The organism is Lysinibacillus sp. fkY74-1, assembly GCF_053165895.1.
This window is the reverse complement of record NZ_CP170173.1, coordinates 115,343-173,013: the sequence shown is the minus strand read 5'-3', so window position 1 is coordinate 173,013 and position 57,671 is coordinate 115,343. Positions and strand designations below refer to the sequence as shown.

Sequence of the window (57,671 nt, the reverse complement as noted above, 5' to 3'; positions counted from 1 at the left end):
AAGTTGAAAAATTTTAAAATAGATGTCCCGACAATCCCTCTAAACGGTGCAAACTTTCCAGACATATTAAGTCCTGCTAGCCTGCCCTGTTTATTGGCAGTTGTTCCCAAAGGAATATAATCTATACGCTCCTTCACAATGTTAAAATGAGTGGCACAATCTCCTGCCGCATAAACATTCTCTACGGAAGTTTCTAAATGACGATTGACGATAATTGCCCCATTTTTTGCAAAAGCTATACCAGTGCCTTCTAAAAACTTTGTATTTGGTCTAATACCTGAAGCAACAATGACTAAATCTGTTTCTAAGATGCCATTATTTGTGATGACCCGTTCAACTCGTTTATTTCCTTCAAATGCTTCTACATCTGTATTTAATAAAAGCTCTACATTGTTCTTTTTTGCTTCTTCATGAACATGTTGAGCAAGCTCTTCATCTAAAATCTTTGCCACATGGCTTCCTCGTTGAACAAGTCTTACCTTTTTCCCACAGGTTTGTAATGTTTCAGCCATTTCTAATCCGATATAGCCCCCGCCGATAATAGTTACCTGTTCAATATCAGGTGTTAAATCAGCCATTAAATCTTCTAACTGAGGGATTGTTTTGACGGTGTGGATTCCTTCTAGATTGACTCCACTTCTGACAGGTACAACTGGGTCGGCCCCTGTTGCTATAAGCAGCTTATCATAGGAAATCTCGAATACTTCGCCACTTGCCTGTATACCTGAAACAACCTTATTCTCTATATCTACCTTTTCCACCTCATAGCCTACTCGTGCATCGATGCCATATTTACCCCGAAAAGTTTCAACATCTCTTGCAATCAAGCGTTTGGTTGATGAAATACGACCATCTACAACATACGGCAATCCACATTGTCCATATGAATAAATAAAACCACGTTCTAAAGTCGTTATTTCCGCTCCTGGTACATTACGATAGATCTCCATAGCTGCAGACATACCTGCAGCATCTCCCCCAATGATGACGTATTTCATTCCACTTGCCCCCTTATTTTTTCTTTGTTGCCATCAAATCAGCATATTGATCGATATACAAACGACGCTTTCCTCCGCTTACAATGACGCGTATAACATGAATAGCTATTATCATTGTAAGTGCAAAACCTCCTAATGAGGCTAGTAAAGAAATGACAATTTGCAGAACATAGAATGGTGAATCCATATCTAATTGAATGTTACCGACCGTTGTAATGGCTTCAGATAGCAATACTGTAGCAACAATTGCTATACAGCGTTTCCAGGATTGTCTTACAATACTTTTGCCTTTCTTATTGACCATTGTAAAGCGCATAATTTTCATACCCAATGTTGCGCCATTCATTAAACTTGGTATGAAGCCAAAGATGGCCATATATAGTGCAATAATGACTAAGAATTCGAAAGTGCCACTATACCCAGTTAGAGTGCCAATAATGAACCAAATCACCTGAACTATAAATAAATCAATGACTAATGCCAGTAAAACAGATATTGGTTTTACAATATCACTTTTTTCCATTTCAGCAGCTTTAGCCTCGACTTCTTCATGAGAAGGAAATAGTGCCCACACGATAGGAGCTAAAAAGAAACCTAGTAATGCACCTACACTGTTTAGCAATAAATCATCCACATCAAATATGCGATAGGCACAATTAAAAATGCCATAAATACCTGTTCTTTGTGTGATCTCATAAAACAATGTTAGCAAAAAGCTTAATAAAAATGCACGTTTCCAGTACCTTCTTTCTTGAAGAAAATATCGTAAGTACACACCAAATGGCATCAATAATAAGAAATTAAAAAACGCTTGATAAAATGCTTGCTGTTTCGTGATAACAAGCCATGTCGATGGACTGGTTAAGACAACACCACTACCCTTTAAAATATCCTCAATAAATTGAAATAGTCGTAAATTTGTATGGACTGTATCTGGCGATTGAAGTGAGCAAGTATCCCTTGTAGATGGGAACGGAAGTAATACTAAACAAAGTGCAGATAAAAAGTAAAAAATAAAGGAGAACATAATAATGGTTTTAGACATAGACAAATAACTATATTTTCGATACGTATAAATAAGCCATGGAATAAAAAGAACAAATGATAAAATAATCGTTATAAAAAATGCAATAAGAATGGATTGCGTGTAAGTTGACATAGATAAGCACCTCTCTATTTAAATTGCCCGAATTGATGAAACCTAAAACTCAGTTTAATTCCCTCACTCTACGAGAATATATCAATAAGCTTACATTATCCTTAAGTCCGTCCCTTCACCCCAGATTTTTGATTAGTGCGATGTTAATCACACCAACATAAATCCATTGTCCATAAAGCATTCTGGAAGATAAAGGCCTCTACTTCATCAAAATAAAAAAACAGGTAAAGAATATACTCTCTACCTGTTTCGTTCTATGCCTTTGCTATTTCCTCTTTACAAAATACTAAAATTTCTTCTAGCTCATCATCCTCTAGAGCAAAATCTAAGTATTCACCCTCTGCCTTTTCCATTATGAAGTAGTTTAAAATATAGGGCTCCTCTGCCTTTTCACCAATGAGAACACGAATTTCAATACCTGCTTCGTGATATAGCTCATCTTCTTCATCAATTTCAATATCTAAAATAAATTCGTACCGCTTCCCTTCCATAATATTGGTTGGGTCTAAAATTTCTTCCATTGAGAATTGTGTAATTTCCATCATACTAGCTCCTTTATCTTTAGCTGTTCCTTTCTATATTAAATCAATTTCAGCATGGGTCAACTAGAAAAGCCATATACACCTGTAAGTAATTATGCCAAAATAAAATGGAATCAACCCTGCATAAACCGTATCTACATAAAAGGAGGCTTTTTCTTGAAAAATTTATTATATTATCAGGACGTTATGTTACGTGAGTTTGATGCTCATATTGTTAGTAAAGAAATCGACGAATTAGGTCGTCATTATGTTGTATTATCTAATACTGCATTTTATCCAACTGGCGGAGGACAACCCCATGATACTGGAACATTGAATGGAATTGACGTCATAGATGTAGAGAAAAACGGAGAAGAGATTCGTCATTACATGCAGGGTGATATATCGGAGTTGAAAGGCATTGTGCACGGCACATTAAATTGGTCTAGACGATTCGACCATATGCAGCAACATGCTGGTCAGCATATTTTAACAGCCGCATTTGTAGAACTTTTTGATGCTCAGACGGTTAGTTTTCATTTAGGAAGCGAGCACGTCACAATTGATATTGCTGTCGATACTTTGACGGAACAACAGCTTGCTGCAGCCGAAGCACGAGCTAATGAAGTCATTTTGGAAAATCGTCCAATTGAAACTACATGGATTACAGAAAATGAACTGGTCCATTATCATCTGCGTAAAGAGGTTGCAGTGGCCGGAGATATTCGACTTGTTATCATTCCTAACTATGATTACAACGGCTGTGGTGGCACTCATCCAACATCTACTGGGCAGGTCAATGCCATAAAAATTCTAGGTACTGAAAAAATGAAGGGCAATGTTCGCGTATCATTTGTTTGTGGACAACGTGTTTTGCATGAACTTGCTATGCGTAAAAAAGTATTAGGCGATGTAGCTCGCCAGCTAAGCGTTCCTGAAGTAGAAGCTGCTACAGCCCTCACTAAAATACTAAGCGCTCAGAAACATACAGAAAGAGCACTTGTTGCAGCCAAAGAGGAGCTATTAACCTACGAAGCAAAAGCACTCGTTTCAAATAGCGGAAATCTTGTGACGGCTGCTTTTCAACAACGAACTATGCAAGAACTACAAAAATTAGCTCGTACCATTGTTTCTGAACATGACGACATGATCACTTTGCTTGTTTCTGAAAGTGAAGGCAAGCTACAGTTCGTTGCAGCTAGAGGGAAAAATGTATCTAAAAGCATGAAGGCTATTGCTGAAAAGGCATTACCGCTCATTAATGGTAAGGGTGGTGGAAGCGATCAAATGGTACAAGGAGGCGGTGAATGTATTATTTCTAAAGAAGAACTTTTAGAAGCTATACAAAACATTTAAGCCCGCTAACCAAAGAGGAGCTGCCAAAATTGGACAGCTCCTCTTCTTTAATATTTAAATTTTTGAATGGCCTCATATAAACGTTTCGCCATTTCTGACAGTTTTTCAGTTTGATTATTCATCGTTGTAACTGTTTTTAACTGTTCTGTTGTGGCATCTGTTACCTCATGTACATAATCACTTGCAGCATGTGCAGTGGCAGCCATTTCTTCCATAGAAGCTGAAACTTCCTCAGTATTGGCAGACATTTGTTCAGCTGAAGCATTCATTTCTTCAACTTGGCCAGCTATTTCCCCAACAGCTCGAACTATTTCCTCAAAGCGTTCGCCCACTGCCTCAATGGATGCTAATCCGCGTTCCACGTTATCTTCACCTGATTCTGCTGCCTTCACGACTTCTAAGGTGTACGATTGAACTCGTTCAATTAACACATTAATTTTAGTAGCAGACTCGGCTGTTTGCTCTGATAGCTTGCGAACCTCTTCTGCCACAACTGCAAAGCCCTTACCTGCATCTCCAGCTCGTGCAGCTTCAATAGATGCATTAAGTGCTAATAAATTTGTTTGTTCAGAAATAGCTGTAATCATATTAGAAATTAAGTTTATTTCCTCAGACTCCTTTTCTAATTTATGAATAATCATCAGCTCAGCAGTAGTCCCTTCCTGAATTTCATTCATCCGACAAATTGATTGTTGGACAGCATGATTACTTTCACTAATTTTCTGGGAAATAAAATCTGTATTTGAAGCAATGGTTGAGGCTACTTCAGCTACATTTTGTATCCCTAAAGCCATTTGCTCCATAGCAGATGCACTTTCCTCTGCCATCACGGTTTGGCTTTGTGCTCCTCTATCTACTTCATTTATGGCACCTGCTATTTGTTCAGAATGTTTTGTTACAGCTATGACATCTCCCATTAAGTCACAAGAAGCTTCATTCACAGTAGTAGCTTCATGGCTCACCTTTGCTATCATTTCCCGCATATTATCAGTCATGCGATCCAATGCACGCGACATTGTCCCCATCTCATCAATGCGTTTTAAATATTTTTCAGGAATCTCTTGTGTAAAGTCACCCTCTGATAAGCCTTCACTAATGCGAAGAACATGACGAAGCGGTCTACTAACAGATCGTGAAATAGCAAACGAAATGATTAGCCCTAATAATGAGACAATAATAGTTGTGACAATAAAGTTCGTCTTGAGCTTAGAAAGCCCTGAAAACATCTCATTTTCTAAAGCTACAACTCCCATTTTCCAACCATTATCAAGCGTATGGTAGCCCATCAAGTTAGTACCTGCATCCTCTGTTTCAAAAGAAAAATAACCACTTTTATTTGCAATCATCTCTTTAGCAGCCAATGCTCTACCAGTCATTACACCTGTTTCTTCCGCTTCCTTAATGGGGTTATTTTGCTCTTTCACATAGGAGTGATTATTATGTCCAATGATGGTTCCGTTAGCGTCTAACATAAATGCGTACCCACTGTTTCCAACTTTAATATCCTCGACAATATTGGATAAATAATAACCATCTATACGGGCTAGTAATAATGCTTTCTCACCTGACACAGTGTCGATTGGAGACACAATTAAAATAACAGGTTCACCAGTTACGCGGCTAATCGTAATTTCAGACATAACTGAATTACCCGTAAAGCCTTCCTTTACATAATCACGATCACCTAAATCAGCAGTTGTATCATCCAAATAATGGGCTACTCCATCAGCTTTAATAATACCAAAGCCAAGGTAGTTTTTATTATCCGCAAGACGTTTCGATAAATATTGTTTTTGCTTTTCAAAATCCATACTACGTACAGCCTCTTGCTCTGCTATTGCCTCAACCTCTACTAATGTTAATTGAAAATGTTCTTCTATGTATTGTGAAACATCCCCAGCTCTAGAAACCAAGTTTGTTTCCACTTGTTCATTCATTGCCTTAGTACTATTTATCCAAGTAGACAGTCCCAGCGTTCCACACGTCACAAATACAAGAGCAATAATTGCAACGACTAATTTACCGCCAATTCCTTTTATCCACATTTCCTTATTCTCACTTCTTCCATTTTTAGCTATAAAATTCAGTTATTTATGCATTACTTTCAGAGTAAAGTCAGCAAAAGAAGAAGTCAACAAAACTTTTCCAATAAGATTAATTAATGTATAATAATACCATTTTACCTATTGTTATAGTGTTAACAATTTTCTACATTTTTCTAAGTTATCGGTATCTTTCGCTATTGATTGACAAAATTCATTGGCTTTAATGGATGAAATTAAAACTTTTTCCAACAGAAATTGATTATAATTTATATTTTTTGCTGATTATTAGAATTAGGATAGATTCAAAAATTTGAGGGGAGGATTACTATGAGTTCAGACAAGAACAATGTTTCACGTCGAGACTTTTTAAAGACAACTGGTATTGCTGCTGGTACATTAGTCGGTGGTGGATTAATTGGAGGACTAGTAGGCTACAACATCAATGGTAAAGGTACTTCTACTCTGGAGCATGGTGGACACGGTACTACGAATGAGGCTCTTGGTTCGCCGAAAGCAAAAATGTTTTTTAGAAATGAAAGAGATTTTAGTATTTTATCAAAGGCAACAGAACGTATTTTTCCAGAAGATGACTTAGGTCCAGGTGCTATAGGATTAGATGTCCCTTATTTTATCGATCACCAATTAGCAGGAAATTATGGTAGTAATTCTAAAGAATATATGCAAGGCCCCTTTGATGTAGGTACCCCTACTCAAGGCTATCAAAGCCGCCTAACACGAGCTGAAATTTTCAGACAAGGTATTCAAAAAATGGAAGATGAAGCTCAAAAGCGTTATAAAAAAAGCTTCAACGATTTGGATGGTAAACAGATTGACGAAATTTTAACAGCCTTTCAAAAGGGGGAAGTTGAAATGGTCGGTGTGCAATCAGCATTCTTCTTTACACTGTTACGAGCTGCTACATTAGAGGGCGCCTATTCGGACCCAATGTACGGAGGGAATCGTAATATGGAGGGCTGGCGCATGAAGAACTTCCCTGGCCACCAAATGGCTTATATATCACAAATTGAAGATTCGAAATTCCAAAAAATTGAGCCTAAATCTTTGGGCAACCACTAAGGGGGGTAAAACATGGCCAAAACATTACCAAGTGTAGACGTTGTAACAGTTGGTGTAGGCTGGACAGGTGGTATCGTTGCTGCTGAATGTGCGAAAGCCGGTTTAAAGGTAGTAGGTTTAGAGCGAGGACAAAAGCGTGGTACTGAAGATTATTTAAACGTTCATGATGAATACCGTTATGCCATTCGTTATGATTTAATGCAAAATCTGTCCAAAGAAACAGTTACTTTTCGAAATGATCGTAATATGAAGGCATTACCAATGCGCCAGTTAGGTTCCTTTCTACTTGGAGAGGGGCTGGGAGGGTCAGGAACACATTGGAATGGAATGACGTTCCGTTTTTTACCCTATGATTTCCAAATAAAAACGCTAACAGATAAACATTATGGTCCAAACAAGCTTGGGCCAGAATATCTCATTCAGGATTGGGGATTAACTTATGATCAACTTGAGCCTTATATGGACAAGTTTGAAAAAACAGCTGGCATTTCGGGAGATGATAAAAATACATTTAGTGGAAAACGTTCAAACCCTTATCCAACCGGACCTATGAAGAAAACTCCTATGCTTATGCAATTTGAAAAGGCGGCACAGGACTTAAAGCTAACACCTTACATGGTACCATCAGCAAACGTCTCTGAGGTTTATAAAAACCCTGATGGTGAAACGATTAACGCTTGCCAATATTGTGGTTTCTGCGAACGTTTCGGTTGTGAATATGGCGCAAAATCCTCAGCAGAAATTACAGTTGTTCCTACTGCATTAAAAACAGGTAATTTTGATTTACGTTACAATTCAAACGTTGTTGAAATTTTAAAACAGGGCAATAAAGTTACTGGTGTAAGATATATCGATACTGTCTCAGGAGAAGAATTTATTCAGCCTGCCAACGCTGTCGTTTTAACTAGTTACGTCTTTAATAATGCCAAGCTTCTAATGGTCTCTGACATAGGTGAAAGATATGATCCAACTACTGGCAAAGGGACACTTGGGCGAAATTATTGTTATCAAATCTTACCTGGGGCTGTTGGTTTCTTTGACGAACAATACAATACATTTATGGGAGCAGGCTCTTTAGGTATGTGTGTAGACGATTATAATGGCGACAATTTCGACCATAGTGATTTAGATTTTATTCATGGTGGGAACATTGCTCTTACACAAACAGGGACACGACCAATTGGGTCAAATCCAACTCCACCCGATACACCTACATGGGGACCAGAATTTAAAAAGCAATCTATTCATTACTATACACGTTCATTCGGGATTGGTGCGCAAGGCGCATCCATGCCACATAAGCAAAATTATTTAACATTAGATCCAACCTACAAGGATGCATACGGTCTTCCATTAATGCAACTAACGTACAACTTTACGGATCAGGATCGTGCACTTCATAAATTTATTTCTGCGCGTGCAGCAGACATTATGAAGCAAATGGGCGCAAAAACAATCGTGCCAAATGCTGAAATTACCGATTATAATATCGTTCCTTACCAAACAACGCATAACACTGGCGGGACTGTTATGAGTTTAACGCCAGAGCAAGGTGTCGTGAATAATTACTTACAGCACTGGGATGTTGATAATCTCTTCGCTGTAAGCGCTGGAAACTTTGCACATAATAGCGGCTACAATCCGACTGGAACATTGGGAGCACTAGCCTATCGTTGTGCAGAAGGTGTCATAAAATATAGTCAATCAGGTGGTTCCTTAGTTTAATTTTTTACAATCTAATAATTTTATTTTAAGGAGGCAAGGCATATGGGTGGTCTTGGAGCAATTGGAGTACCTGGATTAGTCATTATTTTAGTTATTGTATTAATTGTTTTTGGGCCGAGAAAATTACCGGAAATCGGCGGTGCGGTAGGTAAAACTTTTGCAGAATTCAAAAAATCTACCAAAGGGCTGATGGAAGATGATGATGATTCTGTGAAAAAGGTCGAAAAAAAATCTGATGTTTCGTAGGAGGGTTTCCTATGGATCCTTATGAGGATGGAAAAAGAAAGTTTTTAAGCCCTCTTGATAAACCACAAGCTGAGCCTCCGTTACCTATGGAGGCTTTAGTTGAAATACAAGCAGTAAAAATGGAAGATCAACAAGTAGCAGAAGAGCCTATTATACCTGTTACCTCATTATTGGAACATCTTTCGGATTTACGTAAACAAATAATAAAAGGGCTAACTGTTTTTATTCTTTTTTTTATTGTTGTTTTTTCTACTATTAATATTTGGTTTCCCTTTGTAACTCGTGGTCATTCTCTTATTATTTTAGGACCACTTGAGGTCGTTAAATTTTATATGACCATTTCAACTACCTTATCATTTGGTCTTGCCATGCCTTTTCTTGTTCATTTTCTGTGGAGTTTTGTAAAACCAGGGCTAAAGGAAACGGAAAGTCGATTTTTAGGACTCTATGCACCCGTTATGCTGGCACTGTTCTTATTAGGAATCGCTTTTGGCTATTTTGTAGTAAACCCGCTAAGCTATTCGTTTTTAGTCGGCATAGGTGCTACCAATTTTGATGTCATGGTATCCGCTAGTGAATATATGCATTTTTTAATTATGACTACAGTACCGCTTGGGCTATTATTTGAATTACCGATCGTTGCCCTATTTTTATCAGCTATCGGGGTACTGAGTGCTGAATCCATGAGAAAAATACGGGGATGGTCCTATATCGTAATGGGTATATGCTCCGCTGTCATTACACCGCCCGACTTTATTAGCCAACTCCTCGTATTAATCCCAATGATTATTCTGTATGAAATAAGCATTTACCTTGTCAAACGTCTAGAACGAAAACAAATTGAAAGCACTGCGTAAATTTTAATTTTTACACAGTGCTTATTTTTTCTTTAAATCCATCACAACAATCTCTGGAAGATTAAAAATGCGGTATGGTACCGAGCTATTGCCTAAGCCACGACTAACCACCATTTTAGTGATTCCTTCATCGTAGACACCAGCCGTATATTTCGGAAACAGCCCTTGTCCTGGGGCAACAAGTCCTCCAAGTCCTGGAATACGAACTTGCCCTCCATGTGCATGCCCAGAAAATACTAAGTCTATGCCATCATTTACATACGTATTAAACACTTCAGGTCGATGCGCCAGTAACATCTTAAACATATCATCTGGTAAATAGGCTGTAGCCAACTCCAACATGTCTTCGGTTGATCTACCCATTAACGGATCTTCTATCCCAACAATCGCCAAGCGCTCCCCGTCGCGCTCTAAAACGGTCGATTCATTGGCCAGTATATGTACCCCTAACGATGATAGCGCCTCATAAATTTCACTTACCTTATTCGTCGCTACTTCATGGTTTCCTAGTACATAATAAACGTCCGTAATGTCTACTAGTCCCTTAACTGCCTGTAGACTTTGGTTTAAATCATAGCGATTGCTATCAATCACATCACCTGTGATAAAAATATAGTCAGGATTTGTCTCCTTAACTTTAGCAATCAGTTTTTCCTGATTATTACCAAAGAGGGCATCATGTAAATCCGATACTTGTACAATGCGTAGCCCATCAAAGCTGGCAGGCACCTTTTCTGATTCGAACACATGCTTACTAAAGACTAGCCAGTGATTGTTTACGTACAAAAAAATGACTATAAAAACAATGAAAAAAACACCATATAATAATTTTTTCAATCGCAATCGCTCACTTTGCGGCTACTTTTTTTCAGAAAAAAATTCTGACTTCCCTATTATAAGCAAAAAACAAATTGATTGTAAGTATATGCACTTTAATTACATAGAATGCACAAAATCCAACCATACCCCGCCACCCTTTTCTATTCGTAGCTAACTTACACATGATATAGTATGGGGATAATTTCATAATTATGTAATTACATCATAATAGGGGGATAACCTTATACTTTTGCGTTCTGAATAAAAAAACGCAGTAAGTTCCCTTTTCGAAGAGAGCTTAATGCGTTTGTTTGTTTATTTATAAAACCTTTTCTAAGAAATCCTTTGCTCGCTGTGTTGAAGGAGATGTGAAAAACTGCTCTGGTGGGGCATCCTCAATGAGCTTGCCACCATCTAAGAAAAGTATGCGATCAGCAACTTCACGTGCAAAGCCCATCTCATGTGTAACAATTAACATTGTCATGCCACTATCTGCTAGGTTTTTCATAACGGCCAATACTTCTTTAACCATTTCTGGATCAAGTGCTGAGGTTGGTTCATCAAATAATATGACCTTTGGATCCATGGCAAGCGCTCGGGCAATGGCAACACGTTGTTTTTGTCCACCAGATAAACGGTTGGGATACTCTTGGCGCTTTTCGAAGAGACCTACTTTCTTAAGTAACTCTTCTGCATTTTGTATCGCAACTACTTTATCCATTCCCTTTACATTAATTGGAGCGTACGTTAAATTTTCTAGTACTGTTTTATGTGGGAAAAGATGAAAATGCTGAAATACCATCCCTACTTCTTCCCGTATCTTCATAATATTTGTCCCTTTATCTGTGAGAACATCCCCAGCTATTGTTACCTTTCCACTCGTAGGGATTTCTAATAAGTTTAGACAACGAAGGAACGTTGATTTACCAGATCCCGAAGGTCCGATAATAGCAATAACTTCTTTTTCTTTAACTTCGGTTGAAATACCTTTTAGTACTTCATTCTGTCCATATGATTTGTGTAAATCTTCAATTTTAATCACTTTTTCTCATTCCTTTCTCGATTCGTTTACCAAGGAACGTTAAAACAAGTGTCATGAGGTAATAGATAATACCAGCAAATAGTAAAGGCTCAAGATATCGATATGTCGAACCACCTACTATATAAGCACGACGCATTATATCAAGGGCACTAATTACTGTGACAACTGCTGTTTCTTTATTTAGTGTAATAAATTCATTAACTAGAGAGGGCAAAATATTTTTTACTGCCTGCGGAATAATAATATCCTTCATCATCTTTGCATAAGGAATGCCAAGGGCTTGTGCTGCCTCCATTTGCCCTTTATCCACTGCATTAATACCTGCACGAATAATTTCCGAAATATAAGCACCTGAATTTAATCCAAATGCAATAATGGCCGTTGGAATAGGCTCGATTTGAATATCTAATAATTGTGGTACTGCATAATAAATAATTAATAATTGTAATACTAGTGGTGTACCACGGAAAATCGACGTATAAAAATCAGCAAACCAACGTAAAACTTTTACCTTTCCAATTTTACATAAGGCTAGTAATATACCGACGATAAACCCAATAATGGATGCACCAATTGCAATTTGGAGTGTAACACCTATCCCTTTTAAAATATAAGGAATAGAGGGAACGATTGCTGTAAAATCCAAGTTCACAGCGCTCCCTCCTTTCTTTTTCATCTTGATTCAGCATTTGTTTGAAATCATGCCGAAGCGTATTATATTGAACTGAAAAGCATAAGCGATAGCTCAAATAGGAGCTATCGCATACATGTATTATTCAACTTTTTCTAACCATTTTTCTTCTAACTCTTGGATTTTGCCTTCTTCAGCTAGTTCTTTTAATGCTTTGTTAATTTTTTCCTTTAGATTACTACCCTTTGGCACAGCAATCGCTTTGAAATCCTCAGGCTGTTCTTCTACAGGGAAGGCTGCTAATTGATCATTTGTTTTTAAATAACCCTTCGCAACGCCACCCTCTAAAATACCTGCGTCTAAGCGCTTAGACATCATATCTTGAATAATTTCAGGAATTCGTGTACGTCCTTCAACTGAAACATCCACTTTTTTTGCAATTTCATTACCTAAATTTTCTTGAATAGAGGCTGTTTGCACACCGACTTTTTTACCAGCTAAATCAGCTTCCTTTTTAATACCGCTATCTTTTTTAACAATAATTACCTGCTCTGTTTCATTATATTGATCAGAAAAATCTACTACCTTTTCACGTTCAGGATTGGGTGTCATACCAGAAATTACTACATCAATTTTCCCTGCTTGTAACGCTGGCACAAGACTGTTGAAGTCCATATCTTGCACTTGCATGTCTACACCTATTTTTTCCCCAACCAATTTAATTAAATCAATATCAAATCCTATAATCTCCTCACCTTTTGCTGCGTCAACATATTCAAATGGCGCATAGTCTGCTGAAGTACCAACTTTTAATACTTGTTTGTCTGTACTACTATCAGCATTAGAATTATTTGCGTCATCCTCTTTAGCGCCACAAGCTGCTAGTACGCCAATAGCTAGTACAAGAATCATCATGAATAATTTATTCTTCATTATTAAGCATCTCCTTTTATTTATAAGTTATTGTGTATGAGAATACATTTCTCAAAAATAGTAAATTGGATATTTATTCATATAAGAGAATAAAAAAACTATCTGCTAATTAAGATATACTCTTTTGAAATAATAATCAAGATAAACAAGAAAATTTTAAATGAAATATTATATACAAAATTTTCAGATTAGTCAATTTACTATTTTCAATTCCACTTTCCTTTACTATTTTCCGAAAACTTAATAATTATCCCTTCAAAATTTCTAAGGAAACAAAAAAGACCCCCATTTGGAGGTCTAGTGCTTATTTTTTTTCCGTAAATAATTTATCTTTTAATTCGTCCTCGCCAGAGCCTTCTGCTAATGGAACATGAGAACGATAAGCCGCACGACAGATTAAATGTCCGGCAACTGGAGCTGTAACGAAGACGAATAGAATACCTAAAATTAAGCGGACGCTAACATAACCATCGTGCACCCAAAAGTAAATAAATGTACCTAATAAGCAAGTTAACACGGATAACGTGGAGCTTTTGGTAGCAGCATGTGATCGCGTATAAACATCTGGTAAACGAATCATGCCAAATGCGCTAATAACACTCACAATAGAACCGATCAGAATTAGGATGACTGCCGCCCATTCAATCATTTGATTTACGTTCAACAATCACACCTCTTTCAATATATTTTGTAAAGGCAATAGTCCCAATAAACGCTAAAATACCTAATATAAGAATAGCTTCTAGATAAGCCTTTGTTTTTAATATAATCGAAACAATCGCAATAGCGGATAGAAGATTTACACCAATTGTATCAAGAGCAATGGCTCGGTCAGGCATAGATGGGCCACGGATAACCCGATATAACGACAGCGCGATGGAAATACTAAAGAAGGCGAGAGCCAGAAGTAAAATATTCTCTATCATTAACGTGTCACCTCCATTATTGCTTGTTCAAATTTCCCAATAGAGCGAATGACAGCATCCTTAGACTGCTCGATGTCCATGGCATGAATATAAAAGACATCGCCCTCTTCAGAAACTTCCATGACGACAGAACCGGGTGTTAATGTTAGCAGTAATGCTAGTGCCGTAATCTCCCAATCTCCCTTGAGTGCGGTTTTATAAGTGAAAATACCAGGCGTAATGTTTAGCTTTGGTGTAGTAATTTGTTTTAATACACTATAGCTTGATAAAAACAGCTCCCAATTAAATAGCCATAATAACTTGATAATCGAAAAGACTCGCCGCAAGTAAAATTGAGTGCCATAAAAGCGATGCATCGCATATAATATGCCCATTCCTACGATAAACCCCATTAAAAACGTTGAAAATTGTGGTGTCACTTCATCTTGCAAGAGTAACCAAAGTGCTGCGATAAATAAATTTAAAATAAACTGCATCGCCATTATTTATTCACCTCACCTTGCCATTGTTCACCATCAAGAACAGCATCTATATAGATAGATGGTGTATATAACGTTTCTGCTGCATCGGTGACAAAGGGAGCCAATTTCTCAGCCCCGATTCCTAAACTTATAGTACATACAGCTAGTAAAGTTAACGGCAGTATCACACGTTTGGGTAAAGGCTTTTCATCCTCCAAGCTAATAATGGTCTCGCCAAAAAAGGAGGAAAGAAAGATCCGCAGTAATGAATACAAAACAATTAAACTAGAGAAAAATCCTAGACCTAATAGAACAAAATTGCCGCCCTCTATAGCACCTTGTCCAATTAAAACCTTTCCTAAAAAGCCACTCAATGGCGGGATACCCGCTAGTGAACACATAGCTAAAAAGAATAGCCAGCCAAAGAACGGATAGTTCCGAATAAGCCCACTCATTTTATCTATGACCGTTTCCCCAGTTACATAAATCATCATACCGACAGCTATAAATAGCATAGCCTTTGCCACCATATCATGCATTAAATAATAGACAACACCCTGTAAGGCGGACTCTGTACCCATTGCTAGGCCAGCTACTATAAACCCAACACCAATTAATACATTATATGAAGCGATTGTTCTAACATCACGCCCTGAAAGAGCACCAATACAACCAGCTACAATTGTAATACCGGCCATTATGCCAAGTGCCATATGTGTGACTTCCGTATTATTTGGGAAAAGCAATGTAAATGTCCTTACAAGTGCATAAATCCCAACCTTTGTTAATAAGGCTGCAAATAAAGCAGCGATGGCTGTGGGAGGTACACTATAAGAGCCTGGTAACCAGAAGAATAATAACAGTCCGGCCTTTAAGCTAAAGACGATTAAGAAAATGAGTGCCACTGTTGTAATAAGGGGATTAGCACCTGCCTCCATCACACGCACAGAAATATGGGCCATATTTAATGTACCGACTGTTCCATAAAGAAAAGCCAATGCCACTAAGAAAATCCAAGATGCAACAATATTAATAAGCACATATTTTAATGCTTCTCGAAGCTGAATTTTTTCCCCACCTAAGCTAATTAGGGCATATGACGCCAGCAGCATCACTTCAAAGCATACAAATAAGTTAAAGATATCTCCTGTCAAAAATGAACCGTTAACACCAGCTACCATAAGTAAGGTAAACGGATAAAAATACATTTTTTCATATCTTAATTCCATTGTAAAAATTGCATAAAGCATACAAATAACCGCTACAAGATTTGCCACTAACACGAGTAGTGTAGCGAAGGAATCTGCCACAAATGAGATACCAAAAGGCGGTGCCCAGCCACTAAAGTCAATGCGCATGATCCCCTGTTCTTGAATTTCTACTAATAAAATAACACTAATAATAACGATAAAGCTTAATGTCAATAAACTAATAATACGTTGTAAAAAGACATGCTCTTTTAAAAACACCAGTAAAATAGCCGTAATTACTGGGACTATTAATGGTAAAACAATCATATTACTCATCCGGCGTACCCCTCAATTCATCAAGATTCCCTGAACCATTTGTTTTGTACGCTCGATAGCCTAAAACGAGAACAAACGCAGTCACAGCAAAACTAATAACAATAGCTGTTAGAATTAGGGCTTGCGGTAATGCATCTGTATAAGGCCCCTCTGATTCACCTAATAATGGGACATCCCCTTTTTTAAGACCTCCCATTGTTAGAATCAGCAAGTGGGCAGCATGTGATAAAACAGCAGTACCTAAAATAACACGTAATAACTGTTTAGAGAGGATTAAGTACGTTGCAACAGCTACTAATATACCTACTAAAACAAGTATCAAAGATTCCATCAGCTACTCATCCTCACTTATGCTTAAAATTATTGTCACGACAACACCAACTACCGTTAAAGCTACACCTGCTTCAAAAATGGTTACGGTTGAAAAACCCATTTTCCCGAAAATCGGGACATTTATATACGTATAGGCCTGTGTTAGAAATGGTACATCAAAAAACAAAGAACCTATTGCCGTACTTGTCGCAAGCAAAACACCAAGAGCTGCAACCTTTTTAAAGTCAAACGGCATTCCCTTATGCACAGTCTCTATATCGTAAGCAAGATACAATAAAACAATGCCAGAAGCTAACACGAGGCCGCCAATAAAGCCACCACCTGGAGCATGATGTCCTGCAAAGAACAAATACACGCCAAGTGTTAAAATAATGAAGACGACTGCCTTAGTGACTGTCCGTAGTATCACATCATTAATTTTCATGATCTGCTTCCTCCTTTCGAGGCTTAAGCTTTGTTAGTGTATAAACCCCTAAGCCAGCAATAAGAAGCACAACAACCTCAAGCATTGTATCAAAGGCACGAAAATCCCCTAAAATTGTATTAACAATATTTGAACCACCTGCCAACTCGTAGGCATCATTAAAATAACTGGAAACAGGCTCAAATTGCTCGTAGTGCACAACAGCTAGACCAACCATTGTGACTGTTGCGCCGACAAATATAGAAATCATGGCTTTAGACCATTGCACCCTTTTGCGAGGTGCCTCAGGCATTAAATCAGGTAAATACTTAAAGCATAAAAGGAATAATGCAGTTGTTACGGATTCTACAACTAATTGTGTTAGCGCTAAATCTGGTGCGCGGAAAATGACGAAGAAGAAGGCAATTGAATAGCCTAATACGCCATTTAATAGCATAGCTGTAACACGACCCTTTGCAAAAATCATCCAAACCGCAGCGAATACCATAACAAATACAAGAATTAATTCGTATGATTCAATGGTAGAGTCCATATCAAAATTAAAAGTCATTGCGTCTGACCAAATAAAATAACCAGCAATAAGTGCAACAAAAAATACATATATATAGACAAAATAATGTGTTAAATTACCTGTCATATATTTGCGAGTAAGCTTCTCTGAACCACTCTCACTTATTTCTATCATTCGATTGTAGTACGTATTAAACGTATACTTTTGTGAAAAAATTCGATACACCGGCTTCCAGCTTTTCAATGTCTTGAATAAAATGAATCCAAGCACAATGACTCCTAATGTCATTAACAATTCCGCATTAATTCCATGCCAAGCAGAAATATGTGGTGTTAATTCATAGGTTGTTGGGAATGTAGGATAAATACTTGCCATAGCAGGCTCTAAAATATAATGGCCTAACACGTTTGGGAAGAAAAAGATACCGACTACTAACAGGCACAAAACAATTGGTGATAGGAGCATACCCAATGGAGCTTCATGTGGTTTTCTATCCATCTTCTCAGGCTGTAGTTTACCCAAAAATGTTCGACTAATTAAAATCAAACTGTAGACAAAGGTAAAGATACTGGCTACCCACGCTACTAATGGGAAAAATAACCCTAAATCAGCAATGGAAAAGGCCTCTACATCCCGAATAGCCAAGACCGCTGCAAAGAACATTTCTTTACTCAAGAAACCATTAAATGGTGGTAATCCTGCCATTGAAAAGCTGCCAATGACTGCGATTGTAAATGTGATAGGCATTAAGGACATTAAGCCACCTAAACGGCGAATATCCCGCGTCCCCACTTCATGGTCGACAATCCCGACCATCATGAATAAGGCTCCTTTAAAAGTGGAGTGGTTGATGAGATGAAACAATGCCGCAAAACTTGCTTGTGTATATACAATAGAGTCTTTCGTGTAGCCATAGTAATGACCAACAGACCCTAGACCGAAAAGACTCATAATTAAGCCTAGCTGACTTACCGTTGAAAAGGCTAATAGCGCCTTTAAATCCGTTTGGCGAACCGCATTAAATGACCCCCAGAAAAGTGTAACAAGACCAATGACACTTACTAGCCAAAACCAAATCTCTTCTCCTCCAAAAACTGGAGAAAAACGGGCAACTAAATAAATACCTGCCTTTACCATTGTGGCTGAGTGTAAGTAAGCACTAACTGGTGTTGGCGCTTCCATGGCATCAGGTAGCCAAATATGAAATGGAAATTGTGCAGATTTTGTAAAAGCACCTAGTAAAATTAAGATTAATGCTGGAGTAAATAGGGCATGATCACGGATAACCCCTACATGAGCTACAATGTCCCGAATACTAAATGTATCAGCAGCTACATAGAGCATCAGGAAACCCGCAAGCATAGAGAGACCGCCAAATACTGTGATCATCATTGCTTTTTTAGCACCTGCACGTGATGCCTTTCTATGATGCCAAAATGCAATTAATAGGAATGATGACACACTTGTCAATTCCCAAAATGTGTATAATACCATTAGGTTATCTGAAAAAACAACGCCAAGCATAGCGCCCATGAATAGTAATAAATAGCAGTAAAAATGGTGAAGAGATTCTTTCGTTGACAAATAAAAAATAGAATATAAAATGACTAAACTACCTACACCTGTAATCAGTAAGCCAAAAATCATACTGAGCCCATCTAGGTATGTTGTAATATTTATATTAAAAGAGGGAATCCACTCATATGTATGGATAAATGTTTTACCTCCGGCAATTTGAGGAATATAGCGCGCAAGTAAAAGAAACAAGATGAATGGAACAGAAAAAACAAACCAGCCAAGATGTGTTATATGCCTTAGTCGCCTATACAGCAATGGGATAAGTGCAGCACAGACAAATGGCAAAAGTATCGCGATAAGTACTGTAACCAAATGAAAACCTCCTACTATCAAAATCATCAAGCAAATTTTTGTGGTATTGGAATGGTAAATGCTAAGATTATAGCAATTTGTTTAAGCTAACATATCAGATTTATTCTTGAAATTTTGCAAATGGAAAGTGTTGGGGTGTTAAAGTGTCTTGTCATTGGTATGTTTAGTTATTTAGTCACCTCTAACCCGATGCAAGCCTAAATAACTTGTGGAAATTCAGATAATTTATACAGTTATAACTCAATTATATCAGCATTATAAAGACACTTGACTATCTATTTAACACACTGCATAATAGTGTGGCATATGAAATCAATTTAGCATAGATGCACGTAATGCATAAATTAAATAACTTTAAATTATTGATATAAGCTTATTACTTCAAGGGTTTTCCAATATATTTTCGTTAACTTTTATACATTTTTAAGTATACAATATAAATGAGCATAATGCACTGTAACAGCATCAATTTTAGCTGTTTTAGGATATTTTTTTATAATTAACAGTGAAATTAACAAAATACCAACAGATAAGAGGTGTACATTTTTTATGAGGCATGTAAAAGGGCGTTTAGACGAAAGTATATTAGTTTGTGTTTACTATGGCTTAAATGGTGAGCGTTTGATACGTAGAGGACACAAAATGGCGACAATGCTAGATTGCCCACTCTATATTCTTTCAGTTGATTCGCAACCCCTTGATGCATTTGACGCTGAGAAATCTAGTTACATTGAGCAATGGGAAAAGTTATCAGACGAACTTGAGGTCGAAAAATTTATATTGCAAGATAATGAAAAACGCCCCATTCAGAAAGTCATTGCAGAAGTCGCGAAAAACTATGGCATTTCACAAATTATTGTAGGTCAAAGCGCACAAAGCCGTTGGGAAGAGATCACTAAAGGATCGTTCCTTAATGTACTGTTAAAAGAAGTTCCATTTGTAGATTTTCATATTGTTGCTGTTCAACGTCCTACTGATGATGATGCAAACGAGACATACGAAAAAGGTGTTCGTGCTTATTTAATCAAAGAACAGGAAAACTTTAAAGTAGCATTTACATGTCCGAAATACGTATCCATCGAAGGTATCTTCTTCAAGGAAATCGGCACAGATTTTGATAATGGTGTCTTTAAATTCACTTACAACGATAAAATGCATGAGGTTCATATTTCAGAGGGCTATGTGATTGATCAAGAGAAGCTTCCTGCGGAATTTTTATCCCCATTAAGACAATAAAAAAAACGCGCTCCTCTTTTTAAAGGATGCGTTCACACTGTTGACAAATGCCATCGGGAAGTTTACTCTCGATGGCATTTTGTCATTTCAATTTAACTCTTTGGACTGAGATTAATCACAATTTGACTGTAGTGGAAAACTTTATTTCATTGTAAAAAAACTGTAGGCAAACTCAATTTTTTGCGTTCGCTACCGTCAGGATATGTTTTTACTAAGCTGCTGAAGATGCTGGCTTATCCTTCGGTAGGAAAAAGGCAATTAACAATAATAACGGCAATAATGAGACGACCATCATTGTAAAATCAATACCTTTGTGGTCCATTAAAACACCAATAACCATGGCTCCAATGGCCCCCATACCAAAGGCAAAGCCAGTTGTTAAACCAGCCATTGTGCCAATTTTAGATGGAACTAGCTCTTGTGCGTATACCACCGTTACAGAGAAGCTAATCATGATCAATGTACCAATGATCACTAAAAATATCATAGCAGCCCATAACGGTACATAAGGCAATGCTAGGCAAAATGGCATTGGTACTACAACGGAAAGAATAATGACATTTTTTCTTCCAATACGATCCGACAAAGAGCCTCCGAAAAATGTCCCTACTACCCCAAATGCCATGAAGAGGAAAATAAGGATTTGTCCTAGACGAAGATTCACATCATAATGATCCATTAAATAAAACACATAGAAACTAGTTATATTTGTTGTATAAAATGATCGTGCAAAAATAATCGTAAATAGTAAGGTTAAAGCTACCCCTACCTGCTTCTTTGTTAGTGGTGGCAATGTCGAAACCAACACCCGTTTTTTCTTCGCTGCACGCTCTTGCTCTAATTGCTTTTTATACCATCTTGCAATCTTAGTTAATAGAATAATACCGAATGTTGCCGCTACTAATACAATCGCTGCACCTCGCTGACCGAAAATATCAAATATATAGGCGCTAATTAGTGGGGCAAGCGCTTGTCCTGAGTTTCCCCCAACTTGATAAATCGATTGAGCAAGTCCTCTTTTAGAACCTGCTGCCATAAAGGATACTCTAGAACCCTCAGGGTGAAATATTGCTGAACCGAAGCCTAAAAATAATACCGCAATAAGAATAATCCAATATTGAGTAGTAAAAGCAATTATTGTAATAGCAATAAAAGAACTTACCATACCTATTGGTAAAGCATAGGGCATTGGCTTTTTATCACTGACAAACCCTACAATAGGCTGTAATGCAGACGCAAATATATTTAAGACAAATGATATGAGACCAATTTGTGTGAAGGTAAGTCCTAGCTCACTTTTAAAAATTGGAAACATAGCTGGAATAACAGCTTGCATCGTATCATTGATAAGATGAGCAACACCTATCAAAATCATAATTGGGTAGATTGGATTTGCGACATTTATTTGATTATTCATGCTGCCACCTCGCTCTATTTAGTTTTTGTTATTGACGATTGTCGCATACTATTAACTATTTTGCACAAGCTATGTTTCGACAGCTGTAAAAGGAGTTGATGTATGCATGGAAAGCTTTATTCATGCTAACTTTTGGGAAATGATTCTTCGAACAACACTTTCATTCTTTATATTACTTATTTTGGCGCGTATTCTTGGAAAGAAGCAATTGGGCCAATTAACATTTTTCCATTATATTACTGGTATTACATTTGGATCAATTGCTGCAGAAATTGCCTCACAGGAGGAAACACCCTTTTTAGATGGAATAATATCGCTTGTCTGGTGGAGCGCCTTAACCTACTTAATGACGATTATTACGATTAAATCCAAAAAAGCTCGTGTACTTATTGATGACAAACCTACCATTGTCGTACAAAATGGACTTATTTTAGAATCTGCCTTAAGGAAAAACCGTTTGCATATGGACGAGCTGACAATGATGCTACGTGAGCAAGCCATCTTTTCTGTACAAGATATACACTATGCGTTACTTGAAACAAATGGAAAACTAAGTGTCCTGCAAAAAACTTCCGAACAAGTTGCCACAAAGCAGGATGTTAAGGCAGATGTTACCCCACCTACTTATCTGCCTACAGAGGTTATATCAGATGGTCAACTTATCAAGGAAAACATTGTTGAGCTTGAATTAACAGAGGACTGGGTAATGAAGAAGTTGAAAAAACAAAATGTACATTCCGTTGAAGATGTCTTTTTTGCACAAGTTCAAACAAATGGGTCATTATACATTAGCTTAAAAGATAAAGCGAGACATTCAAGCCCGTAAATGCTTGTCTCGTTTTTTTAATCAATTTTTACAATATCTAACGGTGTAATGATTCCTATTAATTTTTGATGTGGTTTGCCATGCTCAGTGATTAGTAATGCCTCAAAACGCCTACCCCTTTCCACACCTTGTTTAAAAATCTCTTCTGCTTGATATATCGTTATGTACCTGCTAACAAATTTGTAATTCACCCTATTTTTCTCATGCATTAAAATATCATGCAACGTAGGAATCCCTTTAGGTAAATAGTCGCCACCCATCTTAGAGGCAAGCCAATTCGTGATTCCTACAGTTGTAATAAGGCCTCTAAATTGTTTATTAAAATAAACGGGAAACTGCGTATATTTTCGTTGGTGAATAACCTTTAACACATGTTTAAGGGAATCATTCTCTTGAAAAACTAATACTCTCTTTCTGAACATTTGCCCGACAAGAGTAGGCTTAGCGAGCGTAGCATCTATGTATTCAATTCTTTCAACTACATCCGTATGTGGTTCTGCAATTACATAGTTAATAGAAGTACGATGATGGACAATTGCATTTCGCAAATCAGCGTATGACCGTAAATCATCTTCGTATTTCTTCACTAATACCTCTTTTTTCTTCGCTTGATCAATGAGTCGATAAAAGGGCGTAAAATCCTTTATACCTACAATATCTCGTAATCTATGGTCTATTCGATTAAATGCTGTCAGGAAACGATCGGAATTTTCAGTCTCCACTTTTAAGTACCTTCTTTCTTAGTAACTTTATGTATTTTCCGAGTTATTTGACAAATTTTTAGTTACACAACCATTATATTCCTAATTTATGAATATTCCAAGAACGCAGTTTTTGCTGTCATTTATTTTTACATTCTCCCTTGAAAGTTACGTTATTACGAAGAAAATGGACTATTTTTCCCAGCAAGTAAGACAAATGATGGACATAGGGTTTACAGTGAGCATGAATTAAATTTAAACATTAGGATTCAAATTAAAGGAGATAAGGAAATTCAAGCGCTTCTTAATACTACATGGGAGTGGGAGGCAAGCATAGATCAACAACTTGCTTTTCTTATAGTGGAGCAAAGGATTCTAGAGGGCTATACTCGGTATTAAAGAACACTTCAGCCATTGAAAGAGAGCTTGAGGGCATATTTTAATTGTATATAATATAATAAATTTGTAATTAACTGTACTTTTAAGGAGGCGTTGTCGATGAGAAATTATTTATACTTGATTGGGCATAAAAACAAGGGGATAGCGTTTCAATAGCCCATAAACTACGTGTTTCCCCTTCAAAGGGAGAGTACCAAATTGAAGGAAATTTGTTTAAAGCCTATTGACAAAAGTAATTGGGAAGAAGCAATTAGATTATCTGTTAAAGAGGAACAACAAGCATTTATTGCATCCAACCTTTATTCTATCGCAGAAGTTCAGTTTCTAGATAATTTCTTTGCAAAAGGTATTTATCTTAATAATAAAATGATAGGATTTACTATGTTTGGAATAGACCCTGATGACAATAATTATTGGATTTATAGACTAATGATTGACGAAAAATTTCAAGGTAAAGGTATAGGCAAACAAGCTATATATCTGGTTATAGAAGAGATAAGGAAAAATAATCATGCAAACATTCCTTTTATCATGATTGGATATGATCCTAAAAATCTTACAGCAAAATTTGCCTATAAAAGAGCAGGATTTATTGAGACTGAATTATCATCTTGGGGAGAACAATTAGCTAAGTATTCCTTGTAAGCACATGAATTTACCCTAATGACTAATAGTCTTTTTAAAGTAAATTTGATCAATCATTTTTCAAAATACGCTCTTTTCTATGATCTTTATCAACGTTATTAGGATCATGCTCTTTGTTGGGCTTATCCTGCTTATTAATGGTGGAATACTCTAACACAAAAGGACGGAAAAATCAGTACGTACCAGATTTTCCGTCCTATATTTTCTAAATTTTAGTCATAGCTGCATTTTTTTTCATCATGATGATTCCCAAGCAAATACAAAGAATTATCAGTGCTAATGTCATGATTAAACTCCACCAGTAATCAGACATCTCCATTGTTCCACGGACTAGTAAAGGTCCAAAGTTTGCTAGCTTCCATGGGGATATAGTCCAGAATAGGCCTACTACCATATCGACTATTTGTCCGCCAAAGATAACCATAAAGGCACATGTAGTAGCTATAATCGTTTTAAAACTAGCGCTCATCATTAATGTGACAGCAATTACAAATAACAACCAAACATAATACGTACAAAAGCTCGCAAGCAAAGGTCCAATTTCTAATGTTCCATATAGAATACTAGTGTAATACACACTTGCTGCAAAGCCTGCTAAAATACTCACAAAACAAACTGCACTCATCACAATAAATTTACTCATAAAATAGGCTCCAAAGGAAATCGGCCTTACATATAATAAGGTAGCCATACCACTTGCACGTTCTTTACTTATGATCCCCACAAAAGAAGCCATTATCACCAATAACCCTATCGTTTGAAACTGTCCTATAGATGCCTGTAATAGGTCAACGGGCATTAATTCGGGCATCAACATTTCAAAGCCTTCTGGCACATTTCCAACAGCATTTAAAATATCCATTATATAATAATTTATTAGGGGGTCATTCATTCCCAGCAGTGCAAACACAAGAGGTATCCACAAAAATTTCCAGCTTCGCCATGCCTCTCTAAATTCCTTTTGTAGAAGTACATTGAATCCTCTCATGCTTTTTTCGCCACCTTCATGAAAATTTCTTCCAACGATGCTGTTTGTCGTTCTACCTTTCTTATTGTATAAGGACAATTACTTAAACGATGGAGCAGCTCCCTCATCGTTGGCTCCTCATTCAATATCTCAATATAGACATAACAGCCTACTACATGATCAGTCGAGCTTGCAAAAAGCTTTGCCTCTTCCTCACTAGAGAACTCAACTATATAATTTTGCTCATCAAAACGTTGTCGTACCTCTCGTAATGTTCCTTGCTCTACTAGTTTTCCATTTTGTAAGAATAACAACTGATCCGTCATTTCTTCCGCATCGTTTAAAATATGAGTTGAATATAAAATGGTTGTCTCTTGTTGTAAGCCTTTTAATAAATCAAGAACCTCCCTACGACCAACAGGGTCTAATGCTGAAACAGGTTCGTCTAATAACAGTAATTTTGGCTTATGCACAATTGCCTGGGAAATACCAAGGCGTTGCCTCATCCCACCAGAAAAAGTATCTATTTTTTTATGTTGGGCATTTCCTAGCCCGACAAACTCTAATGTTTTTTGCGCTTCTAATTTAGCATTTTTTGCTGATACACCATTTAACCGAGCAGCCATCTCAGTAAATTCTAATGCGCTTAGCCAAGGATGAAACTGTGGATATTGGGGTAAAAAACCTATATTTTCACGTAAGTCCCCATTTAGCATTTTCACACTTCCAGCAGTCGGTGTTAAGAGCCCTGTTAACATGGATAATGTGGTTGTCTTACCTGCACCATTTGGCCCTATTAACGCCGTTGAAGTCTTTTCCTCTAACATAAATTGAACATCATCTACAACATTGTGCTCTGCAAATCGTTTGGTCAAACCAGTTACTTGAAGTAATGTTGTCATGCCTGCTTTCTCCCAACTATAAAGTACGCAATTGACCCTATTATATTTGTAAATAAAATAATAAATACCCATAAAATTTTAGGTCCATTTGTTGCATGTGTTTTTCGCAAATCAATAAGTGCTACGATCATTAATATTAATTGAACGACGATGAGCGGTGCTATCACTGCCCATGGAACTTTTGCTAATTCCTCCATCATACAGATCACCCCATTAGTTGTTATACATTAACTATAACAATTTTGTTCTAACATGTATAGAACAAAATTGTTGTTTTTTTCAAACTCTAAAACAGCTCTCCTAAATATTCTCGCTATTTTTCAAAGGATAATGTAGTCTCTTATTTATCTTCTATACGCGCTGTTTCTCTTAAAAACAAAAAAGATGTACCTTAATCAGTACATCTTTACCTTTATTTATAAAGTTTTTGTAGAGCCTCTTCCATTTTAGGACGAATTGTTACTTGTGGACGAGCCTTTTTGACCGCTGCCTCCGCTTCCTCTAGGGAATTAGCCAGCCCTAGCTCTATTAGCGCAGCAGTAGCTGCTACACCAGCACGACCACCGCCACTTCCACAGTGAACATACACCTTCTGTCCTGCCTCATAGGACGAAGCAATTTCCTTAGCTACATGCTGAATAGATGATGCTACCGCAATTTCTTCATCTGCAATTGGCATATGCTTGTATGAATAAGAAATGGCCCCTTGCTCTTCTGAAGTAAGTCCCTGCACACGAACATCTATTACAACATCTACAGCTTCTTGCTCAAAAGCCGTCTCTGCATCTTTTGCACCACCAAAGAAGATTTGATCCTTTACTAAAACATCATAGTTTTTTTCCATATTGGTCACACTCCATAGGATTATTTCAGTAAATGCTTAATATCCTCGTAATATGGTAAAGCCGTTAAAGCTCCTGCCTTTGTTGCTGCGAATGCTCCTAATTTATTGCCGAAGCTTGTACAGCGAACAAGCTCTTCTTTTGTTGTAGGTAAGCCATTGTAATGAACATCACGTAATACCCCTGCCATAAATGCATCCCCTGCACCAGTAGTATCCACAGGTATCACTTTTTCAGTTGGTACATGGATGACCTCTCCATTCAGCACGGCATAAGTGCCATTTTCTCCTACTGTTACTAAAATAATAGGCACTAAATAGCTACTTAATTGTTCAATTCCTTCTTCTAAACTAGTCGTTTCCGTCAGGAAGAATAACTCATCATCTGTTACTTTTAAAATATCTACATCCTCAAAAAACGACGTAATTGTTTCTCGACAAATTTCTTCACTACTCCAGCGTAATGGACGAATATTCGCATCCATCGCAATGATTGCACCTTTGTCCTTCGCCATTTCTACAGCAGCTCGAGTTGTTGCTAGAGCCGTCGGGTGGAACATGGTCCCTGAACATACCGTTAAAGCAGAAGCATGTTTAAATGCGGCTTCATTTAACTGTAGTGGCTCCACTTGTAAATCAGGTGTTTCATCCACATAATCTTTAAAAATTCGTTCACAGGCTTCTGTCAAATGCACATAAACACCGCTTACTCGCTTAGCTGGGTCAAATATGGCATAGTCCAGCTTAACACCTTCCTCTACAAGCCCATCACGCACAAACTGAGAACCCTCATCATCCCCTGTAATTGTAATTAAGGCAGAAGGCGCCCCAATTCGGCTAATACCTGCTGCAACATTCACTGTTGCACCACCCATATATTTTGTAAATGATGTATTTGTTACATCATCAGCAATATAGTCAATAAATGCATCTCCATAGACTAAAATAAAATCCTTATCTTGCTTCGTCATGATTGTCCTCCTGAAAGTCTAGTCATTATAGATTAACACGAAAATTGTCATTCTATAAAGGTTTAACTTTTGAGAGTATGTCCGAAAATTTGTGTCATCCATTAACTTTGTTATACTTGCCTATAGAAAGGTAGGGATTTTCAAGATGAGTATTACAATTCGACAAGCGCAACCACAAGATGCCCATGCCGTTGTGCCTTTAATTATTGATGCGATTGGTGATATTGCTAATCGTTTAACTGGCGAGCAATCGACAGAAGCTGTTCATCAAGAACTGACAACTCTTTTTCAGCGAGATGACAATCGACATTCTTATTTAAATACCTATGTCGCTACGGAAGATGGGCAAATATTAGGAATTCTCGTTTATTATTACGGCTCACATGCCATTGCTATGGACGCTAACCTAGTGAAATGGTTAGAGGCTAAAAATGCTCCATCCATCATCGTCGATCAAGAAGCCCACGAAGATGAAGCTTATATCGATACGGTTTGTGTAACACCAGAAGCACGAGGTAAAGGCATTGGCACATTACTTTTACAATATGCTGAAGAGCTGACAAAGCAGCGTGGCTATACAAAGTTATCCTTAAATGTAGAAATTCAAAAAGAAGATGCTCGTCGTCTTTATGAACGTTTAGGCTTTGTTATAACTGAGCCATGGTCCATTATCGATGAACCATTTCATCATATGGTGAAACAGTTTTAGGAAGTGAAGATTGTATTGAAGAAAACAAATTTAATTTATCCTCTTTTGATTGTAATTGCCTCTAGTAGCTACGGAATTTTGTCGACTATTGTCAAAGTAGCGATGCAGCATGGCTTTACATCTGCTGAGGCTGTATCGAGCCAATATATTATTGGCTTTATACTCGTTTTAGTTGTGTTTATGTTGACAGATAGAAAACTACCTAAGCCATCTAAAAAAGGCATATTTATATTATTATTCGCTGGTATTTTTACCGGGACCACAGGTATAGTGTACGGAGAATCTCTCAAATATTTACCCGCTTCTCTTGCGGTAGTAATGCTGTTCCAATTTACATGGATTGGTTTGTTAATTGATTGTGCTCTACATAAAAGATTACCAAGTCGACCTGAAGTAATTTCTATCATCATCTTATTTGTAGGAACGATTTTAGCTGCCGGGGTTTTAAATGTTGATTTAAGTGGAATCCCTCTCCAAGGGTGGTTATTCGGCTTTGCTGCTGCCGTTACCTTTGCCTGCTTCATTCAATTCAACTCTCGACCAGTAGAAGGTGTTACAACCACATCAAGGGTATTAATTGTTTCCTTTGTAGCCCTTATGATGATTAGTATTTTCTTAAGTCCAGAAGTGATTTGGAACGGCAAATTGTTTATGGAAGGCTTATGGAAGTTCGGATTAGCCCTCGGTTTATTCGGTATCATTTTACCTATATACTTATTCTCCATTGCCATTCCGAAAATTGGTGGTGCACTCGCGTCCATCTTAAGCGCGATCGAATTACCTGTTGCGGTTACCGTTTCCGTTATTGTCCTACATGAACCTTTAACTGCATTGCAAATTATGGGGATTGTTCTAGTAATAGTTGGTATGTTATTGCCGACAATTATTGCACAAAGGCGACAAAATGATAGCTTATTGGATGTACAAACTTAAACAGCTAGACAACTCCTTAAAAATGGAAGTATTCCTTTTTAAGGAGTTTTTTTGAATGTTACTGAAATCCCGTTGCTAATGGATTGGCACTTCGTTATGATAAAGGAAAAAGTAATTTTTTAAAAATTCTAACATTAAAGTTACCCCTTCGTATTATACTGCACTATGTAAGTACCTTACTTTAAGAAAGGGGAAGTGGATGAAAAAAACACATATTCTTAGTTTTTTCCTTGTGTTTATATTGTTTGTTTTAGCCGCATGTAGCGGGAATGATGACCAAAAAACTACAAATGATGCTGCCAATAACGATAAAACGACAGATGGCGACAAAACAGAAGTAGCGGCAACAACGCCATCCGGTAAGCTTGTTATTTACACAGGGCGTGACGAAGAAATGGTGCAAAATGTAATCGACCAGTTTAATAAAAAATATCCAGACATTGAAGTAGAGTTTCTAACAATGGGAGCCCAGCAAATTTTAGAGCGTTTACGTGGCGAAAAGGCTAATCCTCAAGCTGACTTTTGGTGGGGTGGCACACAATCAGCCCTTATCGTTGGGGCAAATGAAGACTTATTACATGCCTGGCAGCCTAGCTTTATCGACTCTATTGATGCTACACATAAAGATGTAGAAGGCCGCTGGTTTGGAGAGATGCTGCTACCAGAGGTCATTATGATCAATAGTGATTTATTGACAAAGGAAGATGGACCACAGGATTGGGATGACCTCCTGGATTCTAAATGGAAGGATCAAATTTTAATTCGGGGCGTACTAGCTTCAGGTACAATGCGCACCATATATTCTTCAATGATTGTACGACAAGATGCCCACTCACCTGATAAAGGCTATGAATGGCTATTAAAATTAGATGCTAATACGAAGGAATATACGCAAGATCCTAATGCTCTGTACTTAAAGCTAACACGACAAGAAGGCAGTGTCTCCTTGTGGAATCTACAAGATATTTTATTAAAAAAATACACAACTGATTATCCCTTTGATTATATTTATCCAAAAAGCGGAGCACCTATTTTGGTAGATGGTGTTGCAGTTGTCAACCATGCGAAAAATCTAGAGAATGCCAAACTATTTGTCGAATTTTTATTTGAAAAAGAGATGGTGACACAATTAGCAAATGATTATTATCAAATTCCTACACGATCTGATATCGATAAGGCCTCCATGCCTGAGTGGTATCAAGAATTAGATTTAAAAACATTCGATATAGACTGGCAGCAAATGTCTGACAAAGAGACTGAATGGATGGAATACTGGGATAACAATATTAAAGGCCGTGGTAAATAAGTATTCGGGTGAAAATCCAGCTTTTTTAGTGGATTTTCATCTACAATCTCATCCCCTATATAGCTATGAATCCTTTGTTAGAGAGGAGCTTTTTATTGAAAAGAGTCACAATCGAAAATGTCTCGAAGCAATTTGGTCAGTTGTATGGTGTGAAAGATGTAGATCTCGAAATAAAAGCTGGTGAATTCTTCACTTTTCTCGGCCCTAGCGGCTGTGGCAAGACCACTACATTAAGAATGATTGCTGGTTTTTATTATCCTACTAAAGGTAAGATTCTATTTGATGAACAAGATGTCACTCGGCTTCAGCCCAATAAACGCAATATCGGTATGGTATTTCAAAACTATGCCCTTTTCCCCCATATGACCGTTGATGAAAACATCGCATTTGGTTTACAGGTTCGTAAATTTTCTAAAGTAGAGATCCAGCACAAGGTTGATCGAATTAGAGGACAAGTAAAACTGTCAAATTACGGAAACAGAAAAATAAATGAGCTTTCTGGTGGGCAACAGCAGCGGGTAGCTTTGGCTCGAGCACTAGTCATTGAGCCAGATATTTTATTACTTGATGAACCATTATCCAATTTAGATGCAAAATTACGTGAGGAAACACGTATTGAAATCAAACGAATTCAATCTGAGCTTGGTGTCACGACGATTTATGTTACCCATGATCAAATGGAGGCCATGGCGATGTCTGACCGAATCATGGTCATGGAAAACGGCTATATCAAGCAAATTGGGACTCCTCAGGAAATATATCACCGACCTGTAGATCGCTTTGTAGCTAACTTTATTGGCGAAACCAATTTAATTGAAGGCACAATAGAAGCAATGGAAGACGAAGAACTACAAGTGAAAACAGCAAATGGACATATTTTTACTGGGCGAAAGCAACAGAGCTCTCCAGCATTAACGCATATGATTGGAGACAAAGTATTTATTTCAATTCGTCCAGAATCTATTCATTTAGGGACTGGGGATAATACATTAACAGGAAAAATAACCTTTGTTGAATTTACAGGCATTAGCGTCAATTATATTGTAGATTGCAACGCCTTTTCCCTTAAAGTAATGCTTATTAATTCTTATGACCAAATAAAAAAGATTGGCGAGGATATTACCATTACTATTTCACATGACTCGCTGTATTTTTTAGGGGAATAGGAGGAAGCCAATATGAAAAAGCAAACTGCCAATGCTTCTCAAGAAAGTATACGGACACGAATTTTTCATTCCAATTGGTTTATCTATGTATTAATATCGCCATTATTTTTAGTGTTGTTCGCCTATGTCGTCTATCCCTTCTATCAAACATTTACTCAAAGCTTTGCTGGGGATGAACGGTTCCTTCACTATAAAAAATTTTTCAATTTAGCAAGCCCAGCAAATTTAGAGGCTTTGTGGACCAGTATTTATATTTCTATTATTAGCGTCCTATGCTGCGCTATCGTTGGGGTAACTATGGCTTTTTTACTTGAACGCTATAACTTCCCTGGGAGACGAATACTTGCCATTTTAGTATTGGTCCCTATGGCACTCCCCCCCCTAGTCGGTGTGCTATCCTTTTCCTTTTTATACGGAGATAGTGGTATTTTCCCTCGAATCTTTCAGCATTTATTCGGCTTAGATCATGTACCTTTTTCATTGAAAGGCATTTGGGGAGTCATCGTTGTTCATACTTTCACCATGTATACTTATTTTTATTTAACCGCATCAGCTGCCATCAAGGGGCTAGACCCTGCTCTTGAGGAAGCTGCAACTAGTTTAGGTGCAGGGCGTATTCGCGTGTGGACAAAGGTTATTTTACCCATGCTGACCCCTTCCATTGTTGCCTCCTCCTTATTAGTGTTTATGATATCCATGGCCTCTTACACAGCACCCTTAATGTTTGGTGTGGAACGAACTATGACCATGCAAATCTACTTATCGCGCACTAATGGCAATCTTGAGATGGCTGCAACTCAGTCGATGATACTGTCATTTGTCTCTATTACATTTTTAATTATAATGCGTTGGTATCAAAATCGCAGAAATTATCAAAATCTCAGTAAAGGGATCAGTGTCCACCGCTCGGAGGTATCCTCCAAGAAAATAAAAATAGCGGCAACTATTGCCTCCTTTATCGGCACTTTGATTTTGATTTTACCAATATTAGTGCTGATATTAATATCCTTTTCTGTTGATGGGGCATGGAAGACTCAAATACTCCCTACAGACTATACATTGGATCATTACATGGCCCTTTTTACCGATGAGCGTACATGGCGACCTATTTGGAATTCTATACAGATGGGTATCGTCGCAACATTTGGCAATATGATCTTTGGTGTTGCCGCCGCTTATGCGATGGTCCGTTTAAATTTTAAAGGAAAGACATTGCTCGATATGTTAATAATGGTACCTTGGGCTTTACCAGGGACAGTTGTGGCAGTCAATTTAATCGCCGCCTTTAGCACGGAAAACATCTTTGCCTTTAATCAAGTATTAATCGGTACATTTTGGATTTTGCCATTAGCCTATTTCATCCGACATTTGCCACTTGTTTTTCGGTCAACATCTGCCTCTCTTGTACAACTGGATCCGTCAATTGAAGAGGCATCACGGGGATTAGGAGCCAATTGGTGGTATACATTTAGACGTATCGTCGTACCATTAACATTCACCGGAATATTAGCGGGGACACTATTAGCCCTAGTACAAAGCTTTGGTGAATTTGTTGCATCCATCCTTATATACAGTACATCTACTATTCCATTGTCTGTTGCTATATTTCAAAAATTGTATGCATTTAAGTTTGGGACCGCCTGTGCCTATGGTGTTTTACAAATTTGCTTAATTTTAGTTGTCCTTATTATTTCTGAAAAACTATCAAAAGGCAGTGCTGGTACAGCTATTTAACTGCTAATCTATTAGGAGGCCATGATAATGTTTGAAGATTTTCGCAACAAAACGCAGCAGGAAGATGGGATGATTTTCCCTTCTAACATCTATCGGAAAATTGTGTTACAGCCAGCTTATGAAGAGGCAAAGAAAAATTTTCTAACTATTATGCTTCAAATCAATATAGCTCATTTAAAAATGTTAGAGGAACAAGGACTTGTTAAAAAAGAGGAAGCGAAACAGATTGGGGCAGCACTAAAGAAAATAGATTTAAATTATTATCGTTTAGAAGATTATAGCCCCCAATACGAAGATTTATTTTTCCGCATTGAAAATAAATTAATAGAGCTTGCTGGTGATGTTGCTGGAAATCTTCATATTGGACGAAGTCGTAATGATATGGGCATCGCCATTTATCGTATGACACTCAGACAAAAATTGCTGCTATTAATGCGAGAGCTACTAACATTGCGAGATGATTTAATCGCTGCAGCTGAGGAGCATGTAGATACTATTATGATTGGCTACACACATACGCAGCAGGCTCAGCCTACAACCTTTGCCCATTATTTAAAGGCTGTCATCGACCAGCTTGAACGAGATTTTGAGCGCATGCAGCACGTCTATAAAACTGTTAACCGTAGCAGTATGGGGGCTGCAGCCTTAACTACAACAGGGTTTAATATAAACCGAGAACGAATGCGCGATTTGTTGGCATTCGACGATATTATCGAAAATGCGTGGGATGCAGTGGCAGGGGCTGACTATATTGCTGAAGCAGCAAGTATTGTACAGCTTGCGGCACTCAACCTTGGTCGTACCTCACAAGATTTTTTATTATGGGCTACCCAGGAGTTCAATGCCTTCACTCTCGCAAGTCCATATGTTCAAATAAGCTCTATTATGCCCCAAAAGCGTAACCCTGTTTCAATTGAGCATACCCGTTCATTACTATCGGCTGTTGTTGGAGATGCAAGCACTGTGTTACAGATGGTACATAATACACCGTTTGGAGATATTGTAGATACTGAGGATGATATGCAACCCTATTTATGGCGTGCCATCGACCGCTTAGTTGGGATTTATAAATTATTTGGCTCACTTGTTGTCACAATGGATGTGAACAAAAAAAAATTAAGAAATCGTGCAGAGAATAGCTTTGCTAATGTTACCGAGTTGGCTGATACATTAGTACGTTCAGAGGATATTTCCTTCCGCCAAGCACATAGCATTGTTAGTAAGTGTATTAAAGTATTACTTGCACATAGTGAGGAATCACTAGCAAGCCTTACATGGGGACTCGTTAATACTCAATCTAAATTAATTACAGGAAAAGAATTAAATATTTCAGAAGAGGACTTTTATAAAACCTTACAACCAGAATCTTTTGTTGGTGTTCGTACACTACCAGGTGGTCCAGCTCCAGCCACAATGAAAGCGGCACTTGAACAGGCAAAAATGAATACGAAAAATCTTTATGAATGGATTCAATTAAAGGAAAACTCCATTATTGAAGCGGAGAAAGAATTAACAGTCTTTCTTGAGGAATGGAGCCAATGATGAAATGGCTTCTAGTTATTGATGGCGGTGCGACAAAAACGGCATGTGCAGTCGTTCACGCAGAAACTGGTATTATGGAATATTCAGCTTCAACAAAGGGCTCCAATTATCAAGCCATTGGTATGGAAGCAGCTACAGCAATATTACAAGAGCTTTTAGCAAAGGTAGATACTTTTTTACAAAAACATGCCGGCTCTCAAATTGCTGTAGCTACCTTTGCCTTAGCTGGTATTGATTCACCAAAAGACAAGGAAATGGTTACAGCCATTATTCAAAATGCCCTATCAGCCACACAGCTTTCTATTGCTAATCTTATTATTGAAAATGACGCTGAAGCCACACTACTTGGGGTGACCGCTGGACAGGCAGGTGCATTACTTATTGCTGGAACAGGAGCTATTGCTTACGCCTATGATGGACAGCAAATGGTTCGTGCTGGTGGATGGGGACACCGAGCTGGGGATGAAGGTAGCGGTTTTTGGCTAGGGCAAGAGGTGGTAAGAGCCATCTTTAAAATGGAGGATGGTCGAGGTGAGACAACCATTTTAAAGGAGGCTGTCTTTCATTCTTTAGGTATACAAAATGTAACCGAGCTGGCTGAATGGTTATTTCATCCATCCTATACAAATGCACAGTTAGCCAAGATGGGATCATTTGTTGCTCAAGCCGTTGAACAACAGGATGCTTGTGCCATTCATATATCCCGACAGGCAGCTCAAGAATTAGCTTTTTTAGCAAAAGCGGTCTTAAAAAAAGTAGGCTATCAGAATGGACTGTTTCCTCTATATTGTAATGGAGGTGCCATCAAGCATAATCCACTTATTTTAAAAACATTTACAGATATTTTAGCATTAACCTATCCGCAGGTTTCCATTTCTCTTTGTGAGCAGCCACCAATTGCTTATTTAATTGAACGAACAAAAAGGGCCTCTGACTGTTTATAAGTCCTGCCCTTTTTTATGTCCCCATTTATAGGGCCATTTTCTTTAACTCATTCGTTGTGAAATAAAGATAGCCATCTTTCACAAATAAATCCTTTGTCTCTTCGCGGTTTAGGGGCTGTTCCCCGCTACCATCTGGACGAATCTTTGTTAAATAAGCGCCTCGGGAATAATTACTATAATAGAGCCATCCATCTGCATAAACGACGTATTGTACACGTGAATTTGTTACTCGTTTCGTCTTACCTGTCTTCATATCAAGCACATATAGCTTATTGTCATCAGAGATGTTGCTAAAATATAATTGATCGTCAACCTGTGCTGGGAAGTCTATATCATGATAGTAGCTATAAAGTGTGCTCGTTGCTTTTGGATAATCTTCAGCAATCCATGAGTGATCTTTTGCCATTGTGCGGTCATCCACTAAAAAGTATTGGTAACGAATCGCACCCTTACGATCTGGGACTGGATCATTCCAGGTCGTATCGAGGTGATACCATTGACCACCTAACTTCACTAAATTCCACGCATGTCCTTCTTGACCTACATATCCTACAATATATTTAGTCTCAATCCCAAGCTTTTGTAACATGGAGTGAGCAAGTAATGCATAGCCCTGACAAACCCCTCCCTGCTCTGCAAGAACAGTATAGGCACTATGGGGACTAGAATTCGTTTGATCGGTATAGGCCGTATTCGCCACAATGTAGTCATTAACAGCTCGTACCTTTTCTACGTCTGACATAGATTTATTACTGATTTTGGCGATGATCTCTTGGACATTCATCTCGACGTAGGCAGCTTGTTCTGGCGTCATTAAATAGCTTTGCTCCCCAAATATTGTTGCCTGGTTTCTTCCATATTCAAAACGAATTGAATGTTTACTAATATGGCCATACACATAATCATCTCGTTCGATTGCATTGTTATAGGCCTCTTCTACAATTTGTTCAATTCGTTGTGTATTCCCTTTATATTGAATTTCAAATTTCGGTGAGAAACTACTATAATACGCATACATTGCATCAGTCATTTCCTTAACGTTTGTCACAACTAACTTCGTCTCTGGCTTCTGAATTGCTTGAGCAGTAGGTGCTACCTCCATATCATGCATGTCTTCTATAGGTATGGCCGTTTCTATTGAGGCATTGTCTGAAAGTCTAGCAGTAACATCAACGATTTTGTCCTTTGTTGAAAGAAGCATTGTTTCTATTTCATCATTATTTGTCCAGTCCGCCACCTGCCGGACAACTGCTTTACCAGCCGTATAAATGGGGTCAATGAAAATAATGATTATCACAATAATAGCTAATTTCTTCCACAAACTCCTCACCTCCAACCTTCTTCTTTCATTATATACAAAAACAAGCACAAAGAACCCGTTCAAAGTCCTTTTATGCCTGTTAATAATTGTTATTGATTTAATTTAAGTTTATGCTCTTTAGCATTCATGTTATAGATTAAATAATTGTCACTAATCTTTAGATTCGTTACTGGCTGTTTAACCAATACTTCAGCCTTTAATGTTTTCAGATTTAGCTTTGTTAAATAACCGCTGTTACTATAATCACTGTAATATAGATTTTGGCCCATTCCAGTAATATACAACGCTCGTTTATCCAACACTTTTGTTTTTTTACCAGTTGCCATTTCTAGCTTATATAATTTATCGTGATCAGCCGTATTACTAAAATAGACGACATTATTTAATGGATACGCAAAATGAACATTTTGCATAAAGTTATATTTAGTGCTTGAGGCAGCAGGATAATCTGTCTGAATCCAAGAATGATCCTTCTTAAGCACTTCATCCGTCACTAAAAAGTAATCATATGATGCAGCACCAATGCGATTTGGTAGTGGATCATTCCATGTTGTATCCAAATGATACCATTTACCATCTACTTTTACCAAGTTCCAAGCATGGGCTTCATTTCCATTTACAAATCCCACCACATATTTTGTTTCAATTCCACTCTGTGATAACATTGCCTGTGCAGCTAAGGCATAACCTTGGCAAACAGCTTGTCCTTCAAATAGCAATGCATAGGCACTATGGGGGCTTGCTTTTGTTTTAGTCCCATAACTAGTATTCGATACAATATAATCATTAATGGCTTTTACTTTATCAAATTCAGTCATAGACGGTTTTATAATATTTTTCAGTACTTGACCAATCTTTTTTTGTACAGCTGCTTCTTGTGTTTGATTTGTCAGATACTTTATTTTATAGGATACGTTCCCTACAGAATCTGCCGAAATTTTAATGCTTTCCATATGTCCACTTGCATATACAGTCTGCTTTTTAGCTTGATCTAAGGCTTCCATAATCTCTTTTTTGAAATCGCTCATCGGCCCAGTATATGTAATATTTATATCTGTCTCAAAACTATTAATTTTCTTTATTAGTTCTTTTGTAAACTGCTCCCAGGTTGTTACTGTTGAATTTGCTATAACAGGATTTATTACGGAAGTAGTTTCCCTTTGCTGTGCATAAGCAGCATTAGGGCTTAACATGAGTAAAGTAGCGCCACATAATAACCATTTCTTCATAACACTATCACCTTCCCTTTACGCTATCGTTATTATTAGCATAACAAAGAAAGTGACTACTAGGCTATGAGACAAGTTCCCCAACTAAGACCTTCAACTATAAAAATAAGATTAACCTTATAATAATAATTACCTAAAAATAGAATATAGGCGTCGATTATAACTATTAAATTGTAAAAAAATAAAACTCACTACATTCCAGTGAGTTTTACGATGATTAACGACTTTTCACTACTAAGTTAACCGCTTCCTGAATGGCCTCGTTCATCTTTTCGCCATCTCCTTCAGCATTTTGCACACATTCCAATAAATTTGTACTAACAATCACACCAACTGTTCGGTCTACAGCTGAGCGAACGGCTGATAGTTGCGTAATTACTGCCTTACAGTCTTTTTCCTCCTCCATCATCTTTAAAATACCACGTAGCTGACCTTCCATCCGTTTTACACGATTTTTAACTTGATCTGAATATTCCATAAATATGCTCCTTCTTTCTATACTCGCTACGTTCTATTGAGTAATTGTTATACTTTATCCTAGCTCTTTATTTTAATTTTAAACGCTAATTATTATTGTTTCTTGGTCGTAAATAATTCATAAGCATCCTCGTTATAATGGACCTTGCATTAGTTACTTCATCATACTGAATAATGGAATTCTTTTTTATTCGTAACTGCCCAATCTCTACCTCGAAAATAGGGCATTTTCTTTTAAGTGCAGCAATTAGCATATTTGTATCATAATCATAGCGTTCACCTTTCACCTTCATTAGCCACGGCAATTCATTCATCGAAATATAACGTAAACCGGTTTGAGTATCCATTAATTTCCTGTGATATAGCAGTTCAAAAAAGAGGCTTGTTGCACGATTTCCCCAATATGAAAGAAAGGTACTATCTACTGAATGGAAGTTTCGTACGCCTAGCACAATACCCTCTGAAAAGACCTTCGTCATCGTTAAAACAAGCTTCACATCTTGTAATGTATGCTGACCATGTGCCCCTACTGTGAGTACCCCATGAAATATTCTCTTTTGCTCTCGAATATATGTAAAGGCTGTTTTTAGTGCACCACCTTTTCCAATATTGTCTCGATGCTGAAGGACTTGGCATCCTTCTATATTGTTTAGATCTTCAAAAATCTCTTTATATTTCTGATCACTTCCATCATTGACAATAATAATTTGTGTAATGGTCGTTGCTAGTAATTGATGTACATAGGTAATGAGTGATTGTTGCGGATTATATGCTGGAATAATAGCTGCAATATTTTTCATTTCTATCCTCCACCTATAGGCTGTCAGGCTCTTCATATTTATGAATTTCCCTTATATCAAATAGTATCATGTAACAGCAACAATTCAACTGATGAATCCCATGAAAACATATCAATAATATCGATATTTCTCCGATATATGAAAAAAGAGAGTACCACGAAAGAGGGTGAGCACTATCGTCATACACTACGGAATTCTTGAAGAACAATGTCACAAGTTAAGACAGTTGTCGTACGCGGCATTAGCTAAAAATTTACAGGAAGCTAGTTTTTTCGCCATTTCAAACCCTCAAGTTTCTTTACAGAAATCTCTTCTAGTAGTAGAGGAAATTTTATATGAGGTTTATCAATTGGAAATGCATACTACGCCCAAACTAAAAAATGTTCGCATGCTGTTAAATAATCGGAGTTTTACAGCTCATATTCATCCTCGACGGATTTCCCTATTAATGAATCTCGTATATAAAATGACGAGCCATACTAGTAATGAACTTGTGGAGGCAAAGGCGGCTAAAATTGTTCTCGATTATACAAGTGATATTGTTGAATGGTTTATAAAGCGCTATGATCGTAGCTTTAATTCGAATGTCGCAGAAGAGAAAGATTTGATGTTGGATAACACCCTATATCAGCGAGACCACTCACCAGATGCTTATAAGCATGCGGCTGAATGGTTTGAAATTGCGGCACAAAATGGAGATGCAAGTGCCCAATATAATTTAGGGGCTCTTTACAACCAAGGTCGAGGGGTTAAAAAAGATTATGCGCTTGCGAAAATGTGGTATGAACGAGCCGCAGATCAAAACGATCCCAATGCACACTATAGTCTCGGCGTACTCTTTCATCTAGGACAAGGTATAGAACAAAATTATACAGAAGCCGCCCATCACTACCAAATAGCTGCAGATTTAGGGAATGCAGATGCTCAGTACAATCTTGGTGTTCTTTATAATCAAGGGCTAGGCATGTCGCAAAATTTCCTCGAGGCAGCCAAATGGTACACCTTAGCCGCAGATCAAGGAAATACCAGTGCACAAAACAATTTAGGATTTCTTTATCATAATGGTACAGGTGTAGAACAAAGTTATGTGGAGGCCAGCACTTATTTTGAAATGGCTGCCTTAGCTGGAGATGCAAGTGCTCAATATAATCTGGGCTATATGCATCTGAAAGGTCGTGGCATTCCTCAAAACTTTACAGAGGCAGCCAAATGGTTTCATATGGCCGCTTTACAAGACCATATGAATGCAGAATTTCAAATTGCCATGCTCTACAACACTGGCCAAGGAATACCTATGGATCACCTTGAGGCTTTAAAATGGTTTAAGCTAGCAGCACATAAAGGACACTTACATGCACAATTTTACCTTGGTCTTCTCTATGAAAAAGAACAGGATATGGTGTTAGCTGAGAAATGGCTACTCTTAGCTGCTGAAAAAGGACATATTAGCGCTGGCTTCGAGCTTGGGCGTCTATATGTTTATCAACTTCATCAACCAGATAAAGCTCTACCCTATCTGAAGGCTGCGGCTGAAAAGGGCTATGTGGATGCTCAATATGAGCTAGGACTTTTATTAACTGCAGGAGATGGTGTTCCGGTTAACTATCCAGAGGCAGTACAATGGTGGAGAGCGGCAACTGACCAGTCGCATATTCAGGCTGAATATCAATTAGGCCTAGTATATGAGCAAGGATTAGGGGTTTCTATAGATCTTGAAGAGGCACGCAGATGCTATCGCTTAGCTGCTATTCAGGGGCATGCTGGTGCCCAATATCAGCTTGGTAATTTATTTGATAAAGGCAAGGGTGTTACACAGGATTACACAGAAGCTGCCAAATGGATTGAGCAAGCTGCGGCACAAGAGCATATAAAGGCACAGTACCAATTAGCACAAATGCACATTCATGGGCAAGGCGTCCCAAAGGACTTTGCTAAAGCTGCCCAACTCTATAGATTAGCTGCTAATCAGGGGCACCAAAAGGCACAATTCCAACTCGGTCTGCTCTATAAAAAAGGACAAGGTGTTGCCCAAGATTATCAAGAAGCTACAAAATGGCTGAAAAAATCGCTGCAAGATATCCAATAAACATAAAAAACCTACCGCGTCACGACTAGCTTATGTAACACGGTAGGTTTTTTTAATTTTTTAAATCCTCTTGTTGTTTAATCATAAATGTTACTACAATGAACAAAGCAAAGCTAATCAATAATGTAGTTCCACCTACAATAAAGAACACTAAAGTAAATGTGCTGCCAAAATGAAATGGATTGATATTGTAAAACCACATCCCTAATGTTAAGCCAAAAACGCCAAGAATAGCTGTCCAACCATGTATATTCACTAATTTTTGTGATTTGACTTTAAAAGCTCGATAAAAAATACCCCACGCAAACATACTCAGCCAACCAACAAGTAAAATATGGGCATGTATCGGTCTATATTCGTAGCTACCTGAACCAGACATATGTGAGCCTAAATAGGTCCCGATTAAAGCAAAAATGGCTGCCAATCGAATAAGGCGTATGCTCCACTTCTGTTCCATAAGAAAACTCCCCCTTAGTTTGTTTCAACTAAGTAGCAGTTTATCGGGAGAACATGAACTTTACATGAACTCCTTATGACAAAATGGGGAGATCTATATAAACCTTTGTCCCCGCATTGACTGTACTTTCTATATGCACAGTACCTCCATGTAGCTCTACGATTTGTTTAACTATCGCTAACCCCAATCCAGTCCCTTGCTTCGTTCTAGAAGTGTCTGCTCGATAAAAACGGTCATAGACTTTTGCTAATTGAGCTGCAGTCATACCTATTCCCTTATCCTCAACAAGGATTTCAAGCGAAGCAGGTTTTTGCTGTAAATATAGATGTATTTGACCTCCCTGGATATTGTACTTAATCGCATTTGTCAGCAAGTTGTCCCAGACATTTTGTAGAAGCCCTGCATCCCCATTAAAAATAACCTGCTCCAGTTTGTATGTGATTTGGAGCTGAGCCTCTTCCATTTGCCAGCGATATTTTCGTACGCTTTCCTTTAACTGTTCATCTAATCGGTAGCGCTCACGTTTGACAATTCGTGTCGATTGGTCAAGCGATGTTAATAACAATAATTGCTTCGTTAAAGTTGATAAGCGTTTAGTTTCTAATTCGATAATGGCTGCATACTCCTGTCGTTCCCTCTCCTTCAGTAAAGGATTTTTTAGTAAGTCAACATATCCTTGAATATTTAATAAAGGGGATTGAAAATCATGCGATACATTACTTATAAACTCCTTACGCACGCGATCATTTTCCTGTAATTTTTCTGTCATTATATTAAAACTAGTAGCCAATTGGCCTAATTCATCATTACGATCAATGTCTAAAACGGTATCAAACTTTTCATGTGCAAGCTGTCGAGTCGCCGCTGTTAGCTTTGTAATGGGACGAATTAATGCCTTCGCAAATAGCAGCATAGCCAGTAAACTCAGTACTATCATCGCAAGCATTAATCCACCAAGCAATGTATGCACCTCCGAAAACAATAAGCGAATATCTGGTCTTATGAACAATGCATAGGACTTATTTTCATACGTAAATGGCACACCGATTGTATTAACCAACTCATTAGCAAAAAAGCCTGTCATAAAAGTTTCTTTTGGGAAATCTCGCATACCATGGTAGACTTCACCGTTTAGAACATGCTCTACAACCGATTCTGATAATGTCTTATCACGATATTCTCCACCAAAGAAGTTTCCTTGTTCTCCAGTTGTTACATATATTTGATAACCAATTTCGCCAAGTGTCATGAAATAACTATTTAAGTCCTCTGGCTTCGCAGTCTCAATATATTGCGCAATCCCCTGTGCGATAATAACGTTTTTTGTATCATTTTTTTCTTTTACAACTTGATGATAATAGGTATTCGTCGCTAAAAAACCAATACACAAGCTCCCAATCATCACTAGCAATGTTGTCATTACAAATTTACTGTATAAAGTTTTCATGACGTTGCCTCTAGCTTATAGCCAACGCCTCGTACCGTGATGATTTCCACAGCCGTATCAAAACGATTTAATCTCTCTCGAACCCGCTTCACATGCGTATTCAATGTTTGTTCGTCTCCATCATAATCATAGCCCCATACTTGCTCCATGATATAGCTCCTTGTAAATACTTGATTAGGTCGTGATGCCAATAAGGCCAGTAATTCAAATTCCTTTAAAGGTAGGATAAGAGTCTCTTCTCCAATAATAACCTCGAAGCTACGACGATCAATGACTAATTGGCCAACTTGGATGGTGATTTGATTTTTCTTATCCATTCTACGTAATATAGCTGCTATACGAAACAATAATTCCTTTGGCTCAAAGGGCTTCACAACATAATCATCTGAGCCAGCTAAAAAACCTCGCTCTTTATCTTCAAGCTCACCCTTTGCTGTTAATAATAAAACAGGGATATCGTAATCTTGTGTTAACGTTTCGGTTAGTGTGAATCCATCCATTCCTGGCATCATCACATCTACAACTGCTAAATCGGGTAAATTCCCGTTAAGTAATGCTAGTGCTTGCTGGGCATTTTCTGCACGTAATACTTGATAGCCTTCTCTTGTTAAATAAATATTTACTAGCTGTAAAATATGTACATCGTCATCGACAACAAGAATTCTCATCTACTTACCTCCAGTCAATATGAAAAAAACCCGCTCACTTGGAACGAATTTTTTATCATAGATCCCTATTATTTTATAACGAAAATATACAAATCAACAGTAATAAGAGAAAGGGTAATCCAATGACAATATATCCTCTTGGATTGGCAAGGTTCATCGTCCAACCTACCCCAAATCGTTTCTCTACAAAAACTGAAGGATCTTGTCGATTCATATAAATTAAACCGCCCTTCCAATAACGATCTTCATCCACATCCATGACCTGTGAATCACTATTTTTTTCGTACCGAACTCTATATTTGCGCTTTTTCACCACATAAATTAAGAGTGAACCAAGCACAACAGCTAAAAATAAAATAAATAGCGGTAGTAGCTTATAGCCTACAGTCATAGCAGGATAGATATTACTAAGTTGCAACACCGTTAATAACACTGTTATAGCATAGCTTACCAATAAAATTTGCCAACTTATATATTTTCGAGTCTTTAGCTGATCCTCCAGCGATTCCTCCTTGCGATTTACCGCTATTTTGATGGCAGAACGTTTTATTGAATCAATAATGCCCCACATCATGAATTGTATCATTAGCATAATAAGGGGCAAAGAAATGGCTGTTAAATACGTCTTGTTTCTCCACGCATCTGCTTCTCCACTTGGTCCCCAATGTACGGCTATATTAGCTGGCATTTTATCGTAATGAAGGATTGTATAAATAATTAAAAATCCTGATATCACTAAAGGCACAGCAAAGAATGACCAAGGAAGCATCTCATCACGGCTTCTTGCTGTGAGATCGACTGCACGCACTTGTTTAATATTAACGCCCCACTGCTCCTGCCTTTTTAGGACTGATATCTTTTGATGATATACCCAGTATAGCCCCATACTCACTGTAAGCATGCTCCATAAACACCCGAGTAAAAATATACCTCGAACGGATTCAGAGGTAAATAAGTTGTAGCTAATAATCATAACGATTAAAAACACAATACCTGTGCCTCCGACTATTTGAGCATAACGTTTTTTCAAATTAGCTAGAGCAGGGTGCTTAATGTTTTGATCGGGCACAGTGACACCGAAAACAATGGTATCACGTACGATAAAAGGAACGATCATTTGTAAAACTAATGTCATGATGTATATAGATATAAAAACACCAAGTAGCATTTGCTACACTCCCTCTGCTGGAATATGCAAGTCTGCGAACACCTTTTTCATCATGTGCTCAATTTGTTCTACTGTTGCGCCGAGCACCATACCTTCTGCCACAACAGGCTTTAAATTCTTTTCAATTTGTCGTAGCTGCTCAGGCGTCAAAGCCCTCTCCTCCGTTGAACGTATAATGGCCCCCGATTTCGCGCGTATAACTATTATTCCTTTAGCCTCTAATTCATGATAGCTTTTATTAACAGTATGCATATTAACACCTAAGTCAGCAGCTAAACTCCGAACAGATGGTAAGGTCTCCCCTTGCTTCATATCACCTCTTGCTATCCCTTCAATGATTTGACGTGTCACTTGTTCATAGATGGGAACTTCCGATTGCGTCTCTATTTGAATAAACATGTTTATCAGCTCCATATTTGTTATATGCTTAGTATAACAAATATTTATTAAATGTACATGAAGTACAAATTATTTATAGTGAGCGCTTAATCGTCTCGATAAAATTTTGCACCAGTAAATTTTGCTTTTCATTCTTCCTCGTACAAATGGAAATTTTATGTTTAACTGGATGTATATCTTTAATAATAACTCTTGCCAATTGACCACTCTCCACATATTCCCTAACTGCAAGAGAGGAAATAAAGTTCGCACCATATCCTGCTATAACGGAACGTATTGTTTCATTAATCCCATTAAATTGTAATGCAATTTTAGGGGGCTCTACTTGGTACGTTTGACATAAGGAAAAAAGATGCTCCCTCATCGAACTCCCTTTCTCTCTCATAATAAATGGCTCCTGAAACATTTCAATTAATGTAATGGTTTGATGAGCATACCTATGATGGGGCGACACTACAAACCATAATTCATCTTCGTATATCTCCTCCCACCATATTTCTTTAGGCCTCTCAGAAATTCCTCCACCATATATGGCAATGTCAGCTTTATAGTGTATAAGCTGCTCGAAGGCATCCTTGGTATTCGTTGTTGTAATCATTAAATTTACATGTTCATTCATAGCCTTAAATGCAGCCGCCCATTTGGGAATTAAAAAATTAGCTGGTAGGTAAGTAGCTACTATATGTAAATCCCCCGCTTTTGCTAGGCGGTAATCTTCTACAAATGATTTTATATGCTGTTCGAGGGCCATAAAATGTTGAGCTTTCTCTGCTAGAGCTTTGCCAAACTCCGTAAGTACGACCCCTCGCCCCTGCTGCTTAAAAAGTTGTACACCTATTTCATGCTCAAATCGTTTAATTTGGCTCGAAACAGCAGGCTGGCTAATACATAATAATTCAGCCGCTTTTGTGAAACTACCAGTAGTAGCAACATGATAAAACAATTTTAAGCCATGAATATTCATCATTTAACCCCTTTCCATAACATTTAGTTATATATAAATAATTATAATATATTTTTTTTATGATTCACTTTATCATAAACTCTATATGCAAGCTTGCACTTTTAAACGATATAGAAATGAGGGCTCAATGATGACAGAGTTGAATAGTTGGCATAATGTAGATAATTATTTTACCAATAAGCTACTACCAGAAAACAGCTGTCTTAATGCTGCACTACTAGCTAATAAAGCTGCCGGTATACCTGAAATTGATGTATCCCCCACTCAAGGGAGATTTTTGTATTTACTCACAAAATTGAAAGGAGCCGTTAATGTATTAGAGATTGGCACACTTGGTGGCTATAGCAGTATCTGCTTAGCACAAGCTCTCTCAAAAGAAGGGAAAGTGGTGACTTTAGAAATAAATGAAGACTATGCCTCTGTTGCTCGGCAAAATATTCGACATGCAGGCTTAGAGGAAAAGGTTGAAATTATCGTTGGTCATGCATTGGATACGTTGCCAGATTTGAAAAAAAGAGGGCAATTTTTTGATGTCATTTTTATTGATGCAGATAAGCCCAATAATCCTGAGTATTTGAAGTGGGCATTAAAGCTAGCGAATTCAGGTGCTATTATTATTGCAGACAATGTAGTGCGGAATGGAGCTGTCACAGATATAAATAGTGAGGATGAACGTGTTAGAGGCGTACAGCAATTTATAGATCTGCTAAAATTGGAGCCCCGTATTGAAGCAACAGCTATACAAACGGTTGGCGTCAAGGGCTATGATGGCTTTGTCCTAGCCATAGTCGACTGATATAAGCAAAATCCGCGTAGCTTGAAAAACAGTTACGCGGATTAATTAAAAAAGATGTCTTTTAAGCTCCCCATCTAAGCTTGTAAGACATCTTTTTCCTATAAATTACTTACTTTTATAAGTAGACCCCTTTAATACAATAGTGCTCATCTCTTTAGTAACGGGGGAACAGACCCCGTCACATTTTATTAATAGGAAAGCTGAATGTGCTTTAGTAGATTTACATTTACGCTAATTTTTCATAGCCTGGAAGTGTCAAGAATTCCGCGAATTCATCTTGCGCAATTAAAGATTTAAACAGTTCAGCAGCTTCGTCAAAGCGACCGCAGTTATAGGCTTGTTCCCCAACAGCCTCTTTAATTTTCGTAAGCTCTTCTTCCAGAATTTCAAGGACAAACGCTAAAGTAATACCGCGTCCATCATCTAAAATACCTTTTGGATGTCGAATCCATTGCCACACTTGTGTACGAGAAATTTCTGCTGTTGCAGCATCCTCCATTAAATTGTTAATGGGTGCAGCACCATTACCACGAAGCCATGAAGCAATATATTGTACACCAACACTACAGTTAACACGAAGCCCTTCAAGGGTAATCGTGCCCTCTGGTACAGCTACTAAATCTTCCGCAGTAACGTGTACATCCTCTCGCTTTTTATGAATTTGGTTAGGTGTCGGCATAATGGCATCAAATTGCTCCATTGCTGTTGCCACCATACCTGGATGTGCTACCCAAGTACCATCATGACCTTCTGTTGCTTCACGTCTCTTATCTTCAGCAACCTTTGCAAATGCCAATGCATTCGCCTCATCATCATTTTTAACCGGAATTTGTGCAGCCATTCCACCCATTGCTGGTGCATTACGCTTATGACAAGTTTGAATACATAAAGATGTATAAGCCTTCATGAATGGAACGGTCATTGTAACTTGACCTCGGTCTGGTAAAATGACATCAGCTTGATTACGAAGGCGTTTAATGTAACTGAAAATATAGTCCCAACGTCCACAATTCAGGCCAGCCGAATGTTCACGTAGCTCATATAAAATCTCATCCATTTCAAATGCCGCTAATATAGTTTCGATTAATACAGTTGCTTTTATAGTACCTTGTGGAATGCCAATATAATCTTGCGCAAATACAAAGACATCGTTCCATAATCGAGCTTCTAAATGGCTTTCAAGCTTCGGTAGATAGAAATAAGGTCCTGTTCCTTTTGCCAGTGCATTTTTAGCATTATGGAATAGATACAAACCAAAGTCGAAGAAACTTCCGGAAATCGGTTCACCTTGAACAAGTACGTGCTTTTCAAGCAGATGTAAGCCTCGAGGACGAACTAGTAACACGGCTGTTTCAGCATTTAGCTTATACGTTTTACCATTGGATGCTTGTGTAAATTCAATCGTCTTATTAATAGCATCACGCATATTAATTTGACCACCAATCATATTTTCCCATGTTGGAGAAGAAGCATCCTCAAAGCAAGCCATAAACATCTTTGCTCCAGAGTTTAAAGCATTAATAACCATTTTACGGTCAACCGGCCCTGTAATTTCAACACGCCGATCCTGCAAATCTTGTGGAAGAGGTGCAATTGACCAATCTCCTTCACGAATATGCTTTGTTTCAGGTAAGAAATCTAGTTTCTCTCCCGCATCTAGACGCTTTTGGCGTTTCTGCCGAGCATTCAATAACTCTTTACGGCGAGCATCAAATTTCTCGTGCAGGGCAAGAACAAACTCAAGAGCTTCAGGTGTTAAAATTTCATTTGTTTGCTCATTTTGTTCTCCAACAATTTTAAGCTTACCTGTCGTTGCTTGTTTCATTAGTTGTTTACCCACCTTTGCGATTTTAGTTTTGTCTTCCTCCGCTTTAGGAGGAGCGGAGGAGACGACTCTATGATTATGAATTTAGGAAGACACGCATTTTTTATACGAACTGTTCAGTTTCTGTCGATCCAGCCATTGCCGTTGTTGAAGATGTACCACCTGAAATAACTTGAGAAATTTCATCAAAGTATCCAGTACCTACCTCGCGTTGATGGCGTGTCGCTGTATAGCCTTTAGATTCGGAAGCAAACTCAGCTTGCTGTAGCTTAGAATATGCAGCCATACCATTATCTTTATAATCATGTGCCAACTCAAACATAGAGTGGTTTAATGCATGGAATCCTGCTAAAGTAACAAACTGGAATTTATAACCTAGCTTACCAAGCTCACGCTGATACTCTGCAATTTCCTCTTCTGAAAGATTTGCTTTCCAGTTAAATGAAGGTGAGCAGTTGTATGCAAGCATTTTACCTGGGAATTCCGCATGAATAGCTTCTGCAAATTCACGAGCTTCCTCAAGTGATGGTTTAGAAGTTTCACACCAAATTAAATCAGCGTATGGTGCGTAAGCTAAGCCACGAGCAATTGCTTGTTTGATGCCTGCCTTTGTACGGAAAAAACCTTCAGGAGTACGTTCACCAGTAATAAACTCTGCATCACGTGGGTCGATATCTGAAGTAACCATATCTGCAGCATCAGCATCTGTACGAGCGATTAGAATTGTATCAACACCCATAACGTCAGCTGCTAATCTCGCAGCTACTAAATTACGTACAGCGTTTTGTGTTGGAAGTAAAACTTTACCGCCTAGATGACCACATTTCTTCTCTGAAGCTAACTGATCTTCAAGGTGAACACCAGCTGCCCCTGCTTCCACCATGCCTTTAACAAGCTCAAATACATTAAGAGGTCCTCCGAAACCTGCCTCTGCATCTGCTACAATTGGAGCAAACCAGTCAAATTGATCGACACGTCCTTCAGCATGATCAATTTGATCTGCTCGTTGAAGTGCTTGATTTATTCGTTTAACTACTGCTGGTACAGAATTGGCTGGGTATAGTGATTGATCTGGATACATTTGACCCGAAAGGTTTGCATCCGCAGCTACTTGCCAGCCCGATAGATAGATAGCTTTGAGTCCAGCTTTAACTTGCTGTACTGCCTGATTACCTGTTAATGCACCCAGTGCATTAATAAACGGTTCCTCATGTAATGAATTCCATAGTCGAGTGGCACCTTTTCTTGCCAAAGTTTGTTCAATTACTACAGTACCTTGTAGTTTAACAACCTCTTCAGCCGAATATGTGCGTTCAATACCAGCCCAGCGAGGGTTTTCAGCCCATTGTTTTTCTAAAGCTTGGATTCTTTCTTGACGAGTTGACATATTGAAATTCCACCTTCCCCTTTGTGTACAATATACTCTGTTAAAAAACTTTTAAATAACTGTTCCATAACAGGTTTATTTGTTGTAAATTAATATATAACAGAGTATTTGAATTTTCATTATTTTTTGATAAAAGACCAAATTTCCATGATAAAGCTATTCTTTTCCGCGACGAAATTTGGATGATTATTTACAAACAAGGGGGAAATTCACAATGAGCAATGAGTTAAATTCTTGCACAAAAGATATTTTAGAACAATATATTACAATGTTAAGAGACTGGATTCCTACTGATTCATCCGTTGCAATTGCTGTCGATAATTCTTATATCTTTATTCATCCTAGGCATCATAGTGTCCATTTAGAGGTGGGTCAACAAGTGTTACCTGGAAGTATTGCTGATCAAGTCTTGCGCACACAGAAAAAAACAGAAACAATTTTAGATAATTTGTCATGCGATACACCCTTTTACGGTATCGGCTATCCGATACTCATTCAGGATGAACCAGCTGCTCTAGTAGTCATACTGCCATCTACTTTCACTACTAAAAAGACAGAAGCATTTGAGTTTATAACAGGAAAACAAGATGAAGAATGGAATCCTGTAGCCATTAATAAAGTATCTCATATTGAAAGTCTTCAAAAAAAGACATGGTTTTATGTAGAGCGTGAACAATTTAAAACAAACATCACCCTTAAAGAACTTCAAATAAGATTGCCATCATACTTTATTCGTATTCATAGATCCTATATCGTAAATATTTATTTTATAAAAAAAATGGCGCGTGATTTGACATCAAACTTTATTATTACATTAATGGATGGTAGTGAGTTACCAGTGAGTCAATCGTATATTAATAACCTGAGAAGTGCGCTTGAGTTTTAAATATATTAGCTGTCTTACTCAAGAGACAGCTTTAATTTTTTTGTTGAAAACGAAAAAAGACCAGAGAAAAGATTCTCTGGTCTTTCTAGTGCCTAGCGACGTCCTACTCTCACAGGGGGAAGCCCCCAACTACCATCGGCGCTAAAGAGCTTAACTTCCGTGTTCGGTATGGGAACGGGTGTGACCTCTTTGCCATCATCACTAGACTATGTTCGGCTTTCAATATACATCGCATTTCTTCGTCAGCTTCTGTCGTTCAGTCAGTCACGTACTTGAGTACGCTCCTTCCCTCTCTCCATTGCTTCCTCGAACTACTCGTATCTTGAAACCCTTTATAAAAGAAATTATTCTTTCAAAACTGGATAAACGGTTCATTGAATGCTTCAAACTTTTTGGTTAAGTCCTCGATCGATTAGTATTCGTCAGCTCCATGTGTCACCACACTTCCACCTCGAACCTATCTACCTCATCGTCTTTGAGGGATCTTACTTACTTGCGTAATGGGAAATCTCATCTTGAGGGGGGCTTCATGCTTAGATGCTTTCAGCACTTATCCCGTCCACACATAGCTACCCAGCGATGCCTTTGGCAAGACAACTGGTACACCAGCGGTGTGTCCATCCCGGTCCTCTCGTACTAAGGACAGCTCCTCTCAAATTTCCTACGCCCACGGCAGATAGGGACCGAACTGTCTCACGACGTTCTAAACCCAGCTCGCGTACCACTTTAAATGGCGAACAGCCATACCCTTGGGACCTACTTCAGCCCCAGGATGTGATGAGCCGACATCGAGGTGCCAAACCTCCCCGTCGATGTGGACTCTTGGGGGAGATAAGCCTGTTATCCCCGGGGTAGCTTTTATCCGTTGAGCGATGGCCCTTCCATGCAGAACCACCGGATCACTAAGCCCGTCTTTCGACCCTGCTCGACTTGTAGGTCTCGCAGTCAAGCTCCCTTGTGCCTTTACACTCTACGAATGATTTCCAACCATTCTGAGGGAACCTTTGGGCGCCTCCGTTACTCTTTGGGAGGAGACCGCCCCAGTCAAACTACCCACCAGACACTGTCTCCTGCCCCGCTAAGGGGCATGGGTTAGAATTTCAATACAACCAGGGTAGTATCCCACCGACGCCTCCTTCGAAGCTGGCGCTCCGAGATCTCTGGCTCCTACCTATCCTGTACAAGTTGTACCAAAATTCAATATCAAGCTATAGTAAAGGTTCACGGGGTCTTTCCGTCTTGCCGCGGGTACACTGCATCTTCACAGCGAGTTCAATTTCACTGAGTCTCGGGTGGAGACAGCCTGGCCATCATTACGCCATTCGTGCAGGTCGGAACTTACCCGACAAGGAATTTCGCTACCTTAGGACCGTTATAGTTACGGCCGCCGTTTACCGGGGCTTCGATCAAGAGCTTCGCGTTGCCGCTAACCCCATCAATTAACCTTCCGGCACCGGGCAGGCGTCAGCCCCTATACGTCACCTTACGGTTTTGCAGAGACCTGTGTTTTTGCTAAACAGTCGCCTGGGCCTATTCACTGCGGCTCTCATGCGCTTGCACGCTCAAGAGCACCCCTTCTCCCGAAGTTACGGCACCATTTTGCCTAGTTCCTTCACCCGAGTTCTCTCGCACACCTTAGGATTCTCTCCTCGACTACCTGTGTCGGTTTGCGGTACGGGCACCTCTCACCTCGATAGAGGCTTTTCTTGGCAGTGTGAAATCAGGAACTTCGTCCATACGGACTCGCCATCACAGCTCAACGTTACAGTGTGCGGATTTGCCTACACACACGCCTTACTGCTTGGACGCGCATAACCAACAGCGCGCTTACCCTATCCTACTGCGTCCCCCCATTTCTCAAACGGTGAGGAGGTGGTACAGGAATATTAACCTGTTTCCCATCGACTACGCCTTTCGGCCTCGCCTTAGGTCCCGACTAACCCTGAGCGGACGAGCCTTCCTCAGGAAACCTTAGTCATACGGTGGACAGGATTCTCACCCGTCTTTCGCTACTCATACCGGCATTCTCACTTCTAAGCGCTCCACCAGTCCTTCCGGTCTGACTTCAACGCACTTAGAACGCTCTCCTACCACTGACATCGTAGATGTCAATCCACAGCTTCGGTGCATGGTTTAGCCCCGTTACATCTTCCGCGCAGGCCGACTCGACCAGTGAGCTATTACGCTTTCTTTAAATGATGGCTGCTTCTAAGCCAACATCCTGGCTGTCTGTGCCTTCCCACATCGTTTCCCACTTAACCATGACTTTGGGACCTTAGCTGGCGGTCTGGGTTGTTTCCCTCTTGACGACGGATCTTATCACTCGCAGTCTGACTCCCGTGTATAAATATCTGGCATTCGGAGTTTGTCTGAATTCGGTAAGCCGGGATGGCCCCCTAGCCGAAACAGTGCTCTACCTCCAGTATTCTCATCACGAGGCTAGCCCTAAAGCTATTTCGGGGAGAACCAGCTATCTCCAAGTTCGATTGGAATTTCTCCGCTACCCACACCTCATCCCCGCACTTTTCAACGTGCGTGGGTTCGGGCCTCCAGTAAGTGTTACCTTACCTTCACCCTGGACATGGGTAGATCACCTGGTTTCGGGTCTACGACCACGTACTATTTCGCCCTATTCAGACTCGCTTTCGCTGCGGCTCCGCCTTCTAAAGCTTAACCTCGCACGTAATCGTAACTCGCCGGTTCATTCTACAAAAGGCACGCTATCACCCATTAACGGGCTCTAACTACTTGTAGGCACACGGTTTCAGGATCTCTTTCACTCCCCTTCCGGGGTGCTTTTCACCTTTCCCTCACGGTACTGGTTCACTATCGGTCACTAGGTAGTATTTAGCCTTGGGAGATGGTCCTCCCGGATTCCGACGGAATTTCACGTGTTCCGCCGTACTCAGGATCCACTCAGGAGAGAACGAACTTTCGACTACAGGGCTTTTACCTGCTCTGGCGGACCTTTCCAAGTCGCTTCATCTAACTCGTTCTTTTGTAACTCCGTATTGAGTGTCCTACAACCCCAAGAGGCAAGCCTCTTGGTTTGGGCTCTTCCCGTTTCGCTCGCCGCTACTCAGGGAATCGATTTTTCTTTCTCTTCCTCCAGGTACTTAGATGTTTCAGTTCCCTGGGTCTGCCTTCAAGACGCTATGTATTCACGTCAAGATACTACGCGATTAAACGTAGTGGGTTCCCCCATTCGGAAATCTCCGGATCAAAGCTCACTTACAGCTCCCCGAAGCATATCGGTGTTAGTGCCGTCCTTCTTCGGCTCCTAGTGCCAAGGCATTCGCCGTGCGCCCTTAATAACTTAACCTATCAGCTTTCCATACACTTCACATTTCGTTGTCAGCCTCACTCGTTCAATCAGTCACGTACTGAAGTACGCTCCTTCATTTACTCGATTGCTTCCTAGAACTGCTCGTGTCTGAAAACCTTATCATGTTATTAAGCCTATAAAAAACTTAAAAAAATAAATGTGTTTGTTACAATTTCAATGTCGTTTTATCCAGTTTTCAAAGAACAAGTTTGGTGGAGCCTAGCGGGATCGAACCGCTGACCTCCTGCGTGCAAGGCAGGCGCTCTCCCAGCTGAGCTAAGGCCCCAAGAGGTATATATGGTGGGCCTAAATGGACTCGAACCATCGACCTCACGCTTATCAGGCGTGCGCTCTAACCAGCTGAGCTATAGGCCCTCTTGGAAGTTTTATATGATTAATAAACCTTCAAAACTGAACGCAAAACGTAATCTTACAAACCCAAGGTTTGTATTCCGAAAATATCCTTAGAAAGGAGGTGATCCAGCCGCACCTTCCGATACGGCTACCTTGTTACGACTTCACCCCAATCATCTATCCCACCTTCGGCGGCTGGCTCCAAAAGGTTACCTCACCGACTTCGGGTGTTACAAACTCTCGTGGTGTGACGGGCGGTGTGTACAAGGCCCGGGAACGTATTCACCGCGGCATGCTGATCCGCGATTACTAGCGATTCCGGCTTCATGTAGGCGAGTTGCAGCCTACAATCCGAACTGAGAACGACTTTATCGGATTAGCTCCCTCTCGCGAGTTGGCAACCGTTTGTATCGTCCATTGTAGCACGTGTGTAGCCCAGGTCATAAGGGGCATGATGATTTGACGTCATCCCCACCTTCCTCCGGTTTGTCACCGGCAGTCACCTTAGAGTGCCCAACTAAATGATGGCAACTAAGATCAAGGGTTGCGCTCGTTGCGGGACTTAACCCAACATCTCACGACACGAGCTGACGACAACCATGCACCACCTGTCACCGTTGCCCCCGAAGGGGAAACCATATCTCTACAGTGGTCAACGGGATGTCAAGACCTGGTAAGGTTCTTCGCGTTGCTTCGAATTAAACCACATGCTCCACCGCTTGTGCGGGCCCCCGTCAATTCCTTTGAGTTTCAGTCTTGCGACCGTACTCCCCAGGCGGAGTGCTTAATGCGTTAGCTGCAGCACTAAGGGGCGGAAACCCCCTAACACTTAGCACTCATCGTTTACGGCGTGGACTACCAGGGTATCTAATCCTGTTTGCTCCCCACGCTTTCGCGCCTCAGTGTCAGTTACAGACCAGATAGTCGCCTTCGCCACTGGTGTTCCTCCAAATCTCTACGCATTTCACCGCTACACTTGGAATTCCACTATCCTCTTCTGCACTCAAGTCTCCCAGTTTCCAATGACCCTCCACGGTTGAGCCGTGGGCTTTCACATCAGACTTAAGAAACCACCTGCGCGCGCTTTACGCCCAATAATTCCGGACAACGCTTGCCACCTACGTATTACCGCGGCTGCTGGCACGTAGTTAGCCGTGGCTTTCTAATAAGGTACCGTCAAGGTACAGCCAGTTACTACTGTACTTGTTCTTCCCTTACAACAGAGTTTTACGAACCGAAATCCTTCTTCACTCACGCGGCGTTGCTCCATCAGGCTTTCGCCCATTGTGGAAGATTCCCTACTGCTGCCTCCCGTAGGAGTCTGGGCCGTGTCTCAGTCCCAGTGTGGCCGATCACCCTCTCA

At 39.0% G+C, this 57,671-nt stretch carries 52 protein-coding genes, 2 tRNA genes, 3 rRNA genes and 1 pseudogene (2 of these 58 running past the window's edge); 19 read left to right on the top strand and 39 right to left on the bottom strand.

Features of this window, described 5'->3' with window-relative positions; translation table 11 throughout:
• The 3 genes from ACE1MS_RS00880 to ACE1MS_RS00870 form a co-directional block, all read right to left on the bottom strand.
• Nucleotides 1-998: the 5' portion of an FAD-dependent oxidoreductase gene (locus tag ACE1MS_RS00880; RefSeq protein ID WP_012292454.1), read on the bottom strand. Its footprint begins 337 nt before the window's first position; 998 of the gene's 1,335 nt are visible here — the first part of the coding sequence; its start codon is at nt 996-998; its stop codon lies beyond the left edge, outside the window.
• Between the two features lie 13 nt (nt 999-1,011).
• A complete protein-coding gene (locus tag ACE1MS_RS00875; RefSeq protein WP_031418095.1) occupies nt 1,012-2,157 on the bottom strand; it encodes a VanZ family protein in 1,146 nt (381 codons plus the stop codon).
• A 254-nt stretch (nt 2,158-2,411) separates the two neighbouring features.
• Nucleotides 2,412-2,699, bottom strand: a complete 288-nt coding sequence (locus ACE1MS_RS00870; RefSeq protein WP_031418093.1) for a DUF6509 family protein — start codon at nt 2,697-2,699, stop codon at nt 2,412-2,414.
• Nucleotides 2,700-2,855: 156 nt separating this feature from the next.
• Here ACE1MS_RS00870 and ACE1MS_RS00865 point away from each other — a divergent pair, with 156 nt between their 5' ends.
• The gene (locus ACE1MS_RS00865; RefSeq protein ID WP_031418091.1) at nt 2,856-4,034 is read left to right on the top strand and encodes a serine-tRNA(Ala) deacylase AlaX; all 1,179 of its coding nucleotides are present in this window, start codon (nt 2,856-2,858) and stop codon (nt 4,032-4,034) included.
• A gap of 47 nt (nt 4,035-4,081) precedes the next feature.
• Here ACE1MS_RS00865 and ACE1MS_RS00860 read toward each other — a convergent pair whose 3' ends face one another.
• Nucleotides 4,082-6,079: a methyl-accepting chemotaxis protein gene (locus ACE1MS_RS00860; protein ID WP_200990801.1), complete on the bottom strand. Its 1,998-nt coding sequence runs from the start codon at nt 6,077-6,079 to the stop codon at nt 4,082-4,084.
• Between the two features lie 327 nt (nt 6,080-6,406).
• On the opposite strand from ACE1MS_RS00860, the gene ACE1MS_RS00855 reads away from it, so the two are divergent.
• Genes ACE1MS_RS00855 through tatC form a run of 4 tightly spaced genes read left to right on the top strand, consistent with a single transcriptional unit; the run spans nt 6,407 to nt 9,984 of the window.
• The gene (locus ACE1MS_RS00855; RefSeq protein WP_031418087.1) at nt 6,407-7,156 is read left to right on the top strand and encodes a gluconate 2-dehydrogenase subunit 3 family protein; all 750 of its coding nucleotides are present in this window, start codon (nt 6,407-6,409) and stop codon (nt 7,154-7,156) included.
• A gap of 12 nt (nt 7,157-7,168) precedes the next feature.
• Entirely contained in the window at nt 7,169-8,881 is a 1,713-nt protein-coding gene (locus ACE1MS_RS00850; RefSeq protein ID WP_031418085.1) for a GMC family oxidoreductase, read from the top strand.
• Between the two features lie 42 nt (nt 8,882-8,923).
• On the top strand, nt 8,924-9,127 hold the full coding sequence (gene tatA / locus ACE1MS_RS00845; protein ID WP_012292447.1) for a twin-arginine translocase TatA/TatE family subunit: 204 nt from the start codon (nt 8,924-8,926) through the stop codon (nt 9,125-9,127).
• 11 nt (nt 9,128-9,138) lie between these two features.
• Nucleotides 9,139-9,984 carry a twin-arginine translocase subunit TatC gene (gene tatC / locus ACE1MS_RS00840; RefSeq protein ID WP_012292446.1) on the top strand — a complete coding sequence of 282 codons (846 nt, stop codon included), beginning with the start codon at nt 9,139-9,141 and terminating at the stop codon, nt 9,982-9,984.
• A gap of 21 nt (nt 9,985-10,005) precedes the next feature.
• Here tatC and ACE1MS_RS00835 read toward each other — a convergent pair whose 3' ends face one another.
• The 11 genes from ACE1MS_RS00835 to ACE1MS_RS00785 all read right to left on the bottom strand — a co-directional run bounded on the left by ACE1MS_RS00835 (nt 10,006) and on the right by ACE1MS_RS00785 (nt 19,480).
• Nucleotides 10,006-10,821 (bottom strand): metallophosphoesterase, encoded by an 816-nt coding sequence (locus ACE1MS_RS00835; protein ID WP_289449990.1) that lies wholly within the window; start codon nt 10,819-10,821, stop codon nt 10,006-10,008.
• Between the two features lie 301 nt (nt 10,822-11,122).
• Nucleotides 11,123-11,845 carry an amino acid ABC transporter ATP-binding protein gene (locus ACE1MS_RS00830; RefSeq protein ID WP_447402639.1) on the bottom strand — a complete coding sequence of 241 codons (723 nt, stop codon included), beginning with the start codon at nt 11,843-11,845 and terminating at the stop codon, nt 11,123-11,125.
• Nucleotides 11,838-12,497 (bottom strand): amino acid ABC transporter permease, encoded by a 660-nt coding sequence (locus ACE1MS_RS00825; protein WP_031418079.1) that lies wholly within the window; start codon nt 12,495-12,497, stop codon nt 11,838-11,840. The genes ACE1MS_RS00830 and ACE1MS_RS00825 overlap by 8 nt, the downstream gene beginning before the upstream one ends.
• A 120-nt stretch (nt 12,498-12,617) precedes the next feature.
• On the bottom strand, nt 12,618-13,409 hold the full coding sequence (locus ACE1MS_RS00820; RefSeq protein ID WP_012292442.1) for a transporter substrate-binding domain-containing protein: 792 nt from the start codon (nt 13,407-13,409) through the stop codon (nt 12,618-12,620).
• Nucleotides 13,410-13,713: 304 nt separating this feature from the next.
• Complete coding sequence (locus tag ACE1MS_RS00815) at nt 13,714-14,073, bottom strand: Na+/H+ antiporter subunit G (RefSeq protein ID WP_036166534.1); 360 nt, start codon at nt 14,071-14,073, stop codon at nt 13,714-13,716.
• Entirely contained in the window at nt 14,051-14,335 is a 285-nt protein-coding gene (locus tag ACE1MS_RS00810) for a Na(+)/H(+) antiporter subunit F1 (protein WP_025116881.1), read from the bottom strand. Before ACE1MS_RS00810 ends, ACE1MS_RS00815 begins: the two co-directional genes overlap by 23 nt.
• Nucleotides 14,335-14,817 (bottom strand): Na+/H+ antiporter subunit E, encoded by a 483-nt coding sequence (locus ACE1MS_RS00805; RefSeq protein WP_012292439.1) that lies wholly within the window; start codon nt 14,815-14,817, stop codon nt 14,335-14,337. Before ACE1MS_RS00805 ends, ACE1MS_RS00810 begins: the two co-directional genes overlap by 1 nt.
• Nucleotides 14,817-16,322: a Na+/H+ antiporter subunit D gene (locus ACE1MS_RS00800; RefSeq protein WP_447402638.1), complete on the bottom strand. Its 1,506-nt coding sequence runs from the start codon at nt 16,320-16,322 to the stop codon at nt 14,817-14,819. Before ACE1MS_RS00800 ends, ACE1MS_RS00805 begins: the two co-directional genes overlap by 1 nt.
• Nucleotides 16,315-16,653: a Na(+)/H(+) antiporter subunit C gene (locus tag ACE1MS_RS00795; protein WP_012292437.1), complete on the bottom strand. Its 339-nt coding sequence runs from the start codon at nt 16,651-16,653 to the stop codon at nt 16,315-16,317. The genes ACE1MS_RS00800 and ACE1MS_RS00795 overlap by 8 nt, the downstream gene beginning before the upstream one ends.
• A gap of 3 nt (nt 16,654-16,656) precedes the next feature.
• Complete coding sequence (locus tag ACE1MS_RS00790; RefSeq protein ID WP_012292436.1) at nt 16,657-17,079, bottom strand: Na(+)/H(+) antiporter subunit B; 423 nt, start codon at nt 17,077-17,079, stop codon at nt 16,657-16,659.
• Complete coding sequence (locus ACE1MS_RS00785) at nt 17,069-19,480, bottom strand: Na+/H+ antiporter subunit A (protein ID WP_447402637.1); 2,412 nt, start codon at nt 19,478-19,480, stop codon at nt 17,069-17,071. Before ACE1MS_RS00785 ends, ACE1MS_RS00790 begins: the two co-directional genes overlap by 11 nt.
• A 549-nt stretch (nt 19,481-20,029) precedes the next feature.
• Between ACE1MS_RS00785 and ACE1MS_RS00780 the strand changes: the two genes are divergently transcribed.
• Nucleotides 20,030-20,716: a universal stress protein gene (locus ACE1MS_RS00780; RefSeq protein ID WP_012292434.1), complete on the top strand. Its 687-nt coding sequence runs from the start codon at nt 20,030-20,032 to the stop codon at nt 20,714-20,716.
• Between the two features lie 211 nt (nt 20,717-20,927).
• Here the strand turns inward: ACE1MS_RS00780 and ACE1MS_RS00775 are convergent, their stop codons facing one another.
• Nucleotides 20,928-22,133, bottom strand: coding sequence for an MFS transporter (locus tag ACE1MS_RS00775; protein ID WP_012292433.1), 1,206 nt, complete (start codon nt 22,131-22,133; stop codon nt 20,928-20,930).
• Between the two features lie 106 nt (nt 22,134-22,239).
• Between ACE1MS_RS00775 and ACE1MS_RS00770 the strand changes: the two genes are divergently transcribed.
• Nucleotides 22,240-22,959: a YetF domain-containing protein gene (locus ACE1MS_RS00770; RefSeq protein WP_012292432.1), complete on the top strand. Its 720-nt coding sequence runs from the start codon at nt 22,240-22,242 to the stop codon at nt 22,957-22,959.
• Between the two features lie 17 nt (nt 22,960-22,976).
• Here ACE1MS_RS00770 and ACE1MS_RS00765 read toward each other — a convergent pair whose 3' ends face one another.
• Entirely contained in the window at nt 22,977-23,681 is a 705-nt protein-coding gene (locus tag ACE1MS_RS00765) for a CBS domain-containing protein (RefSeq protein ID WP_012292431.1), read from the bottom strand.
• Between the two features lie 159 nt (nt 23,682-23,840).
• Here ACE1MS_RS00765 and ACE1MS_RS00760 point away from each other — a divergent pair.
• Nucleotides 23,841-24,059, top strand: a pseudogene (locus ACE1MS_RS00760) (MerR family transcriptional regulator); the annotation flags it as partial.
• 198 nt (nt 24,060-24,257) lie between these two features.
• Nucleotides 24,258-24,704, top strand: a complete 447-nt coding sequence (locus ACE1MS_RS00755; RefSeq protein WP_031418066.1) for a GNAT family N-acetyltransferase — start codon at nt 24,258-24,260, stop codon at nt 24,702-24,704.
• 205 nt (nt 24,705-24,909) lie between these two features.
• On the opposite strand, the gene ACE1MS_RS00750 is transcribed toward ACE1MS_RS00755, so the two are convergent.
• The 5 genes from ACE1MS_RS00750 to ACE1MS_RS00730 all read right to left on the bottom strand — a co-directional run bounded on the left by ACE1MS_RS00750 (nt 24,910) and on the right by ACE1MS_RS00730 (nt 28,385).
• The gene (locus ACE1MS_RS00750; RefSeq protein ID WP_099806272.1) at nt 24,910-25,692 is read right to left on the bottom strand and encodes an ABC transporter permease; all 783 of its coding nucleotides are present in this window, start codon (nt 25,690-25,692) and stop codon (nt 24,910-24,912) included.
• Nucleotides 25,689-26,573: an ABC transporter ATP-binding protein gene (locus ACE1MS_RS00745; protein ID WP_012292427.1), complete on the bottom strand. Its 885-nt coding sequence runs from the start codon at nt 26,571-26,573 to the stop codon at nt 25,689-25,691. The genes ACE1MS_RS00750 and ACE1MS_RS00745 overlap by 4 nt, the downstream gene beginning before the upstream one ends.
• The gene (locus ACE1MS_RS00740; RefSeq protein WP_012292426.1) at nt 26,570-26,773 is read right to left on the bottom strand and encodes a PLDc N-terminal domain-containing protein; all 204 of its coding nucleotides are present in this window, start codon (nt 26,771-26,773) and stop codon (nt 26,570-26,572) included. Before ACE1MS_RS00740 ends, ACE1MS_RS00745 begins: the two co-directional genes overlap by 4 nt.
• Before the next feature lie 212 nt (nt 26,774-26,985).
• A complete protein-coding gene (locus ACE1MS_RS00735; protein WP_012292425.1) occupies nt 26,986-27,417 on the bottom strand; it encodes a protein-tyrosine phosphatase family protein in 432 nt (143 codons plus the stop codon).
• Nucleotides 27,418-27,437: 20 nt separating this feature from the next.
• Entirely contained in the window at nt 27,438-28,385 is a 948-nt protein-coding gene (locus ACE1MS_RS00730) for a carbohydrate kinase family protein (RefSeq protein WP_012292424.1), read from the bottom strand.
• A 145-nt stretch (nt 28,386-28,530) separates the two neighbouring features.
• Between ACE1MS_RS00730 and ACE1MS_RS00725 the strand changes: the two genes are divergently transcribed.
• The 7 genes from ACE1MS_RS00725 to ACE1MS_RS00695 all read left to right on the top strand — a co-directional run bounded on the left by ACE1MS_RS00725 (nt 28,531) and on the right by ACE1MS_RS00695 (nt 36,719).
• Complete coding sequence (locus tag ACE1MS_RS00725; RefSeq protein ID WP_031418063.1) at nt 28,531-29,094, top strand: GNAT family N-acetyltransferase; 564 nt, start codon at nt 28,531-28,533, stop codon at nt 29,092-29,094.
• Between the two features lie 15 nt (nt 29,095-29,109).
• Complete coding sequence (locus ACE1MS_RS00720) at nt 29,110-30,027, top strand: EamA family transporter (protein WP_206700860.1); 918 nt, start codon at nt 29,110-29,112, stop codon at nt 30,025-30,027.
• Between the two features lie 199 nt (nt 30,028-30,226).
• Nucleotides 30,227-31,333, top strand: coding sequence for an extracellular solute-binding protein (locus tag ACE1MS_RS00715; protein WP_031418061.1), 1,107 nt, complete (start codon nt 30,227-30,229; stop codon nt 31,331-31,333).
• Between the two features lie 95 nt (nt 31,334-31,428).
• Complete coding sequence (locus tag ACE1MS_RS00710; protein WP_289449987.1) at nt 31,429-32,499, top strand: ABC transporter ATP-binding protein; 1,071 nt, start codon at nt 31,429-31,431, stop codon at nt 32,497-32,499.
• Between the two features lie 12 nt (nt 32,500-32,511).
• Complete coding sequence (locus ACE1MS_RS00705; protein ID WP_289449985.1) at nt 32,512-34,233, top strand: ABC transporter permease; 1,722 nt, start codon at nt 32,512-32,514, stop codon at nt 34,231-34,233.
• A 27-nt stretch (nt 34,234-34,260) separates the two neighbouring features.
• Nucleotides 34,261-35,775, top strand: coding sequence for an argininosuccinate lyase (gene argH / locus ACE1MS_RS00700; protein WP_012292418.1), 1,515 nt, complete (start codon nt 34,261-34,263; stop codon nt 35,773-35,775).
• Nucleotides 35,772-36,719, top strand: a complete 948-nt coding sequence (locus tag ACE1MS_RS00695; protein ID WP_036160585.1) for an N-acetylglucosamine kinase — start codon at nt 35,772-35,774, stop codon at nt 36,717-36,719. The genes argH and ACE1MS_RS00695 overlap by 4 nt, the downstream gene beginning before the upstream one ends.
• A gap of 25 nt (nt 36,720-36,744) precedes the next feature.
• Here ACE1MS_RS00695 and ACE1MS_RS00690 read toward each other — a convergent pair whose 3' ends face one another.
• The 4 genes from ACE1MS_RS00690 to ACE1MS_RS00675 form a co-directional block, all read right to left on the bottom strand.
• Nucleotides 36,745-38,049 (bottom strand): transglutaminase domain-containing protein, encoded by a 1,305-nt coding sequence (locus tag ACE1MS_RS00690; RefSeq protein WP_230584522.1) that lies wholly within the window; start codon nt 38,047-38,049, stop codon nt 36,745-36,747.
• Nucleotides 38,050-38,129: 80 nt separating this feature from the next.
• Nucleotides 38,130-39,269 carry a transglutaminase domain-containing protein gene (locus tag ACE1MS_RS00685; protein ID WP_036160584.1) on the bottom strand — a complete coding sequence of 380 codons (1,140 nt, stop codon included), beginning with the start codon at nt 39,267-39,269 and terminating at the stop codon, nt 38,130-38,132.
• Between the two features lie 217 nt (nt 39,270-39,486).
• The gene (locus ACE1MS_RS00680) at nt 39,487-39,747 is read right to left on the bottom strand and encodes a metal-sensitive transcriptional regulator (protein ID WP_004233098.1); all 261 of its coding nucleotides are present in this window, start codon (nt 39,745-39,747) and stop codon (nt 39,487-39,489) included.
• An 85-nt stretch (nt 39,748-39,832) separates the two neighbouring features.
• Complete coding sequence (locus ACE1MS_RS00675) at nt 39,833-40,546, bottom strand: glycosyltransferase family 2 protein (RefSeq protein WP_036166515.1); 714 nt, start codon at nt 40,544-40,546, stop codon at nt 39,833-39,835.
• A gap of 166 nt (nt 40,547-40,712) precedes the next feature.
• Here ACE1MS_RS00675 and ACE1MS_RS00670 point away from each other — a divergent pair, with 166 nt between their 5' ends.
• A complete protein-coding gene (locus ACE1MS_RS00670) occupies nt 40,713-42,632 on the top strand; it encodes an SEL1-like repeat protein (protein ID WP_231112976.1) in 1,920 nt (639 codons plus the stop codon).
• A 52-nt stretch (nt 42,633-42,684) separates the two neighbouring features.
• Here the strand turns inward: ACE1MS_RS00670 and ACE1MS_RS00665 are convergent, their stop codons facing one another.
• The 6 genes from ACE1MS_RS00665 to ACE1MS_RS00640 all read right to left on the bottom strand — a co-directional run bounded on the left by ACE1MS_RS00665 (nt 42,685) and on the right by ACE1MS_RS00640 (nt 47,735).
• Nucleotides 42,685-43,089 carry a hypothetical protein gene (locus ACE1MS_RS00665; protein WP_012292412.1) on the bottom strand — a complete coding sequence of 135 codons (405 nt, stop codon included), beginning with the start codon at nt 43,087-43,089 and terminating at the stop codon, nt 42,685-42,687.
• A gap of 73 nt (nt 43,090-43,162) precedes the next feature.
• On the bottom strand, nt 43,163-44,536 hold the full coding sequence (locus ACE1MS_RS00660) for a HAMP domain-containing sensor histidine kinase (RefSeq protein ID WP_031418051.1): 1,374 nt from the start codon (nt 44,534-44,536) through the stop codon (nt 43,163-43,165).
• Nucleotides 44,533-45,204 carry a response regulator transcription factor gene (locus ACE1MS_RS00655; protein ID WP_012292410.1) on the bottom strand — a complete coding sequence of 224 codons (672 nt, stop codon included), beginning with the start codon at nt 45,202-45,204 and terminating at the stop codon, nt 44,533-44,535. Before ACE1MS_RS00655 ends, ACE1MS_RS00660 begins: the two co-directional genes overlap by 4 nt.
• 73 nt (nt 45,205-45,277) lie before the next feature.
• Nucleotides 45,278-46,372, bottom strand: a complete 1,095-nt coding sequence (locus ACE1MS_RS00650) for a DUF1648 domain-containing protein (RefSeq protein WP_031418049.1) — start codon at nt 46,370-46,372, stop codon at nt 45,278-45,280.
• Between the two features lie 3 nt (nt 46,373-46,375).
• The gene (locus ACE1MS_RS00645) at nt 46,376-46,771 is read right to left on the bottom strand and encodes a GntR family transcriptional regulator (protein WP_012292408.1); all 396 of its coding nucleotides are present in this window, start codon (nt 46,769-46,771) and stop codon (nt 46,376-46,378) included.
• 73 nt (nt 46,772-46,844) lie between these two features.
• A complete protein-coding gene (locus ACE1MS_RS00640) occupies nt 46,845-47,735 on the bottom strand; it encodes a LysR family transcriptional regulator (RefSeq protein WP_031418047.1) in 891 nt (296 codons plus the stop codon).
• A 127-nt stretch (nt 47,736-47,862) separates the two neighbouring features.
• Between ACE1MS_RS00640 and ACE1MS_RS00635 the strand changes: the two genes are divergently transcribed.
• Entirely contained in the window at nt 47,863-48,531 is a 669-nt protein-coding gene (locus ACE1MS_RS00635; protein ID WP_012292406.1) for an O-methyltransferase, read from the top strand.
• A 226-nt stretch (nt 48,532-48,757) separates the two neighbouring features.
• On the opposite strand, the gene aceB is transcribed toward ACE1MS_RS00635, so the two are convergent.
• Both aceB and aceA read right to left on the bottom strand, forming a co-directional pair.
• Nucleotides 48,758-50,356, bottom strand: coding sequence for a malate synthase A (aceB, locus tag ACE1MS_RS00630; protein WP_289450044.1), 1,599 nt, complete (start codon nt 50,354-50,356; stop codon nt 48,758-48,760).
• A 103-nt stretch (nt 50,357-50,459) separates the two neighbouring features.
• The gene (aceA, locus tag ACE1MS_RS00625; RefSeq protein ID WP_036217981.1) at nt 50,460-51,743 is read right to left on the bottom strand and encodes an isocitrate lyase; all 1,284 of its coding nucleotides are present in this window, start codon (nt 51,741-51,743) and stop codon (nt 50,460-50,462) included.
• A 214-nt stretch (nt 51,744-51,957) separates the two neighbouring features.
• On the opposite strand from aceA, the gene ACE1MS_RS00620 reads away from it, so the two are divergent.
• Entirely contained in the window at nt 51,958-52,629 is a 672-nt protein-coding gene (locus tag ACE1MS_RS00620) for a LytTR family DNA-binding domain-containing protein (RefSeq protein WP_036160581.1), read from the top strand.
• 90 nt (nt 52,630-52,719) lie between these two features.
• Here ACE1MS_RS00620 and rrf read toward each other — a convergent pair.
• From rrf to ACE1MS_RS00595, 5 genes are all read right to left on the bottom strand, one after another.
• A 5S ribosomal RNA gene (gene rrf, locus ACE1MS_RS00615) occupies nt 52,720-52,835 on the bottom strand.
• 186 nt (nt 52,836-53,021) lie between these two features.
• Nucleotides 53,022-55,951, bottom strand: a 23S ribosomal RNA gene (locus ACE1MS_RS00610).
• Between the two features lie 213 nt (nt 55,952-56,164).
• Nucleotides 56,165-56,240 (bottom strand) — tRNA-Ala (locus tag ACE1MS_RS00605).
• Nucleotides 56,241-56,252: 12 nt separating this feature from the next.
• Nucleotides 56,253-56,329 (bottom strand) — tRNA-Ile (locus ACE1MS_RS00600).
• A gap of 93 nt (nt 56,330-56,422) precedes the next feature.
• Nucleotides 56,423-57,671 (bottom strand): 16S ribosomal RNA (locus ACE1MS_RS00595); it runs 303 nt beyond the window's last position.
• Together the 16S, 23S and 5S rRNA genes with 2 tRNA genes alongside form the textbook arrangement of a ribosomal RNA operon.

Coding starts and splice junctions, on each gene's coding strand:
- ACE1MS_RS00770 (WP_012292432.1), top strand. CDS start 22,240: ATGGAAAGCTTTATTCATGCTAACTTTTGGGAAATGATTCTTCGAACA.
- ACE1MS_RS00850 (WP_031418085.1), top strand. CDS start 7,169: ATGGCCAAAACATTACCAAGTGTAGACGTTGTAACAGTTGGTGTAGGC.
- ACE1MS_RS00665 (WP_012292412.1), bottom strand. CDS start 43,089: ATGGAACAGAAGTGGAGCATACGCCTTATTCGATTGGCAGCCATTTTT.
- ACE1MS_RS00810 (WP_025116881.1), bottom strand. CDS start 14,335: ATGATAGAGAATATTTTACTTCTGGCTCTCGCCTTCTTTAGTATTTCC.
- aceB (WP_289450044.1), bottom strand. CDS start 50,356: ATGAAACAAGCAACGACAGGTAAGCTTAAAATTGTTGGAGAACAAAAT.
- ACE1MS_RS00675 (WP_036166515.1), bottom strand. CDS start 40,546: ATGAAAAATATTGCAGCTATTATTCCAGCATATAATCCGCAACAATCA.
- tatC (WP_012292446.1), top strand. CDS start 9,139: ATGGATCCTTATGAGGATGGAAAAAGAAAGTTTTTAAGCCCTCTTGAT.
- ACE1MS_RS00645 (WP_012292408.1), bottom strand. CDS start 46,771: ATGTTTATTCAAATAGAGACGCAATCGGAAGTTCCCATCTATGAACAA.
- ACE1MS_RS00715 (WP_031418061.1), top strand. CDS start 30,227: ATGAAAAAAACACATATTCTTAGTTTTTTCCTTGTGTTTATATTGTTT.
- ACE1MS_RS00750 (WP_099806272.1), bottom strand. CDS start 25,692: ATGAGAGGATTCAATGTACTTCTACAAAAGGAATTTAGAGAGGCATGG.
- ACE1MS_RS00860 (WP_200990801.1), bottom strand. CDS start 6,079: ATGTGGATAAAAGGAATTGGCGGTAAATTAGTCGTTGCAATTATTGCT.
- ACE1MS_RS00680 (WP_004233098.1), bottom strand. CDS start 39,747: ATGGAATATTCAGATCAAGTTAAAAATCGTGTAAAACGGATGGAAGGT.
- ACE1MS_RS00780 (WP_012292434.1), top strand. CDS start 20,030: ATGAGGCATGTAAAAGGGCGTTTAGACGAAAGTATATTAGTTTGTGTT.
- ACE1MS_RS00635 (WP_012292406.1), top strand. CDS start 47,863: ATGATGACAGAGTTGAATAGTTGGCATAATGTAGATAATTATTTTACC.
- ACE1MS_RS00875 (WP_031418095.1), bottom strand. CDS start 2,157: ATGTCAACTTACACGCAATCCATTCTTATTGCATTTTTTATAACGATT.
- ACE1MS_RS00705 (WP_289449985.1), top strand. CDS start 32,512: ATGAAAAAGCAAACTGCCAATGCTTCTCAAGAAAGTATACGGACACGA.
- ACE1MS_RS00640 (WP_031418047.1), bottom strand. CDS start 47,735: ATGAATATTCATGGCTTAAAATTGTTTTATCATGTTGCTACTACTGGT.
- ACE1MS_RS00870 (WP_031418093.1), bottom strand. CDS start 2,699: ATGGAAATTACACAATTCTCAATGGAAGAAATTTTAGACCCAACCAAT.
- ACE1MS_RS00655 (WP_012292410.1), bottom strand. CDS start 45,204: ATGAGAATTCTTGTTGTCGATGACGATGTACATATTTTACAGCTAGTA.
- aceA (WP_036217981.1), bottom strand. CDS start 51,743: ATGTCAACTCGTCAAGAAAGAATCCAAGCTTTAGAAAAACAATGGGCT.
- ACE1MS_RS00695 (WP_036160585.1), top strand. CDS start 35,772: ATGATGAAATGGCTTCTAGTTATTGATGGCGGTGCGACAAAAACGGCA.
- ACE1MS_RS00740 (WP_012292426.1), bottom strand. CDS start 26,773: ATGATGGAGGAATTAGCAAAAGTTCCATGGGCAGTGATAGCACCGCTC.
- ACE1MS_RS00620 (WP_036160581.1), top strand. CDS start 51,958: ATGAGCAATGAGTTAAATTCTTGCACAAAAGATATTTTAGAACAATAT.
- ACE1MS_RS00855 (WP_031418087.1), top strand. CDS start 6,407: ATGAGTTCAGACAAGAACAATGTTTCACGTCGAGACTTTTTAAAGACA.
- ACE1MS_RS00775 (WP_012292433.1), bottom strand. CDS start 22,133: ATGAATAATCAAATAAATGTCGCAAATCCAATCTACCCAATTATGATT.
- ACE1MS_RS00735 (WP_012292425.1), bottom strand. CDS start 27,417: ATGGAAAAAAACTATGATGTTTTAGTAAAGGATCAAATCTTCTTTGGT.
- argH (WP_012292418.1), top strand. CDS start 34,261: ATGTTTGAAGATTTTCGCAACAAAACGCAGCAGGAAGATGGGATGATT.
- ACE1MS_RS00745 (WP_012292427.1), bottom strand. CDS start 26,573: ATGACAACATTACTTCAAGTAACTGGTTTGACCAAACGATTTGCAGAG.
- ACE1MS_RS00730 (WP_012292424.1), bottom strand. CDS start 28,385: ATGACGAAGCAAGATAAGGATTTTATTTTAGTCTATGGAGATGCATTT.
- ACE1MS_RS00820 (WP_012292442.1), bottom strand. CDS start 13,409: ATGAAGAATAAATTATTCATGATGATTCTTGTACTAGCTATTGGCGTA.
- ACE1MS_RS00650 (WP_031418049.1), bottom strand. CDS start 46,372: ATGCTACTTGGTGTTTTTATATCTATATACATCATGACATTAGTTTTA.
- ACE1MS_RS00790 (WP_012292436.1), bottom strand. CDS start 17,079: ATGAAAATTAATGATGTGATACTACGGACAGTCACTAAGGCAGTCGTC.
- tatA (WP_012292447.1), top strand. CDS start 8,924: ATGGGTGGTCTTGGAGCAATTGGAGTACCTGGATTAGTCATTATTTTA.
- ACE1MS_RS00805 (WP_012292439.1), bottom strand. CDS start 14,817: ATGGCGATGCAGTTTATTTTAAATTTATTTATCGCAGCACTTTGGTTA.
- ACE1MS_RS00795 (WP_012292437.1), bottom strand. CDS start 16,653: ATGGAATCTTTGATACTTGTTTTAGTAGGTATATTAGTAGCTGTTGCA.
- ACE1MS_RS00660 (WP_031418051.1), bottom strand. CDS start 44,536: ATGAAAACTTTATACAGTAAATTTGTAATGACAACATTGCTAGTGATG.
- ACE1MS_RS00800 (WP_447402638.1), bottom strand. CDS start 16,322: ATGAGTAATATGATTGTTTTACCATTAATAGTCCCAGTAATTACGGCT.
- ACE1MS_RS00725 (WP_031418063.1), top strand. CDS start 28,531: ATGAGTATTACAATTCGACAAGCGCAACCACAAGATGCCCATGCCGTT.
- ACE1MS_RS00685 (WP_036160584.1), bottom strand. CDS start 39,269: ATGAAGAAATGGTTATTATGTGGCGCTACTTTACTCATGTTAAGCCCT.